The sequence below is a fragment of the Streptomyces sp. NPDC001219 genome (assembly GCF_053597915.1).
Genome location: NZ_JBSFJF010000015.1, coordinates 1 through 57,448, shown reverse-complemented (window position 1 = coordinate 57,448; position 57,448 = coordinate 1). Strand labels below are relative to the sequence as shown.

Annotated in this window: 65 protein-coding genes; 50 read left to right on the top strand and 15 right to left on the bottom strand. The window is 69.9% G+C overall.

The genetic code is table 11. The features are described 5' to 3' along the window. Positions 1-23 precede the first annotated feature (23 nt). The 12 genes from ACWC9R_RS12455 to ACWC9R_RS12400 form a co-directional block, all read right to left on the bottom strand. Positions 24-1,244 carry an MFS transporter gene (locus ACWC9R_RS12455; RefSeq protein ID WP_450730962.1) on the bottom strand — a complete coding sequence of 407 codons (1,221 nt, stop codon included), beginning with the start codon at positions 1,242-1,244 and terminating at the stop codon, positions 24-26. Beyond that, complete coding sequence (locus ACWC9R_RS12450) at positions 1,241-1,723, bottom strand: hypothetical protein (RefSeq protein ID WP_450730961.1); 483 nt, start codon at positions 1,721-1,723, stop codon at positions 1,241-1,243. The genes ACWC9R_RS12455 and ACWC9R_RS12450 overlap by 4 nt, the downstream gene beginning before the upstream one ends. 23 nt (positions 1,724-1,746) lie before the next feature. Beyond that, positions 1,747-2,637, bottom strand: a complete 891-nt coding sequence (locus ACWC9R_RS12445) for a winged helix-turn-helix transcriptional regulator (RefSeq protein ID WP_450730959.1) — start codon at positions 2,635-2,637, stop codon at positions 1,747-1,749. A 30-nt stretch (positions 2,638-2,667) separates the two neighbouring features. Beyond that, positions 2,668-3,090: a hypothetical protein gene (locus tag ACWC9R_RS12440; RefSeq protein WP_450730957.1), complete on the bottom strand. Its 423-nt coding sequence runs from the start codon at positions 3,088-3,090 to the stop codon at positions 2,668-2,670. A 12-nt stretch (positions 3,091-3,102) separates the two neighbouring features. Beyond that, positions 3,103-3,546 carry a hypothetical protein gene (locus ACWC9R_RS12435; RefSeq protein ID WP_450730955.1) on the bottom strand — a complete coding sequence of 148 codons (444 nt, stop codon included), beginning with the start codon at positions 3,544-3,546 and terminating at the stop codon, positions 3,103-3,105. Next, the gene (locus ACWC9R_RS12430) at positions 3,543-3,980 is read right to left on the bottom strand and encodes a hypothetical protein (protein WP_450730954.1); all 438 of its coding nucleotides are present in this window, start codon (positions 3,978-3,980) and stop codon (positions 3,543-3,545) included. The genes ACWC9R_RS12435 and ACWC9R_RS12430 overlap by 4 nt, the downstream gene beginning before the upstream one ends. A 471-nt stretch (positions 3,981-4,451) precedes the next feature. Continuing rightward, on the bottom strand, positions 4,452-5,597 hold the full coding sequence (locus ACWC9R_RS12425; protein WP_450730952.1) for a hypothetical protein: 1,146 nt from the start codon (positions 5,595-5,597) through the stop codon (positions 4,452-4,454). Continuing rightward, complete coding sequence (locus tag ACWC9R_RS12420) at positions 5,594-6,046, bottom strand: GNAT family N-acetyltransferase (RefSeq protein WP_450730950.1); 453 nt, start codon at positions 6,044-6,046, stop codon at positions 5,594-5,596. The genes ACWC9R_RS12425 and ACWC9R_RS12420 overlap by 4 nt, the downstream gene beginning before the upstream one ends. A gap of 50 nt (positions 6,047-6,096) precedes the next feature. Continuing rightward, positions 6,097-6,825 carry a DUF3631 domain-containing protein gene (locus ACWC9R_RS12415; protein WP_450730948.1) on the bottom strand — a complete coding sequence of 243 codons (729 nt, stop codon included), beginning with the start codon at positions 6,823-6,825 and terminating at the stop codon, positions 6,097-6,099. Then, positions 6,822-7,310, bottom strand: a complete 489-nt coding sequence (locus ACWC9R_RS12410) for a hypothetical protein (protein ID WP_450730947.1) — start codon at positions 7,308-7,310, stop codon at positions 6,822-6,824. The genes ACWC9R_RS12415 and ACWC9R_RS12410 overlap by 4 nt, the downstream gene beginning before the upstream one ends. Continuing rightward, positions 7,307-7,861 carry a DUF4913 domain-containing protein gene (locus tag ACWC9R_RS12405; protein WP_450731105.1) on the bottom strand — a complete coding sequence of 185 codons (555 nt, stop codon included), beginning with the start codon at positions 7,859-7,861 and terminating at the stop codon, positions 7,307-7,309. The genes ACWC9R_RS12410 and ACWC9R_RS12405 overlap by 4 nt, the downstream gene beginning before the upstream one ends. Positions 7,862-8,128: 267 nt before the next feature. Then, complete coding sequence (locus ACWC9R_RS12400) at positions 8,129-8,884, bottom strand: DNA-methyltransferase (protein WP_450730946.1); 756 nt, start codon at positions 8,882-8,884, stop codon at positions 8,129-8,131. A gap of 523 nt (positions 8,885-9,407) precedes the next feature. Here ACWC9R_RS12400 and ACWC9R_RS12395 point away from each other — a divergent pair. The 50 genes from ACWC9R_RS12395 (at position 9,408) to ACWC9R_RS12150 (ending at position 50,969) form a co-directional block, all read left to right on the top strand. Then, positions 9,408-10,535 (top strand): C40 family peptidase, encoded by a 1,128-nt coding sequence (locus ACWC9R_RS12395; RefSeq protein WP_450730944.1) that lies wholly within the window; start codon positions 9,408-9,410, stop codon positions 10,533-10,535. A gap of 141 nt (positions 10,536-10,676) precedes the next feature. Continuing rightward, positions 10,677-10,994, top strand: coding sequence for a DUF6112 family protein (locus ACWC9R_RS12390; RefSeq protein ID WP_450730943.1), 318 nt, complete (start codon positions 10,677-10,679; stop codon positions 10,992-10,994). Further along, positions 10,994-11,674 carry a hypothetical protein gene (locus tag ACWC9R_RS12385; RefSeq protein ID WP_450730941.1) on the top strand — a complete coding sequence of 227 codons (681 nt, stop codon included), beginning with the start codon at positions 10,994-10,996 and terminating at the stop codon, positions 11,672-11,674. Before ACWC9R_RS12390 ends, ACWC9R_RS12385 begins: the two co-directional genes overlap by 1 nt. A gap of 36 nt (positions 11,675-11,710) precedes the next feature. Further along, complete coding sequence (locus tag ACWC9R_RS12380) at positions 11,711-13,057, top strand: SCO6881 family protein (protein ID WP_450730940.1); 1,347 nt, start codon at positions 11,711-11,713, stop codon at positions 13,055-13,057. A gap of 86 nt (positions 13,058-13,143) precedes the next feature. Beyond that, the gene (locus ACWC9R_RS12375; RefSeq protein WP_450730938.1) at positions 13,144-14,616 is read left to right on the top strand and encodes an SCO6880 family protein; all 1,473 of its coding nucleotides are present in this window, start codon (positions 13,144-13,146) and stop codon (positions 14,614-14,616) included. Positions 14,617-14,633: 17 nt separating this feature from the next. After that, on the top strand, positions 14,634-15,173 hold the full coding sequence (locus ACWC9R_RS12370; RefSeq protein WP_450730936.1) for a hypothetical protein: 540 nt from the start codon (positions 14,634-14,636) through the stop codon (positions 15,171-15,173). A 70-nt stretch (positions 15,174-15,243) separates the two neighbouring features. Then, a complete protein-coding gene (locus ACWC9R_RS12365; RefSeq protein WP_450730934.1) occupies positions 15,244-15,696 on the top strand; it encodes a DUF6238 family protein in 453 nt (150 codons plus the stop codon). Between the two features lie 22 nt (positions 15,697-15,718). Beyond that, positions 15,719-16,246 (top strand): hypothetical protein, encoded by a 528-nt coding sequence (locus ACWC9R_RS12360; RefSeq protein ID WP_450730932.1) that lies wholly within the window; start codon positions 15,719-15,721, stop codon positions 16,244-16,246. 45 nt (positions 16,247-16,291) lie between these two features. Next, positions 16,292-17,806 (top strand): VirB4 family type IV secretion system protein, encoded by a 1,515-nt coding sequence (locus ACWC9R_RS12355; protein WP_450731103.1) that lies wholly within the window; start codon positions 16,292-16,294, stop codon positions 17,804-17,806. A gap of 28 nt (positions 17,807-17,834) precedes the next feature. After that, positions 17,835-18,524 (top strand): hypothetical protein, encoded by a 690-nt coding sequence (locus ACWC9R_RS12350; RefSeq protein ID WP_450730931.1) that lies wholly within the window; start codon positions 17,835-17,837, stop codon positions 18,522-18,524. A 708-nt stretch (positions 18,525-19,232) separates the two neighbouring features. Then, on the top strand, positions 19,233-19,997 hold the full coding sequence (locus ACWC9R_RS12345) for a DUF317 domain-containing protein (protein ID WP_450730929.1): 765 nt from the start codon (positions 19,233-19,235) through the stop codon (positions 19,995-19,997). Between the two features lie 322 nt (positions 19,998-20,319). Then, positions 20,320-21,024 (top strand): glycosyltransferase family 2 protein, encoded by a 705-nt coding sequence (locus ACWC9R_RS12340; RefSeq protein WP_450730927.1) that lies wholly within the window; start codon positions 20,320-20,322, stop codon positions 21,022-21,024. A 50-nt stretch (positions 21,025-21,074) separates the two neighbouring features. Then, a complete protein-coding gene (locus ACWC9R_RS12335) occupies positions 21,075-21,884 on the top strand; it encodes a DUF317 domain-containing protein (protein ID WP_450730925.1) in 810 nt (269 codons plus the stop codon). Positions 21,885-21,934: 50 nt separating this feature from the next. Beyond that, entirely contained in the window at positions 21,935-23,152 is a 1,218-nt protein-coding gene (locus ACWC9R_RS12330; RefSeq protein ID WP_450730923.1) for a hypothetical protein, read from the top strand. Positions 23,153-23,189: 37 nt separating this feature from the next. Further along, positions 23,190-23,591: a hypothetical protein gene (locus ACWC9R_RS12325; RefSeq protein WP_450730921.1), complete on the top strand. Its 402-nt coding sequence runs from the start codon at positions 23,190-23,192 to the stop codon at positions 23,589-23,591. After that, positions 23,588-23,929: a hypothetical protein gene (locus ACWC9R_RS12320; RefSeq protein WP_450730920.1), complete on the top strand. Its 342-nt coding sequence runs from the start codon at positions 23,588-23,590 to the stop codon at positions 23,927-23,929. The genes ACWC9R_RS12325 and ACWC9R_RS12320 overlap by 4 nt, the downstream gene beginning before the upstream one ends. A gap of 92 nt (positions 23,930-24,021) precedes the next feature. Then, positions 24,022-25,305 (top strand): MFS transporter, encoded by a 1,284-nt coding sequence (locus tag ACWC9R_RS12315; RefSeq protein WP_450730918.1) that lies wholly within the window; start codon positions 24,022-24,024, stop codon positions 25,303-25,305. A 30-nt stretch (positions 25,306-25,335) separates the two neighbouring features. Beyond that, positions 25,336-25,764, top strand: a complete 429-nt coding sequence (locus tag ACWC9R_RS12310; RefSeq protein ID WP_450730917.1) for a hypothetical protein — start codon at positions 25,336-25,338, stop codon at positions 25,762-25,764. A gap of 285 nt (positions 25,765-26,049) precedes the next feature. Next, complete coding sequence (locus tag ACWC9R_RS12305) at positions 26,050-26,271, top strand: hypothetical protein (protein WP_016572176.1); 222 nt, start codon at positions 26,050-26,052, stop codon at positions 26,269-26,271. A 194-nt stretch (positions 26,272-26,465) separates the two neighbouring features. Next, positions 26,466-27,608 (top strand): AAA family ATPase, encoded by a 1,143-nt coding sequence (locus ACWC9R_RS12300; protein WP_450731101.1) that lies wholly within the window; start codon positions 26,466-26,468, stop codon positions 27,606-27,608. Continuing rightward, a complete protein-coding gene (locus ACWC9R_RS12295; RefSeq protein WP_450730916.1) occupies positions 27,605-29,404 on the top strand; it encodes a hypothetical protein in 1,800 nt (599 codons plus the stop codon). The genes ACWC9R_RS12300 and ACWC9R_RS12295 overlap by 4 nt, the downstream gene beginning before the upstream one ends. 250 nt (positions 29,405-29,654) lie before the next feature. Beyond that, complete coding sequence (locus tag ACWC9R_RS12290; RefSeq protein ID WP_450731099.1) at positions 29,655-30,104, top strand: hypothetical protein; 450 nt, start codon at positions 29,655-29,657, stop codon at positions 30,102-30,104. Positions 30,105-30,207: 103 nt separating this feature from the next. After that, a complete protein-coding gene (locus ACWC9R_RS12285; RefSeq protein WP_450730914.1) occupies positions 30,208-30,624 on the top strand; it encodes a hypothetical protein in 417 nt (138 codons plus the stop codon). 5 nt (positions 30,625-30,629) lie between these two features. Then, positions 30,630-31,409, top strand: coding sequence for a hypothetical protein (locus ACWC9R_RS12280; protein WP_450730913.1), 780 nt, complete (start codon positions 30,630-30,632; stop codon positions 31,407-31,409). After that, on the top strand, positions 31,406-32,320 hold the full coding sequence (locus tag ACWC9R_RS12275; RefSeq protein WP_450730911.1) for a hypothetical protein: 915 nt from the start codon (positions 31,406-31,408) through the stop codon (positions 32,318-32,320). The genes ACWC9R_RS12280 and ACWC9R_RS12275 overlap by 4 nt, the downstream gene beginning before the upstream one ends. Positions 32,321-32,346: 26 nt before the next feature. Beyond that, positions 32,347-33,039, top strand: a complete 693-nt coding sequence (locus ACWC9R_RS12270) for a hypothetical protein (RefSeq protein ID WP_450730910.1) — start codon at positions 32,347-32,349, stop codon at positions 33,037-33,039. Positions 33,040-33,049: 10 nt separating this feature from the next. Further along, complete coding sequence (locus ACWC9R_RS12265) at positions 33,050-33,829, top strand: hypothetical protein (RefSeq protein WP_450730908.1); 780 nt, start codon at positions 33,050-33,052, stop codon at positions 33,827-33,829. Beyond that, a complete protein-coding gene (locus tag ACWC9R_RS12260; protein WP_450730906.1) occupies positions 33,826-34,215 on the top strand; it encodes a hypothetical protein in 390 nt (129 codons plus the stop codon). The genes ACWC9R_RS12265 and ACWC9R_RS12260 overlap by 4 nt, the downstream gene beginning before the upstream one ends. Next, entirely contained in the window at positions 34,209-34,514 is a 306-nt protein-coding gene (locus ACWC9R_RS12255; RefSeq protein ID WP_450730904.1) for a hypothetical protein, read from the top strand. Before ACWC9R_RS12260 ends, ACWC9R_RS12255 begins: the two co-directional genes overlap by 7 nt. 1 nt (position 34,515) lies before the next feature. Beyond that, positions 34,516-34,923 carry a hypothetical protein gene (locus tag ACWC9R_RS12250; protein ID WP_450730903.1) on the top strand — a complete coding sequence of 136 codons (408 nt, stop codon included), beginning with the start codon at positions 34,516-34,518 and terminating at the stop codon, positions 34,921-34,923. A gap of 265 nt (positions 34,924-35,188) precedes the next feature. After that, complete coding sequence (locus ACWC9R_RS12245) at positions 35,189-35,578, top strand: hypothetical protein (RefSeq protein ID WP_450730901.1); 390 nt, start codon at positions 35,189-35,191, stop codon at positions 35,576-35,578. Further along, on the top strand, positions 35,575-36,384 hold the full coding sequence (locus tag ACWC9R_RS12240) for a DUF317 domain-containing protein (RefSeq protein ID WP_450730900.1): 810 nt from the start codon (positions 35,575-35,577) through the stop codon (positions 36,382-36,384). Before ACWC9R_RS12245 ends, ACWC9R_RS12240 begins: the two co-directional genes overlap by 4 nt. 26 nt (positions 36,385-36,410) lie before the next feature. Further along, a complete protein-coding gene (locus ACWC9R_RS12235; protein ID WP_450730898.1) occupies positions 36,411-36,755 on the top strand; it encodes a hypothetical protein in 345 nt (114 codons plus the stop codon). 181 nt (positions 36,756-36,936) lie between these two features. Then, entirely contained in the window at positions 36,937-37,569 is a 633-nt protein-coding gene (locus tag ACWC9R_RS12230; protein WP_450730897.1) for a DUF317 domain-containing protein, read from the top strand. A gap of 64 nt (positions 37,570-37,633) precedes the next feature. Beyond that, entirely contained in the window at positions 37,634-38,224 is a 591-nt protein-coding gene (locus ACWC9R_RS12225) for a hypothetical protein (RefSeq protein WP_450730895.1), read from the top strand. Positions 38,225-38,226: 2 nt separating this feature from the next. Beyond that, positions 38,227-38,991, top strand: a complete 765-nt coding sequence (locus tag ACWC9R_RS12220; protein ID WP_450730893.1) for a DUF317 domain-containing protein — start codon at positions 38,227-38,229, stop codon at positions 38,989-38,991. 41 nt (positions 38,992-39,032) lie between these two features. Continuing rightward, positions 39,033-40,829, top strand: a complete 1,797-nt coding sequence (locus ACWC9R_RS12215; RefSeq protein WP_450730892.1) for a TraM recognition domain-containing protein — start codon at positions 39,033-39,035, stop codon at positions 40,827-40,829. Then, on the top strand, positions 40,826-41,227 hold the full coding sequence (locus tag ACWC9R_RS12210) for a hypothetical protein (protein WP_450730890.1): 402 nt from the start codon (positions 40,826-40,828) through the stop codon (positions 41,225-41,227). Before ACWC9R_RS12215 ends, ACWC9R_RS12210 begins: the two co-directional genes overlap by 4 nt. Continuing rightward, positions 41,224-41,757, top strand: a complete 534-nt coding sequence (locus ACWC9R_RS12205) for a hypothetical protein (protein WP_450730888.1) — start codon at positions 41,224-41,226, stop codon at positions 41,755-41,757. Before ACWC9R_RS12210 ends, ACWC9R_RS12205 begins: the two co-directional genes overlap by 4 nt. 49 nt (positions 41,758-41,806) lie before the next feature. Next, positions 41,807-42,022 (top strand): hypothetical protein, encoded by a 216-nt coding sequence (locus ACWC9R_RS12200; RefSeq protein ID WP_450730887.1) that lies wholly within the window; start codon positions 41,807-41,809, stop codon positions 42,020-42,022. Positions 42,023-42,102: 80 nt separating this feature from the next. Next, the gene (locus tag ACWC9R_RS12195) at positions 42,103-42,636 is read left to right on the top strand and encodes a hypothetical protein (protein ID WP_450730885.1); all 534 of its coding nucleotides are present in this window, start codon (positions 42,103-42,105) and stop codon (positions 42,634-42,636) included. Further along, complete coding sequence (locus ACWC9R_RS12190; protein WP_450730883.1) at positions 42,633-43,355, top strand: DUF317 domain-containing protein; 723 nt, start codon at positions 42,633-42,635, stop codon at positions 43,353-43,355. The genes ACWC9R_RS12195 and ACWC9R_RS12190 overlap by 4 nt, the downstream gene beginning before the upstream one ends. 115 nt (positions 43,356-43,470) lie before the next feature. Beyond that, positions 43,471-44,202: a hypothetical protein gene (locus ACWC9R_RS12185; RefSeq protein ID WP_450730881.1), complete on the top strand. Its 732-nt coding sequence runs from the start codon at positions 43,471-43,473 to the stop codon at positions 44,200-44,202. A 100-nt stretch (positions 44,203-44,302) separates the two neighbouring features. Continuing rightward, on the top strand, positions 44,303-44,776 hold the full coding sequence (locus tag ACWC9R_RS12180; protein WP_450730880.1) for a hypothetical protein: 474 nt from the start codon (positions 44,303-44,305) through the stop codon (positions 44,774-44,776). 35 nt (positions 44,777-44,811) lie between these two features. Continuing rightward, positions 44,812-45,609: a tryptophan synthase subunit alpha gene (gene trpA, locus ACWC9R_RS12175; RefSeq protein WP_450731097.1), complete on the top strand. Its 798-nt coding sequence runs from the start codon at positions 44,812-44,814 to the stop codon at positions 45,607-45,609. Then, entirely contained in the window at positions 45,602-46,069 is a 468-nt protein-coding gene (locus ACWC9R_RS12170) for a hypothetical protein (RefSeq protein WP_450730879.1), read from the top strand. Before trpA ends, ACWC9R_RS12170 begins: the two co-directional genes overlap by 8 nt. Before the next feature lie 66 nt (positions 46,070-46,135). Next, the gene (locus ACWC9R_RS12165; RefSeq protein WP_450731095.1) at positions 46,136-47,023 is read left to right on the top strand and encodes a hypothetical protein; all 888 of its coding nucleotides are present in this window, start codon (positions 46,136-46,138) and stop codon (positions 47,021-47,023) included. Beyond that, on the top strand, positions 47,020-48,267 hold the full coding sequence (locus tag ACWC9R_RS12160; protein WP_450730877.1) for a DNA cytosine methyltransferase: 1,248 nt from the start codon (positions 47,020-47,022) through the stop codon (positions 48,265-48,267). The genes ACWC9R_RS12165 and ACWC9R_RS12160 overlap by 4 nt, the downstream gene beginning before the upstream one ends. Continuing rightward, positions 48,267-49,394 (top strand): DnaB-like helicase N-terminal domain-containing protein, encoded by a 1,128-nt coding sequence (locus tag ACWC9R_RS12155; protein WP_450730876.1) that lies wholly within the window; start codon positions 48,267-48,269, stop codon positions 49,392-49,394. Before ACWC9R_RS12160 ends, ACWC9R_RS12155 begins: the two co-directional genes overlap by 1 nt. Before the next feature lie 60 nt (positions 49,395-49,454). Next, a complete protein-coding gene (locus tag ACWC9R_RS12150; RefSeq protein WP_450730874.1) occupies positions 49,455-50,969 on the top strand; it encodes a DUF317 domain-containing protein in 1,515 nt (504 codons plus the stop codon). 439 nt (positions 50,970-51,408) lie between these two features. On the opposite strand, the gene ACWC9R_RS12145 is transcribed toward ACWC9R_RS12150, so the two are convergent. The 3 genes from ACWC9R_RS12145 to ACWC9R_RS12135 form a co-directional block, all read right to left on the bottom strand. Then, the gene (locus tag ACWC9R_RS12145) at positions 51,409-53,883 is read right to left on the bottom strand and encodes a tetratricopeptide repeat protein (RefSeq protein WP_450730872.1); all 2,475 of its coding nucleotides are present in this window, start codon (positions 53,881-53,883) and stop codon (positions 51,409-51,411) included. Between the two features lie 902 nt (positions 53,884-54,785). Beyond that, positions 54,786-55,184 carry an endonuclease domain-containing protein gene (locus tag ACWC9R_RS12140; protein ID WP_450730870.1) on the bottom strand — a complete coding sequence of 133 codons (399 nt, stop codon included), beginning with the start codon at positions 55,182-55,184 and terminating at the stop codon, positions 54,786-54,788. A gap of 878 nt (positions 55,185-56,062) precedes the next feature. Next, positions 56,063-56,938: a transporter gene (locus ACWC9R_RS12135; protein ID WP_450731094.1), complete on the bottom strand. Its 876-nt coding sequence runs from the start codon at positions 56,936-56,938 to the stop codon at positions 56,063-56,065. Positions 56,939-57,448 lie beyond the last annotated feature (510 nt).

Sequence of the window (57,448 nt, the reverse complement as noted above, 5' to 3'; positions counted from 1 at the left end):
TGAGCAGGAGGTGGCTGGGGCGGTCAGGCGAAGGAGGCGCGCAGCCGGGTGAAGGTGGTGAACAGGCCCAGGGCCTGCACCACGGCACAGAGGGTGATGACGTGGCCGAGCTGGGTGGGCGGCACGGTGGCGACGAGGACACCGTCGAGGGGGAAGGGCAGCAGGAGCAGCAGGATGGTCAGCGACAGGGTGGCGCCGAAGGTGTCCGCGGGGATGAGGCGGGAGCGCAGGGTCCGCAGCACAACGGTCATGCCGCCCTCACCGGCCATGAGCACGGCGATCAGGGCGAGATAGGTGCCGTAGGTGTCGGCGAAGGAGATGGCCAGACACGCGGTGGCGGCGATCGAGGCGGACAGGGCACCGACCGGCCAGAGGCCGAAACGGTCGATGGCTCGGCGGCACAGAGCGACCGCGACGAGGGATGCGACGGCGGCGACCGACCAGATGAAGCCGACGTCGGCCGTGGAGTGTCCGAGCTGTTTGACGATGATGACCGGGGCGGCGGCTTGCAGCAGGCCGACGGCGAGGTTGGAGACGGCCAGTCCGGTCACCAGCCAGCCCAGGGCCGGCAGCGAGCGCAGGGTCGACCAGCCGGTGAGCAGACCCTGGAGGACCGGCTGTCGTGCGGGCTTGGCCAGGTGGCACTGGCGCGGGGCCAGGACGCTGGTGAGCAGTGAGAAGACGGCGATCACCATCAGCATCCCGGCGGCGCCGGTCCACTGCAGCAGTACGCCGGCGAGTGCGGGGCCCGCCAGGGTGGCGACCTGGTCTATGCCGAGGAGCACCGACTGCACGCGGTGGGCGCGGGCGCCGGTCTCACGGCCGGCGACGCCGCCTGCGGTCTCGGCCGCGATGTACGAGCACTCGGTGACGATGCCGGTGGACGCGGCGAGCAGCATGACGGTGACCGTCGCGCGGAGGCCCTTTTCCTGCGACGGCAGGATCAATGCGGCGGCCAGAACGACCAGGGCCCGCGCGGCGGAGGCGTAGCGCAGGACGGCGGTGGTGCCGTGGCGGTCGACCAGCGCGCCGGCGAAGGCGAACGCGCCCAGGCGTGGAACCCATTCGAGCGCGAAGGCGAGTCCGCTCAGAGCCGCGGAGTTGGTGGTGGCCAGCACCAGCAGCGGGATGCCGTAGGTCGTCATGGCGAACGCGGCGGCGTCCGTGCTGCGCGGCAGGTAGATGCCGCGCAGCAGGGTGGGCACCGGCCGGTGGTCACGCCGGGGTCCGACACGGGATCTCACGCCGCGAGCCCCGATTCCTCCGCCGCACCGAAGGAGCAGGCACCTTCCTGGTGCAGGACGCGGGGATGCGCCGTGAGCCACTCCGACAGTGCCTCCTGCGGCGCCGAGTGCCCACTCCCCGCGCTCGTCGGCTCGGAGCCCTGGAGCTGGAAGGTGTGCTGGACGCGAGTGACGAAATCACTGCTGGCGCTGGGGAACTGATGGCTGCGAGCCCAGCGGGCCGCCGTGTCGTACACCTCGGCGAGGTCCTCGCCAGCGGCTGTGAGCCGGTAGCGGTCGGGGGCCTGCTGGTCGGCGTGGACCAGGCCGAGGTCGCGTGCGGTGTCGATGGCGCGGCGAAGCTGCGCGCGTGAGAGGTCGCCGAAGGCGCCGAGCAGGCTGCCGCGCCGGTGGCTGATGGGGCCGTTGTCGTCGATCTCGGTGACCAGGCGGATCAGGCCCGGCAGGGTCAGGGTCCGGATCGCACGGCGTTCCTTCAAGAGGCTGGAGGGCAGGGGGCGAGTCATCGGCGCGGACCCCCTGCCGGGGTGACGGAGCGGGCCGGTATCTGGTGGGAAAAGAGGTCGCCCGGCTTCCACGCAGGCCCGTCCGGGGATGTGGTGGCAAGGGCTGGGCTCGCCGACCGTGCGGCGGGTACGGGACGAGCCGGAACGCGGGTCGGGGTGGTGGCCCAGGGGCCGGAACGGTTCTGCGACGGGGCGGAGCCCTGCGCCCGAACCGGCCGCGCGCCGGACTCGGCAGCCGGGGCGGCCCAGGCGGAGATCGCCTGGAAGACGGGAACGAGGGCCTGGCCGCTGGCGGACAGCTGGAAGTTGCCACTGCCGGTGGCCGTGACGAGACCATCTTCGACCAGACGGTCCAGCGGCTTGTAAACGGCCGTCAGCCCGTAGCCGGGCATGGCCTCAGTGGTCAGTGCCTTGGCGTTCGCGCTGCCCCGGCTGTGCAGGGACCACAGGATCGGGGTGGCGTGTCGCGGGGCGATCAAAGCGAGGGTGTCGTCGATGTTCTGGGCCGGAGCGATCCGCTCGGGCTCCTTCTCGCCGGTGGCCTTGTTGGTGACGACCTGCTTCTCCAGGTAGGTGTCACCCCAGGACGCGATCACGGCCAGGACGGGCATCAGTTCGGCACCGCGGCGTGTGAGTCCGTAGGTGACGTGGCGCGGGGCGTACTCCGTGCGTTCGACCACCCCGGCGTTGGTCAGCTGGCGCAGCCGCGGGTGAAGTTGGCCGTCGTGCAGCCACGGCAGCCTCGGCTTGATATCGGCGTAGCGCAGCGGCTTCGCGGAGAGGGTCATCAGCACCCACACGCTCCAGCGCGGGGCGAGCAGATCCAGAGTCTTGGTGACCCCCGAGAGGTCGTCTTGGGTGGTGTGGGGCAGACCGGTGGTGGCCAAGGAAGGGGCTCCTCAAGCGGTACGGGCGGATCAGCGGGAGCGGGAGGAGACGGGCGCCGGGGCGGCGGGTCCAGGCACAGCAGGCGGTGGGGTGGCGGGGGCCGCTGCGCGGCGCAGTCCTCCCAGGACCGCGCCTGTGGCCTTGGCGTAGGCGTCGCGGGTGGCGACGGACTCGGCGATACGGCGGGCGCAGTCGAGGATGTGACCGGCGGCGTGGCGGCCTATCTCCCTGTCAGGGGAGATGAGTTCGCGCAGCCTCTCCAGCTGGAAGGCGATGTTGCGTTCGGCGAGGTCGAGGTCGCTGCGGCTGCCGGTGAGCGCGCCGAGCAGGGTGGCGTCCGGGGTGTTGTCGGCGAGGGCTTCGAGTTCGGCGAGCGGCTGGCCGAACAGTTCCTCGATGCGCTCAGCAAGGATCTGGGACGCGGAGTGCGTGATGGCGTCGGACTGGGGCAATCGGCAGGTCTTTCAGGGGCGGCGGGTCTGCACCGCCCCGGCACCACGGGTCGGTGGGACGGGCGGAGCGGTGGCGGTGACCTTCAGCTGGGTTTTCTGAACGGGTCGGCTGGGGTGTTGGGCGGGAGCCGGCATGGTCTGCAGCAGGTCGTCGAGTGCGGTGATGTATCCGTCGCGAGCGGCCAGAGCCGCCTCCAGCCACTGGGCGTCCCACCGCAAGTCCTCGGCGGACAGGGCGCCCATGTCGCCGTCGGCGGCGGTGGCCTCGTGGACGCGATCCCGTACACGGGCCACCTGCTCCTCGGCGATGGCGAGGAAGCTGCGCAGCTCCAGCGCGCGTTGCAGTGCAGCCGAGACTCCGGGGTGTACAGCCTGCGCGTACAAGGTGGCGGGACGGGCGCCGAAGGCGTTCTCCAGTGCCTGGTCGCGGCTGGTGGGCTTTGCGATGACGCTCATCGGGTCACCCCGCGCGGGGCAACGCCTCGCAGGCCGGGCAGCCCGGGGACGGTGGTGGTCAGGGCCGGCGCGCGACGGGCGTCGGGGGATGTACGGCGCCACACTGCCGGGGCGCCGTCGAGGAGGTGGTTCACGACCATGGCGCGGCCGTCCCGGGCGGCGACCGCGGTGTTGACCTGCTGGGCCAGTTCCATGACGGGGTCATCGAGTTCGCCGGGCTGGGTGCCAAGGGCGTCGACGAGCGCGTCCTCGGCGGTGTCGAGTGCGTCCTGGGTTTCGGTGAGCAGGCCGTACCAGCGCACGATCGTTGTGGCCTCGGGGTTGGCCTGTGGTGACGCCGTAACCGCTCGACGCAGTTCGGTGAGAGGCATCTGGAATCGGTTCTCGATCCGCTCGGTGATGACGCCCATCACGTCTTCGCTGAACTCGGGCACGGAGGGTCTCCTTTCGTTCGCGTCACAGGCGGGAATTGAGCACCGGCGCATCCGGTGCTGTAATGCGGAATTGACTGCTGGGCTACTGGTCCAGGCACATGACGGCGTCGCGAGAGACGTAGGTCGCGGACACCCACCCCTTTGCATCGGTGTGCACCGTGTGCAGGAGCGGCTTGATGGCCGACCTTCCTGCACTGGGGGCTGCCGTGCTGGTTGTGAGGGCTAACACAGGCGGGAGGGCGAGCGCGCCGAAGACGGCTATGCGGGTCGCATTCATGGGGAATTGGCTCCATGGGTGAGGGAAGGGAATGCGGAAACGGACCCGGGCTGCTGCCGTTCGGGCCGAGAACAAGAATCCGGAGAATCCCCGGTTTCGGTAACCGGGGATTGCGTGCTACGTTCCGCCCCGCCTCCCCCACCGCTGGCATTTCGCCCGGCGGGAAAAGAAGAAGCGGTGAGGTGCCCGTGAGTTCACCGGCGCGGTCCGCGTGGCGGTGCGGGGCGCACAGGCAGAGCGGGGATACCGGCAGTGGTGTGGCGGGGCGCTGGCGAGGCGGTGGGCAGCGGGGGCTTCTCACCGCGCCAGTGGCCTTCCCACCACTGAGTGGCAGCCTCGAAGGTCTCGAAGCCGCCCTCGCGCAGGGTGTGTGTGCAGGTGTCGGTGTCGACCTCTTCGAGCAGCACGCGGAAGGGCAGCGGCGCCTTCTCGTCGAGAGCGCGTAGCAGCGCGGTGATCTCGATCGGATCGGCGTCGTGGGTGTAACTGGTCAGCAGGGCGAAGTGGTCGCCGTCGCTGCGCAGCCGCTTCTCCAGTGCGCGTGTGGCGTGGTCTGCGGGGTCGGTTCCCATGCCAGCGGTGAGGAGGATCTTGTCCTCGGGGCAGCCGCGGGCGATCAGCCAGGACTGGGCCATGGACAGCAGCGGCAGCATCCGGTGAGTGAAGCGGAAGGTGTGCGCTGCCGCATCGCGCTTGAGGTGAAGGGCGACGAGCTGCGGTTCTCCCGGGATGCCCCAGGTGACGGCGCGGTTGTGCATCACGTAGAAGCTGTGCTCGCCGTCCTTGGTGTGGTGCTCTGCGAGCAGGGTGAGGTCGTCCTGCTCGATTTCGATGTGCTGCCAGAACTGGTCGGCGACGTTCTGGTCTCGGGTCGCCACCGTGAGCCGGTGGGTGACGAGGTTCTGGTGCAGTTTGGCGCCCTGGGCGATAGCGAGCAGGGCCGCGATGTCCTTCGCCGGCACCTGCCGCGGCACCTGCCGCGGCGGTGCGGCCTCGATCGGCCGCAGTGCAGCAGCAGTCTTGCCTTGCTGGACGTCGCGCTTGTCGATGGCGGCGGCCAGCTGGTCCACCGATCGCTCGATCCGGGCCAACAGCGCGTGATCTACGGGGAACTCGCCGGAGGCCAGGCGGGCGAGTCGCATGCGGTGGAAGGCGACGTCCCGCTCGGCCCGCACAAGGTCGCGGTGTGCGTCCGCCACGGCAGAATGCGCCGCGTCGAGGAGACCGTCGTCGCGATACCGCCCCAGCTCTTCGGGGCTGCGGCCCACGGCGTTCTCGATCCGGTGTTCAAGGGCAGTGAGCGTCTGACGGGCGGGCGAGGCTACGGGGGATGAGGTCAAGGGCAAGCGGCTCCACTGAAAGGGCGAGGGTCGGGCCCGAGCGCGTCCAAAGCGACGCGGACCTCGACATGCGGGCCGTCGCGGGTGCGCCGGGTGGGCCCCAGACGCTCCATGAGGCGGAGCATCGGGGCGTTGGACGCCTGGGTGTACGCGGTGAGGGTGTGTGCTCCGCGTGTGCGGGCGGCCCCGGCCGCCCGCAGGGCCAGGGCAGTTCCGATGCCCTGACGGTGTCCTTCATCGGCGACCTGCAGCCCGAGATCGACGACGCCGGACTCCCCGCTGACGGGACCGACGCAGACGAGGGCCAGGGGGCGCTCGTCTGCGTCGAGTCCGATGCAGCACTGGGCCTGGGTGAGCAGCCGTGTCAGGTCACGGGGCGTGAGGTGGGTTCGCCCCCAGCGGCGCAACAGACTCTGTTCGGAACACCGGCCGTGGAAGGCCGCAACCATGTCCCAGTCCCCCGCCGTCACTACCCCAGTCCGTGCGAGGGCAGGGTGCGTCAGCAGGAGCAGTTCGGACGGGCGGCCAGCAGGTCGCTGTGCCGGTAGGCCCGGTAGCGGCTGCCGTCCGCCGCACGCGGCTTACGGGGCTGGACTCCGTAGGGGCGCAGGAGCAGGGCGAGCCGGATCGGGGTGAGGTCGGCGTAGCGCCAGCGTCCCTCGGCCGCGCCCGGCAGTTCGCGCAGGCTTGAGACCAGTTCCGTAGTGCTGACGTAGTCCGCTGCGCCCAGGGTGTCGAAGGCATCGAGGCAGGCGCGGATGATCGTCTGTGGACGGCTCGGGCAGGACAGGAATTCCTCGCACGCCTCCTCCGGGAGGTCTTCGAAGTCCTCCAGGCCCTCCAGGTCTTCGAAGTCGTCGAAGCCGTCGAAGTCCTCGTAGTCGTCGAAGTCAGGGTCGAAGTCGGGCTCCTCGTCCTCCGTCGGGTCGTACTCGCCCGGCGGTTCGGGCTCGCCCGCGGCGGCAAGGCTGCAGGAGGCGGACAGCAGGGCGTTCAACTCGACGCCCGCCGCCATCCGTTCGACCAGCAGGTCGGTCAGCGTGTCCAGCCGCTCGGTGGCACTGACTGCGGGAAGGTCGGCGGCGGACAGCTCGGCGAGCTGCCGGTCGAGTTCCTGGATCTCGACGGCCGCGTCGAGGATGGCGCGGTGGTGCGGGTTCTCGGTGATCTCGGCCGGCGCCAGGACGGCGGCGGCGACCTGGTCGATCAGGGTGGGGAACTGCTTCAACGAACGGGGCCCTTCAGGGTCGGGGATAGTGCGGGTCGGGGAGGGCCGGGCATCGCGGAGGGCGGTGGTCCCGGCTTGGGGATGGGCTGGCGCGTGGCCAGTTGCGGCGAGCGGGTGCGAGCGGCGTGGGTGCGCTCGCCCATGGGCGGTCGGCTGATACCGAGGCGGGCGCGGGCCGTGTCGTACACGTCGTGCGCCTCGCGCGGACGTAGGGCCACCACGTGGATCTCGGCGGTGTGCGTGGAGTGCGCGGGCGCCCGCCGCTGGGCGTAGACGATGCGCCAGGCGTTGCGATGATCGACGTAGAGCTTGCGGCATCCCGCCAGGTCGCGGGTGAGTTTGGCGCCGAACAGACGGGCGCTGACGACCTCCTGTAGCTGGGCGAGTGCCAGGTCGCGGATGTCGCTGGGGGCCGCCAGGAGGTCGTTCAGGGCGCGGGGATCGAAGGAGAGACCGAAGGCCGGGCGTACCTCGCCGCCGGTCATCCGACAGCCTGGCCTGGTTCGCCGTCCTCTTCGGACTTCTCCTGGACGGAGGTGACGGTCCGGTTCGAGGGCGGCGGGCCGGGCAGCAGGCGGTGGGCGGGCCGATCTGGGTCCGTCATGCACGCCGATAGGGGTCCGCCGGCAGCCCGGATGGTGGCCATGGCGTGGGTGAGGAAGTCCCGGTGCCAGACGAACAGCCCGGACAGTCCGGCTTCGGGGTCCTTGTGCTGCTGGTAGGCCAGCCACAGGGCGTGGAGCCAGCCGACGACGTCGGCGTGTTCCTGCCACTGCTCACACCACGGCGCGGCGGTCGTGACCTCTGCGCCGTAGACCCGGACGAGGAAGTCATCGACCCAGTCGGACAATGCGTCAAGCTCGTCCTCGTACTCCTCGCCCTCCAGCTCGAGGATCGGGCGGGGCTCGGGTGGGGCGGGCTGCGGAGGCAGTCCCGCGAATCCCGGCATGCCGAAGGCGTCGAACGGTGAGTCCGCAGGCGCAGGCGCGGAGGAGAGGCTGTCGATCTGTCGGGCCTGCTCTGCGGATCGGTCCAGCAGCTTGCGCACGCTCGCCTCGATACTGTCCAGGTCCGAGTCCGGCAGCCGAACCGGTTCCGTCTCCCCGTCCTCCGGGGGGTTTATGGATTCAGGCACGAAAAGGGCCTCCTTGGAGCCGCAGCCATAGGGCGTGAATTGCGGACCCAACCATCCGGATAATCCCCGGTTTCGGTAACCGGGACTTCGCTGCTATAACGCCTCGCGCGACACGGCCAGCGCATAAAGGCGGACGCAACGAAGGTCGTGCCGCGCGACAGGAGAAACTCAGGCCGCGAGAGTCAAGTCGTCCTGTGTCAGGATCTGTTGCTGGGTTTCGGTGAGCCGGTCGGCGGCGATCTCGGCGTAGTGCTTGGTCTTCTCGATACCGATGAAATCTCGGCCTTCCAGCAGCGCGGCGACGCCCGTCGAACCGGAGCCGCAGGTGAAGTCGAGCACTGTTCCGCCCGGCGGGGAGATCTGGACCAGCTCACGCATGACGGAGACCGGCTTCTGCGTGATGTGCTGGCGCGCCTTGCCGCTGGGCTGCGAGGCGCTGTAGAGGCCCGGAAGGTAGACCGGGTTCCGGGAGGCGTCGATCGGCCCGTGGCTGGCCCAGACGATGAATTCGCAGTTCTGCGTGAAGCGCCCCTTCTGCGGCCTGGCCTGGGGCTTGTGCCAGGCGAGCACGCCGCGCCACAGCCAGCCGGCGGCCTGGAGGGCGTCCGTGGTGATCGGCAGCTGACGCCAGTCGGTGAAGATCAGCGCGGTGCCGCCGACCTTGGTGAGCCGGAGTGCCTCGGTCATGGTCTGGGTCAACCAGAAGCCGTAGCTCCTCTGGTCCATGTTCTCGCCGGTGAAGTCCGGAAGCTCATGTCCGGCGTCGGCGGAGGTGTACTTCTGTCGTGCACTGCGGGAGGTGCGCTCCTTGGCCGTCCGCCCGCCACTGTTGTACGGGGGGTCGGTGATGACGGAGTCGACACAGCCGTCCGGAAGGCTGGCGAGGACGCCGAGCGCGTCGCTCTGATGCAGGGAAAAAGGCAAAGAGGTACCCCAATTCGGGTCGGGTGAGGTGAGGGAGAGAAGCTCCGGGTCGCCCGGATATCCCGCGGGACCAGATGCGGGCAGGAAGGCACCGCGGTCCGCGCAGCGGGAGGGGCGAGGGGAGGAGCCAAAACTGTAGGGCACGATCCCCGGTTGAGCGCTATCGCCGCCGAAAACCCCGGAATTGAGCCTTGATCGCCAATGATTTCGGCAACCGGGGATCCGCCCTTACTGTTTTGGAACTGCCCGGCGAACACCGCCGATGGCGCATCCCCGCTCCTGCTCTCATGGAGGCATCCCCATGTCCTGGCACACCTGACCCGACGCCCGTATGTGTGCGAGCGGCAACTCGCGCACGTGCATTAGGGCCCCGATTCACCCACCACCCAGCAGTTGCGCCCTTTCCTCAACACCGCACGCGCTGCTGGGACTTCACCAAGGACCTCGTTGTGACACCGCTCTACCCACCCCTGCCCTCAGCCCGCCTGCCGGACGGTGACCGTCTGCCGGGAGGCGGCCCGGGTTGAAGGGCATAGCCGCCTGCATCGGCGTCGTCGTCCTCTCTCCGTTCCTGCTCGGCGGCACCGCCCTGATGGTGGCGTCCTCCAGCGAAGCCGCGGCCACCACGTCCCTCAGCGGATGCCTGACCGGCATCGACACCGACGAGGTGACCAGCAATGTCACCAAGATCCTCGACGGTGCTGACGGCAAGGGCGTCCGCATCCAGGGCCTGGACCTTCCGGCCGAGCAAGTCCCCAACGCTCAGACCATCGTGGCCACCGGCCTCAGCCTCGACGTGCCCGTCAAGGGGCAGATCATCGCGCTGGCCACCGCGATGCAGGAGTCACGGCTGCGCAACCTCAACTACGGCGACCGCGACAGCCTCGGACTCTTCCAGCAGCGCCCGTCCCAGGAGGTCTGGGGTACCGCGCAGCAGATCCGTGACCCGGTCCACGCGAGCGAGCGCTTCTACAAAGCCCTGCTCAAGATCGACGGCTGGCAGCAGATGAAGGTCACCCAGGCCGCCCAGGCCGTCCAGAAGTCGGGCAAGCCCGACGCGTACGCGCAGTGGGAGGACCTCGCCACCGCGTTGCAGAAGGCCATCGCGAAGACGTTCCCGAACGCCGGCAAGAACGCGCCCGCCAAGGACCATGACGAGGAGTCCGTAGCCAGCGGCGCAGGGTGCGCGCCAGGCAAGGACGGCAGCTCCTTCGGGCGCATCCCAGAGGGCAAGGTCCCGAAGGGCTACAAGATCCCCAAGGGCGCCGACCCCAAGGCCCGCAAGGCCATCGAGTGGGCGATGCACCAGCTCGGCACGCCCTACCAGTGGGGCGGGTCCTGCACCGACGCCCACGGCCCCGACCCGATGCGCCGCTGCGACTGCAGCTCGCTGATCCAGCAGGCGTACGCCCACTCGGGCGTCAAGCTCACCCGCACCACATACACGCAGGTGGGCGAAGGCAAGGCCGTCTCGGCGAATCACCTGAAGCCCGGTGACCTGATCTTCAGCCGCGGCAGCGCCGCCCGGCCCGAACACGTCGGCATGGCGCTGGGCGAGGGCCTCGTGATCGAGGCGCCGCGCACATCCAAGCCCGTCCGGATCACTCCGATCAAGGACTGGGACATTCTCGCTGCCCGCCGCGTCCTCTGACGCCGCGCGCCGCCCGGACACCTCCCGGGCCGCGCCGCCGGGCCCTTTTCTCGCGCCGCGAGCGCACCCCCTCTCCTCCCTCTTTCTCCCCTTCCGCCGGCCCCTGCACGGCCTGCGCACGCAAGGAGCCCCGCCACACCTATGCCCATACCTCTCGCAGACCGCGCTGCCGTCTTCCTCGCCTATAACCCAGGCATCTCCCCCAAGGGCGGTGGTCTGCCCGGACTGAGCGTGCTGAAGAACGTCGTCAGCTCGATCAACATGTTCGGGATCATCGCCGTTGTCGGTGCCCTGGCCGTTTCCCTCGGCGTGTGGGCCTGGGGCCACCACACCGGTGGCCACCAGGCAGAGGCGAACGGGAAGAAGGGCGCGGTCGTCGCGGCCGGCGCCGCGCTCGGCCTCGGCGCCGCGAACGGCGTCGTCGCGTTCTTCTCGGCCCTGGGGTCGCAGGTCCGTTGATGCAGAAACGATTCTCCTCTCTGTCCGGGTACGGCGTGACCTGGTCGGCCAACAAGCGCATCGTGACCGTCGCACTGGTCATCACCGCGCTGCTCGCTCTCGCCGCGACCGCCGCCTGGATCACCGGCCGCGGCGAGGACAGCCAGAGCCGCCGGACTCCGGCCCCGGCCGGCAGTTCCTCGCCCTCCGAGGCCGCGCCCGGGCCCGCGGCCGGACCGGGATCGGTCCCCCGGCCGCCACGGCTCGCGGAGCCGGTGGCCTTCGCCAAGGCGGCGGCCCGGATGCTCTGGTCGTACGACACCCGCGACACCAGCCGCGACCAGCAACTCGCGGGCATGCGCGCGTGGATGACCAAGGAGGCCAGGTACGCCGACTGGGCGTCCGTCTCCGGCCAGGTGCCCGACCCGCTGCTGTGGTCCCGCATGGCCGACCAGGACCAGCACGCCACCGGCAGGGCCGCCGAAGGCCACTACCCGGGCGCGTTCAAGCAGGCCCTGGCCGAGGACCCGTCCGCGATCACCGAGGCGTACATCTACTTCGTCACCGTCAACGGACGGCAGCAGATCGAGTGGAGCAAGGGCGGCGGCGGAGCCGAGGAGCGCGCCGTGACCCTCGCCGTGCAGTGCCGCCCCCACCACGACTGCCGCCTCGCGGCCATCGCCCCCAGCGTCACGCAGTGACCCGCCCCGCCGAAAGATAAGGAGGCCAACGTCCCCTTGGGTTTCTGCGACTTCCCCCTCGCTGACAAACTCTGCGCCGTCGATGACGCCGTCGACTTCGCCACCGATCCCGGCAAAGCCATCGGCGACTGGCTGGCCAAGAGCAGCGGCGAACTCGCCGCCACAGCGGCTGACCTGGCTGCAAAGGCCGTCAACGCCACCACCAAGGTGGACCTCAACGCGGGCTGGTTCCGCGACAACTACGAGGTGCTGCTGCCGATCGGCCTGATCATCCTGGTCGGGACGTTCTGCGCGCAGCTCGTCCGGGCCGCCGTCAAACGAGACGGCCAGGCGCTGACTCAGGCATTCACCGGCACCATGTCGGGCGTCCTGTTCGCGTTCTGCGCCATCGCCATGACAACGGTCGCCATCGAAGTCGTCGACGCCCTGTCCGACGGCCTGTTCGCCGCCTCACACCTGTCCGTCGAAACGGCCGTGCGCCGCATTGTGAAGGTCTCCCAGATCGGCGCGTTGTCCGGGCTGGGCTGGCTGGTCGCGGTGGTCGCCGGACTCGGCGCCGCCGTCGGCGCCTTCCTCTACTGGTGCGTCATGATGGTCAGAAAGGTGGGCATTCTGGTCATGGTTACCCTCGCTGTCTTCGCGGGGGCGGGCGGCGGCTGGGAGGTCGCCCGGCGCTGGCGGCGCGGCTGGATCTCGGCCACCGCCACCCTGGTCGTCTCGAAGCTGCTGATGACCATCGTCTTCGTGCTCGGCATCGCCGCCATGGGCAAGACCGAGGCCAAGGGTGGCCTCGGCGCGCTCGCCGACGTCATGGCGGGCATCGTGATCATGGTGCTGGTCCTGCTCTGCCCGTACGCGACGTTCAAGTTTGCGCACTGGGCGGCCGAGGGCACGGACGGAGAATCGATTCACCGCGCCGGAGGCGCCGGCGCCCAGCTCGCCAAGCAGCACGCCGAGAAGGCCACCCGCAAGGCTGCCGCCGCCGCAACGGGCGGCGCGGCAGCCGCGGGCGCCGCCCCACAAGGCCCCGACGCAGCCGGAGGCGGTGGCTTCCCTGGCGACATTGCCGCCAATCCCACCGGGGGCAGCGGCAAGGACAGCGAAGGACCGCAGGGTTCCTCCGGGGGCGACGGGCTCAAGAACGGCCTGGAGAAGGCCGTCCAGCCTCCGCCCACCAGCCCACGTGATGACACCAGCGGTCAGGCAGGCGGCGCACCCGGACAGGGCGGCAGTTCAGGCTCGCCGTCCAGCGGCAGCGACTTCATGTCGCAGCCCGGCAGCGGCGCATCCTCGCCCCCGCCGCAGGGCGCCCCACCGGCGCCGACCTCGGCCGGCACCTCCACCGGGACCGGCGCTCCGCCGCCCCCGCCCACCGGCCTGTAGCTCCTGCCCGACTCCGGGGCGGCACGCGCTGCGCACCCTCGCCGCGTGCCGCCCCGGCCACCGCCCGCGCACCCTCGGAATGGCTCTTGTCTGACCTCACCGTCACACCGCTCACCGTCAAATTCCCCCACAGGTCGAGACGCGGCATCCTGCTCGGCCTTACCCTTCCCCAACTCATCCTGGTCTCCTGCGCATTGGCGCTTCTGCTGGCCACGGTGGTCTCCACCGGGCTGCTCGGCGTCATCGTCACGAGTCCGCTGTGGGCCGCGGTCGCTGCCTCGGTCGCCATCCGCCGGCACGGCCGCTCGCTGATCGACTGGGCGCCGATCGTCCTGCGCTTCGCCCAGCGGCGGCGCACCGGCCAGACCCTGTGGCTCGCCCGGCCCGTCACCCGCCCCCGCCAGGACGGCATCCTGCACCTGCCCGGCACCGCCGTCTCACTGCGCGTCGTCACCCCCGGTGACTCCACCAACGATGCCGCCGCCGTCCACGACCCGCACAGCCAGACGCTGACCGCCGTCGCCCGCGTCTCCAGCCGCGCCTTCGCGCTCCTCGACCCGGCGAGCCAGAACCACCACGTAGCCGGTTGGGGCCGGGCTTTGGCCGGCATCACCCGCACCGGGCACGTCGCCACCGTGCAGGTGCTGGAGCGCACCGTCCCTTACAGCGGCGACACCCTCGCCCGGCACTGGAGCCAGCAGGGTCACCCCGAGACCCCCGTCGCCGGACAGGTCTACAGCGAGCTGGTCGCCTCCGCTGGACCGGCCGCCGCCCCGCACGAGGCGTACCTGGCGATCTCCCTTGACCTCAAGGCGGCCAAGCGCCTCATCAACCAGGCCGGCGGCGGCTTGCCCGGTGCCTTCACCGTGATGCAGCAGGCCACCAGCTCGATCGCGCAGGCCGCGCGCAGCGCCGGACTGACGGTGACCGGCTGGCTCTCGGCGCGCGAGATCGCGGCCGTGATCCGCACCGCCTACGACCCCAAGGCACTGTCCGCGCTGCAGCAGTGGTCGGAGTCCGGGCGGGCCGAGGCCGACCCGGCCGCCGCCGGGCCGGTGGTCCAGATCGAGGAGTACGACCGGCTCGCCACCGACTCCGCGCGGCACGCCACCTACTGGGTCGAGGACTGGCCGCGCACCGAAACGAGCGCGGGCTTCCTGCATGGGTTGATGTTCACCGCCGGGGTCCGCCGCACCCTGTCCCTTATCTACGTGCCCCAGGGGGTCGAGTCCGCGATGCGCGACGTCCAGCGGAAGAAGGCGGCGATCATCGCCGACGCCAATGAGAGGTCGCGTCGCGGGCAGGTCGACTCCGAAGCCGACTCCGTCGAGTACGCGGACGTCAAAACCCGTGAGCGCCAGCTGATCGCCGGGCACGCCGACGTCGCGCTCACCGGCCTTCTCACCGTGTCCGCCACCACCGACGCCCTGCTCGACGCCGCGTGCGCACAGATCGAAACCGCTGCCGTCACCTCCCAGGTCGATTTGCGGCGCCTGAACTACCAGCAGCCCGACGCCTTCACGCTCGGTGCCCTGCCCCTCGCTCGGAGTGGCCTGTGATCGCCCCGGAATCGCATGTGTCCGACGAAATCCGCGCGCTGCTCACGCCCCTGCAAGAAATGCAGCAGCGCCACCAACAGCGGCTCGCCGCATACAAGAACGCAGACGGCGACGTCATCGAGGAGCAATACGCCGAATACGACGACGCACGCTACGAGTCGGCCATCGAAGCCAGCGACACCCTCGACACCGTCATCAAGCGACTGGAGCTGCTGACGACCCTCCCCGTACGCCGTGCCTTCACCATCGCCGTCAACGGACCTGGCCATGCAGACGGAGAACGCCCCTGGCTATTCGTCGTCCATGCCACCGACCGCATCGACGGGTACCAGGCCCTCATTCAACTCCCGTCGTTCCAGCACTGGTTGATCGACACCGACACTTCGCACGCCGACGCGGGGCTGGTGCCTTCAGAATGCCATCCCGGCACCGGAGCATCCGGAACGTACCTCGACCTGCGTCACGAGCAGGCCCGGACCCTCGCTGAACAAGCCCCTGCACCCGTGGTAGCCGCAATCCCCGCTCAGCCTGCGAAGCCACCGTGCCGTTCCCGCTGAGCATCGCCATGCATGACCCACGTCACAGCCAGCTCTTTGCTGTGACGCACGTCAAGAAGGAACCACCCAGTTGACCCAACCTCTGCTTCCGTGTGACGGGCACCCCTATCTCCGTGCCGCCAGCGCCGGGATCCGGCACCACACCCGCGCCGCATCCGCATCGCCAGCCGATCGAGTCCATCTCGATGTGCTGCATGCGCACCTGACCACGCTGCACCAGTTCCTCGACCGGCTCGCCCAGGCCGCCCGACCGCCGCATCCCGCCGCCGGCCGACACCTCGCCACCGCACACACACGGCTGTGGCAGGCCACCGCCGCCGTGCACGACGCCTTCCACCTCCTGCCCGTGGCGGACGAAACCTCGGCAGACACCGAGTGCCACCCCGAGCGGCTGCCCGAGGGCCCACCGGTCCTCACCATCTGCCAGCGCCACCTCGCTGCAGGTCACGTCGTCCGCCGCAAAACCACCCCAAGCGACCTCAACACCCCGCTGCACGGCCACACCACCCCCTGCAGCCAGTAACCCCACCTCCGAAAGGCATCACATGCGCGCCCTGAAGCGTTCCACCTCCACCGCCGCCATCCTCGCCTCGCTCGCCGGCACCGCCGCCCTGGCCGCCGCCACTCCGGCCTCCGCCGCCAGCTACCACTGCACCACCAGCAGCTACACCGTCGACGACCCGTCGTTCAACCCCGACTCCGACAACTGGGACTTCGACGTGAAGCTGTGCGCCAAGCGGAGCGGCGGCTACGTCTACACCACGGCCAAGGTCAACTGGGACGGCCCCTACTCGGCCCCGAAGAACCGGTTCGCCAAGGCCCGCTTCCACCTGCAGACCAAGCGAAGCGCGAAGGGCACGGACCCGGTCGTGAAGTACGCCAACTACACCGGCCTGAAGAACGCACTCGCACACAGCAGCAGCAACGGCAACGGCTCGTACGAAACCGGCACCCTCAAGCACAAGGCGGGCTCCAGCCGTTACCTCGCCGACGGCTACATCGAGCTGGACTGGGCGGGCGACGGCAAGGGCTACCGGAAGCCGCTGATCTTCCGCGCCTCCCCGCGCGTCTGACCCCGCACCGCGTCCAGACCGTCATCACGTGAAAGCCGCCCTGCTATAAGCCACCGCCCCGCGCGCCGCGCCCGCCGCGCCTCCGCCAGCCCCCTGTTCACCCCGCACGGCACAGACCGCGCCTCGCGGAAGACCGCCCGCCGGAGGCTCGCCGAGGCATCCGCGAAGGCCCGCGTCGAAGCAGCCGCCCCCGCCAGCAGCGCCGGCGCGCAGGAGCAGGAGATGCCGGCGCCCCTCTTCCCGCCCGTGGGGCGGCCCGGCCCCGCCTCCTCCCGCAACAACAAGCTCAAGCTGCCCGCCCACCGCATGACCACCGCCGTCGCAGCAGGCGCGTATCCGTTCCTCGCCGAGGGCGGACTGGGGGCCGAGGGCATCTACATCGGCCGCGACGTCCACGCCGAAGCGTCCTTCTGTTTCGACCCGTGGGCGCTGTACGGCAAGGTCGAGGGCTTCACCAACCCGAACGTGCTCCTCGCAGGTGTGATCGGGCAGGGCAAGTCGGCACTCGCAAAGAGCTTCGCGCTGAGGTCGATCGCCTTCGGCTACCGGGTCTATGTCCCGTGCGATCCCAAGGGCGAATGGACGCCTGTGGCACAGGCGTTGGGCGGCACCTCCATCGCGCTGGGGCCCGGCCTGCCCGGCCGGCTGAACCCGCTGGACGCGGCACCCAGGCCCACCAGTGTCTCCGAGGCCGACTGGGCGGGCGAGATCCGCAAGCGCCGGCTGCTGCTGCTCGGCTCGCTGGCCCGCACCGTGCTCGGGCGGGACCTGCTGCCGATGGAGCACACCGGGCTCGATGTCGCTCTGGACGCCGTCGTCACCCGCGCCGCCGCGAGCAACCGCACCCCGCTCCTCGGTGACATCGCCGCCACTCTCAACGACCCAGACGAACTCGACCGGGTCGGCGGCATCATGTCCGGCCGCCTCGGTGATGCCTCCCGCGACCTGGCCCACGCGATGCGTCGCCTCGTGTCCGGTGACCTCGCCGGAATGTTCGACGCCCCGAGCACGGCGGCCTTCGACCCCAACTCGCCGATGCTGACCATCGACCTCTCCCGCCTGGGCGTCTCCGGTGATGACACCGCGCTGGTGCTGGCGATGACCTGCGCATCCGCGTGGATGGAGTCAGCACTCTCCGACCCCAGCGGCGGCCGGCGCTGGATCGTCTACGACGAGGCGTGGCGCCTGATGCGTCACCCCGGCCTACTGGCAAGGATGCAGTCCCAGTGGAAGCTCTCCCGCGGCCTGGGCATCGCGAACTTGATGGTGGTCCACAGGCTCAGCGACCTGCTCAGTGCCGGTGACGCCGGATCCCGCGGACGCGCCCTCGCAGAAGGTCTGCTCGCCGACTGCTCCACCCGCATCATCTACCGGCAGGAGACCGACCAGCTCCATACCGCGGCCTCCCTGCTCGGCCTGACCTCCGTCGAGATGGATGCCATCGCACACCTCAACCGCGGCCGTGGACTGTGGAAAGTCGCCGGTCGATCTTTCATCGTCCAACACCTGCTCCACCGAACAGAATTGGAACTATTCGACACAGATGCCCGAATGCAGTGAGAGCATCGAACTGCTGAACGGAGAGCTCGTGACCACCGCTTCACAGCCCATCCCGATGGAGCCCCTGCGCTCCTTCGCCGTCGCCCAGGACGGCACACTGCACTTCACTGTGCGCGCCCGGGACCTCGACCACGCATACGAACGGATCGCGCATCTCGAAGCCTCCGAAGCCGGAGCGGAAGTACTCCTGGGTGACGGCGTCCAGCTGACCCACATCACATACGGCGACGTGGACGATTCCGACATCAGCCCCGCCGATGCAGAAACCGAAGGCCCCGCTCTCCCACTCGCCGTCGGCTCCCAGATGGTGGCCGAGGCTCTCGGCACATCGCCGCAGCGCCTCGGCAAGCTCCACAGGACCGACTCCACCGAGGATGTCGTCGCCTGGCTCGTGGTCGTGGCCGCCCGTCATCTGGACCGCGTACACCAACAACTCACCGACACCGCCCAATACGCGGCCTCCACGCTGACGCGCGTCGCCACCGGGAAGGCGCAGATCAACTCGCTGGGCGTCCTGCAGAACAGCGCCACTCAGATCGACATCCTGGCCGGACGCCGCAACGACGCCGTCGAGCGCCTCAAGGAGGTCATCCATGTCTACCGGCGCGTGACAGCCCACGACAACGCCACCGCACAACCGGCGCATCACGCCGACCAAGCCCCGATCCGCCCGGCCGCCCCCAGCGCTTCTCCTCACCGCGCATCGCGTCATCGGTGACCCTGCCTCTCACTTCCCAGGAGCCCGTGCCCGCGTCCGCGCCGTCCTCGCCTCTTGCCTTCCCGGCGACTGGCACAGCACGTACCGCCAACGCGCGGCGCACAGCGATCAGTTTTCCCTTGACGACGAGGTCTGGGACAACGGCCACGTCCACTGGGTCGTCGGCGGCCACAACGCCCAGGGGGCCGAGCCCCTGCTGCGCAGCGCGCCGACCGAGGTCGACCAAGCCATCCTTGCCCAGCTCCTGGTCACAGCATCCCGCCACCTGGACCACATGCACGAACAACTCTCCAGTGCAGCCCGCGCTGCGGCCTCCGCCCTGACACGGACGCGTACTAGCAGGTGACAGCAGTCGACGACGCCACTGCGCGCCAGGAACACCGACCAAGTACCACCCCGATCCGTCAGTCCGAAGTCACCACGCACACCACTTCCCCAGCGGCTCGGCCAGACCCGCCGAAGCCCCACCTGGCGCCACTCGCCAACCTCGGCCACCGGCGGATCGCGTCACCCAGCGCAGAAGGCACCCGGTCACCCCGACGACCGTGACCTTCGCTGATCGGCCTTCACCACATCCCGCCGCTGAACTGGCCCACGGACAGAAAGGTCCTCTGTCCACCCGTTCTTTCATCGCCCACCTGCGGAGCCCTCATTCACCCACCCCCACCCTCCGAACCCGGCACCACTCATGACGGCACCGAGGTGCTCGTGAGCCCGCGCTACCTGGCCGGCCCTCGCGACGACGCCTTCGAAATCTTCACCGCCGCCTTGTTCCAACACGGCTGGGACTACACCGATGACGGACACGACATCGCGCTCTTCACCAGCCCATGCCTGCGCATCCGGGTCGGCTGGCTCCCCGAAGTTCACGCGGAAGCGCCGATCCAGATCAGCGCCAGCACACACCCGCTGAAGTCGCCTCTGTGGCACATCTCCCTGGACGACGCAGCGCCCAGCGTGGTGATGACGGCCGTCATCACCACGCTGGCTCACTCACTCGCCGAGTCGCCCCACACCCTGTTCGCCGCAGACGACGACCAGCTCGCCGATCTTCCTCACCCGCCCGCATGGAGCGGCTTCTCAGGACCACGCGTGGCCTACGTTCGGGCACCCGACTCCCTGGCCTCCTACTCCACCAGCCCCTACATGTATCCGAAGAGTCGGCCGCCGGAGGAACAAACCCGATGGGAATTCCGCGTCGGGCCGCGAGAACGCGCCTGGCAAGCCCGGTTCAGCCCGGCCACGCCACCCGTTCTCGTGGAAGCGTTCCACCGCGTCTTCACCGACCCGGCGCCATTGGTCCGCCAGAGGTACAAAGTCGACCCCCTGCTGCTTCCTCGCCCCACCCTTACCGAGCCGACCGCGTCGCGCTCCTCCGACGCCCCCTCAAGCAGCCATGCCAGCCCGTACACACAGCGCAGCGCAGTCGCTCCCCGCATGGCTGCGGCTCCGCCACGCACACGAAGCCGCTGAGGATCGCCAAGGCTTCAGGAGGTCCGGCGAAACGGGAACGCGGTCCCGTCGTCGGGTGGGACACCGACCCGCGCAGTCGCATCGCCACCGACCCGGGCGCCTGGATCCCGTACTCCCGCGCCCCCATCATGCCGCCGCGCAACACCGCGCGGCTGTCCACCACCGCCTAACCGTCAGCGCCGGCGCCCCGCCAGGCCGCCCGCCGATAGCCCTCGCGCCGCCCGTACCGTCCCCGACCGACGCTCGCCCGGAGTACGCACTGTCCCCGCACCCTCACCCGCAGATCACCGTCGTCATCGCCACACAACTCCGCCCGGAGCGAATGGAGTTCCTCGTGGCCATGCACTCCAGCCTGTGCCGCCAGAGCGTCCCGTGGGAGGCCGTCGTCGCCCTCGACGGCGCCGACCCGGCCCGGCTGCCGGCCTCCCTCGCCGCCGATCCCCGTGTCCGGGTCCTCGCCCTGCCGCGCCCGGTCGGTGCGGCCTGCGCCCGCAACTTCGCGCTCAACGAAGTACGCACCCGGTACGTGAACTGGGCTGACGACGATGACACGTTCACCGACGAGGCCATGGCGTTGCGGCTTCGGGTACTGGAAGAGACCGGTGTGGGCTGGTGCGCCGGATACAGCCAGGACCTCCACGCCGATGGGACCACGACCCTGTGGGTGCCCCCGACGCCACCGGGCCGGCACGAGGCCGGGGACGTGTGGCGGTACTGGAAGGACCCGGCCGACACCATCCCGCTCGGCCCGACCACCCTCCTCGCCCGTACCGACCTGGTGCGGGCGGCCCCCATGGGCGGTCTCGTCCAGGGCGAGGACTACTGCTCCCTCGCGGTCACCTGCCTCGCTCCGGGATTCGTGCTGCCCGTCCCGGTCTACCGGTACCGCAAGCACGCCGGACAGATGACCGCGCAGGACTCCTACGCCCAGTTGGAGGCGAAGGCGAGAGTCTTCGCCCACCGGTTCGGCGTCAGCCTGCGCGCCGCGTCACGCTCCTTGCGCGACTCCGCCCCTTCCACCACGTAGCTGGGGCGCTCCGCTCTCTGCGCCCTGCTGCCATCCCACCGAAAGCGCCCATGCCCAACGATCCCGCCCAGGAGCGGCCCCGGGAGAAGGTCCTCATCTCTCCCCGCTATCTGGCCGTCAGCCACCCCACCGACCACCAGCAGCTGCTGGAGATCTTCGCCGAGGACTTCGAGTGGAGCGCGCACACCGATGCTTCGTCGTTGACCGTCACCAGTCCTTGCCGACGTATCACCATCCGCTACGACCAAGAGGCCGTGGGCCGAGGCCCCCACCTGGTGATCTCGGCTCGCGCCGAAGAGGAAGCGCCCGAGCGGTGGCGGACGGACATCAACGGCAACGTGCCGATCGAATCCGTCGTCACGTTGATCGGCACCCTCTCAGCCGAACTGGCCGCCGACCCCGACCACGTCGTCTACGGCATCGGCGCCGAGCCTGGCCTGCTGGAGCTCTACGTCGACGCAGACGCCTGGGACTACTTCGACGACTTCGGGCTCTCCGGATTCATCTCGCGTGACGGACACGCCGCCGTGGTCCGCCGCCGCCCGGACTCGACGGCGCCGCCCATACACGGAGACGCATCCATCACCTGGCACATGGCCGCTTCCCCGGACGCCCTCGGTCCCCTCTGGGACATCTCGTTCACACAGAAGACACCCCCCTTCCTCACGCACGCGATCGCCGCCGAGACTCTCGACTCCCGACCCACCCTTCGCTCCACGGCGTTCGCGTTCCCCGCCGCCCTCGCGCCCCTGGTGACCATCGAACGCGTCGCATCGCCGTCGCCCGGCCTGTCGGCGCAGCCGCCCCACGCCGGACCGCCGCAAAGCCCCGAGCCCAAGCGCACCCCGAAGACCCGCTGAGCCCTTCCGCCTGAACGCACCCTCCCGCGGCTCGACCCATCAGGACCTTGATGCCCAACCCTTCCGCCGAGATCACTCTCTCCACCAGCCGCACTCTGGGCCTAGTCGCCATCGCCTCGGGCGACCGGTACCAGCAGGCCAACCACGCACTGGCCGAAGCCGGATTCAGCCGCCTGCCCAACGGTGCGTACACCGCCTCGCTGGCCGACGCCCAGGCCGCCCGGCACACCGCCAGCGCCCTGCTGCACCGCGCTCATGAGCACGGTGCCACCGTCATCGCCAGCACCCGGCCCTACCTCGGCGACTTCGGCGCCGAGATCGCCGCCCAGCTGCCTGGCACGTGGAGCGCCGAGCTGGAGATCTACAGCCACCCGCTGTGGCAGGAAGACCTCTGGCCTGCGCTGTGGGAAGCCGGCGAGATCCACCGCGCCATCGAAGATCACCGCATCCCGTTCGCGTCCGTGCTGAAGAACGGCACCGGCACGGAGCTGCTGCTGATCGAGCGGCCCGGCCACCCCAGCGGCTACCTCCTCGGCGCGCTCACCGACCATGAGAAGGAGGACGTCCGCAATGATCCCGCTACGCCGCGCAGCTTCGTGCTGCCTGCCGCCCCCGGCCTTGCCGCGTCCGCCATCTCGCACACCTTCCTGCCCGCCTACCGTCGCGCCCTGCACAACCGGGACGTGAACAGCGTCCTGTCAGCGTTGGAACGCATCCGGGAAGAACACCAGACACTCCAGGCGATCAAGGACTCCGGCCGTTACAGCGACGGGGTGCCGCTCAAGGACCCGCGCCTGCTCGCCGGTTTCGAACGGGGCTTCGCCGACCAAGCCTGGCTCTCCTTCCACGACGTTCTCGAACACGCACCGGGCCTGCTCACCCGCTGCCGTCCCGCTGCCACTCCCTGGCCCGAAGACGCCGCGGCCCTGGTCCGCCTGCGCGAGGCCGTCGCCAACTGCCAGGACGTCTGGAACCAGTGGAACGACCTGCGCCGCGACCCGTGGGCGCCCCCCCCGGGCCCTGTCACACCACGAGTGGAGCCAGGTCCGCGGGCAGCTCGGCCTCGCCGTCCTGCCGGCCATCGAAGCATGGCTCGCCCATGCCGACGCGTTCGAGCGCCAGGCCCGAGCCGCCGTACCGGGCGGGGCGGCGGCACTGTCCGCGCCCAGCCCGCGGCTACTCGCCGCCCGCACCGCGCTGCCGCCGTCACCCCGCATGGCGGCAGCACACCGCTGACCGTTCACAGAAGGGACTTCGCCTCTGTCTGACCACTTCCGCTTCGGCGCCCATCCCGACCACGGCTTCGTGGCCGCCGCCACCGCGAACATCCCCGCGCACCTTGCCGACTGGTTCCTGGTCCGCGAACAGTTCGAGCCCATTCCCGGCACCCCGGGCTTGTACCGGCTCACCCACCCCGAGCACGACGGCATCCGCCGCACCCGACAGGCCGTGCACGACCTTCGGCGCCACGGCTACGACGTCAAGGCTGACCACAGCCTCGACCCCGGCCACAGCTCCTCCCCGCCGCAGCCGGTGGTGCACAACGGGCTGATGGAACGCCGCAGCCGCATCGCGCAGGCCGCGGCCACCCGCTCCCCGCAGCAGCGCACCGCTCCAGCCGCCACCCTCCCTGAGCTTCTGCCCCAGCCCGGCGCCGTGCCGGTGGCCTGCCATGACCAGACGGCCGGGAACGGGCGGAGCCGATGAGCAACGGGCCGATCCGCATCACCCGCGGCCAGGGGGGCGAAGTCGACGTCGAGGGTCCGGTCGATGACTTCGCCGCGAGCGTCCTCAAGCATGCCGGGTTCGACACCTACCCCCAGTTGCGCGGCGTCTGGATCCGGCTGCCGTTCGACCTGGGGCGCGCCTGGGAGAACGAACACGCAATCTGGGCAGCCGAGATGCTCACCGCCGCCCGCTACAGCGTCGACCTCGACCCCAACTTGCGTGCGACCCCGCCCGCCGTGTCCACGCCATCGGCGCAGCGCCGCACGAAGACCGCCATCACCGCGCAGTCCGCGCCCCCGCGGCGGCAACGGCGCTGACCTGCCGGTGCCACCGGCAGCAGCCGCCAGACGCCCCCGCTGAACCTCCACCTTCTCCGCCCCAGCCCGACGATCACGAAAAGCACACCGCGTTGAACTCCCGTACCAGCTGCCCGCCGGACCGCACCTCCTCCCGGCCGCTACTCGCCGAGCGGCATGTCGCCCGACTGCTGCTGGGCACTCTGACCGGACGGCTGCCCCACGGCATGGTCCCCGTCGCGATCCTCCTCCTGGTCACCGAGCAGGGTGGATCGCTCGCATCCGGCGGACTTGTGTGCGCGCTGTACGGGCTGGCCAGCGCAATCGGCCAGCCCGTCCTGGGGCGGATGGTCGACCGGCGCGGGCAAGGCGGCGTCACGTCCGCCGCCGTCCTGGTCACCACGACCTGCCTCCTGCTGCTGCCGCACGTCGACGCCGGCGCCCAGCCGACGCTCGCCGCCGGCCTGGTCGTCGTCGCGGGGCTGAGCACACCCCCGCTGGAGGCGAACCTGCGCGCACTGTGGAGCACCGTGCTGCCCGACCCGGAGCGCCGGCGCGCCGCCCTCGCGCTCGACACCGGCGCCCAAGGACTGATCTACGTCGCCGGGCCCCCGCTGGTCGCCACGCTGTCCGCCCTGCACGGCCCCGGCGCCGCCATGACGGTCACCGCGGTGCTGGGACTGCTCGGGGCGGTCATGGTGCTCAGCGCCGCTCCGTCCAGAACGTGGCGGCCCTCCGCCTCGCGTGCCGACGGGTTCGTCGGGCCACTGCGCCACGGCGGGCTGCGGCTGCTGTTTCTCGCCGTCGGCGGTGTCGGCTTCGCCCTGGGGGCGATGAACGTGTGGGCTGCAGCCGTGGCCGACCGCCACGGCATGGCTCTGCTGTCCGGGCTGATCCCCGCCGCGCTGTCCACCGGCAGCCTCCTCGGCGGCATCCTGCATAGCCGGCGCCACTGGCCCGGCCAGCCGCGGAGTCAACTCCTGGCTGCCGCAGCGTTGTTCGCCCTCGCCTGGATGCCACTCGCCACTGACCCGGCGCCCCTGGCAGCGACCGCGCTCACCGCGCTGCCGGGCGTCTTCCTCACCTCGCTGATCACCAGCGCCCTCCTGATGGTGGAGGCGCTGGCTCCCGCCGGCACCACCACCGAGGCATACGCCTGGCTGATCGCCGCGGTCGGCACCGGCCAAGCCGCCGGAACTGCTCTGGCCGGGCTCTGTGCCGAGCATCCCGCGATCGGCGCCGCCCTTCCGGCAGTCGGCGCCGCCTTCACCCTGGCCACCCTGGTCGGCGCCCGACAGCGCCTGTCCATCACGGGCAGCACGGCCGGTCGCGGACGTCACCGTCGTCATACCGATACCGAGGCGCTCGTCGCCCAAGGGCGCCACCGCATCACCTAACACCCCACCACCACTGAAAGGCCCTCTGCCATGCCCCGCACGACCGCACCTGCCTGGAACTGCCACAACGACGCCTGCCCGATCTGCACCGTGCCCGGGCGCGACGAGATGACCCTGCTGCGCTGTGCCCTCCTCACGCTGCTGGAACACGGACGCTGGATGGCCGCCGACGAGATCCCCCTGCCCGAGATCCTCTCCGCCGGCGGCGACTACCTGAACCGTCTGTCCGTCGGCGATGCCAACACCCCGGTGCCCGCCGCCGAGCACTGGCCCTGGCTCGATGCCGAGCTGCGCCTGGCCGTCGCCCGCGCCGCCGGACTGGATGCCGTCAGCACCCTCGACCCGCGCATCGACACCGTCCTGGCCACCGCCGCACGCCGCACATGGCGGCGCCAAGTGGACCTGCTCGACCTCGCCGCCGAGCAGCTCACCGAGCGCCACACACGCCCCACTACCTGAACCCACCGGCACCCGTGCCGTACCCGACACATGGAGATCCCGTACATGGCCGTTGTTGGTACACCCGGCTATCAGAACGTGCGGAATGGCGAGTCAGGTAGCTGCGGGGCGGTGAGGCCCGCCCTGGAGCATGTCGGCAGTCATTGCCCATCGTTCGTGGTCCAGCCACGCACCGTTGATGTGCTGGAAGCTCCGGGCCCGCCTCGCCTTCGCCCAACACCCCACCGCTTTCCCGCCACCACCGATAGGAGATCCGCCTTGCCCGAAGCACCAGCAGAGCCGTTCATGACGATCCGGCACACCATCACCGGCGAGATCACCACCACCGGCTACAACGCCGCCGCCCGGCGGATCCTGCTCCAGGCCGGCTTCGAAGAGACGCCAGGCTGCGCCTGCCGAGCGACGGAACCCGGTACGGAGCGGACGCACGGGCCTGCTCGGCAGCCAGCGAGCTGCTCGTCGCCGGCCATCCCCTGCACCTGGACCGAGCCCTCGGTCGGCCGGTGAGCGCCGACGGTACGCCCCGGTTGGCCCGGTCGCCGATGTCGGCACAGTCCGTAATCCGCTCCGAGAGCGGCCAGCCTCTCCAGCGCATCGCCAACCCCGCTCGCACCCGCACCTGTTGAAGGAACCTTGTCTTGACCACACCCGGAACGCCTACCAGTCCAGCGCGCACCAAGGGCGGCGAACTACGGGCCAAGGTGGCCCGACTGCTGGCCGACCGGCCGGCGGACACGCTCACCATCGGGGACATGGCCAGGAAGCTGGGCCACTCCCACGGCGCCGTCCGCAACGCCGCCCTCACCCTGGTGCGACGCGGCGAGGCCGACCAAGGCGGAAGCGGACAACCGGAGTTCCGCGCGAACGCGAAAACCGCCGCAGCCGCGCAGACCGCTGTGATCAGCCCACCGGGCACCCACTCTCCCCGCGCCCAGGCGGCCACGGCCCGCACGACCATTCCCGCCGCAACCACGCCGAAGCAGACCGGCCCGATCCGCCGCGCGGGGGGCCAGCTCTACCACCCCCGGGAGCTGGCCGATCTGCCCGACGTCGAGGCGTTGAATCGCTTGCGCGACGCCGACGTGCCGGTGCTGCTCTACGGCCCTCCGGGCACGGGCAAGACGAGTCTGGTGGAGGCGGCGTTCCCGGACCTGCTCACCGTCGCCGGTGACGGCGACACCACGGTCGGCGACTTGATCGGCGAGTACACGCAGGCCGACGGCGGAGGTTACGTCTTCCAGTACGGTCCGCTGGTCACCGCGATGACCGAGGGCCGCGCTCTGCTGATCGACGATGCCACCTTGATCTCACCGAAGGTCCTGGCGGCGCTGTATCCCGCGATGGACGGGCGCAGGCAGATCCAGGTCAAGGCCCACAAGGGCGAGACCATCAAGGCCGAGCCGGGCTTCTACGTGGTGGCGGGCCACAATCCCGGCGTCCACGGGGCGGTGTTGACGGAGGCGCTCGCGAGCCGGTTCAGCGTGCAGATCCAGATCGGCACGGACTATGACCTCGCCCTGGCGCTGAGGATCGATGCACGGGTTGTCCGGGTCGCCCGACACCTCGCCCACCAGGTCGAACTCGGCGAGCTGGGCTGGGCCCCCCAACTGCGGGAACTGCTCAGCTACCAGAAGACCGAGGCGGTCCTCGGCACCAAGGCCGCGCTCGCGAACCTGGTCGGCATCGCTCCTGTGGAGGATCGCGACGCCGTCGCCGCTGCCGTCATCAAGGCTGCCGGCGTCAAGAAGATCGCGCCCCTCACCCTCGGCAAGCAGCTCCCCGCCTCAGCCGCCCGGCAGCCCCCGGGCAGCACCGGCTCCGCACACCGGGGCCACGCGCGATGAGCGCCCACCACCACGTCCAGTCCCCCGCCACCGCGCCGGACGACGACGCCGACCTCGCGCGCTGGGACGACGACGGCGCCCCGCCCGCGCAGCCCCGTTCCTCCCCGGCCGCGTGGCTGCGCGTGGGAGCCGAACTCGGCGACCGGCTGGTCGCCCTCTCCGGCCGCCAGGACCTCCTCGTCACCTGCCGCCCCGGCACGCGCAGCGGCGCACCGGCCGCGTTCTTCCCCACTCTGGGCGAGGTCGAGTTCGACGCCGGCCTGTTCGCCCCGCTCCAGCCCCATGAGGTCAATCCGCGGATCGTGGGCGACGAGGAGCGGTATCCCGCCGCCTGGGGAGTGTTCGTCCACGAGGCCGCGCACGCGGCCCACTCCGTCTGGACGCAGCCTGCCGGAGCGGACCCCCGTGTCGTCGAGGCCGCGCTCCTGCTGGAGGAGAGCCGTGTCGAAGGCGCACACCTGATCACGCTGCCCACGGACCGCACGTACCTGCGCACCAGTGCCCGAACCCTGGTCATGCCCGACATCGCCCACCCCACCCTCCAGGGCATCGAGCACGCCGCCGGCGTGGCGGCCCTGGTCCTCGGCCGCCGTGACGTCGGCATCCTGGACGCCGGCGAGACCCGGGCCGTCGCCGATCTGTGCGAAACGGTGCTGGGCGCAGACCTGCTGGCCACACTCACCCGCATCTGGACCGCAGCCCACCAGTGCGCCGACCACGACGCCACGACCATGCTCGCGCACGCCCAAGAATGGTGCGACGCTCTGGACACCGCGGCCCCCGCCCTGCCCGTGCCGGAGAACCTCACCGATCTGCTGTCCGGCGCCGTAGGGGTCGTCATGGACAGCACGGCAGCCACCGACGCCGCCGACCTCGCGGCACAGGCCGCAGCGACCAACGCCATGGCCGCGAAGTCCAAGGCGCAGGCTCAGGACCGCGCCCAGCGGGCCGGCCAGCGACGCAAAGCCGCCGCCACCGCCAAGTCGGTCTTCAACACCCGTGGCACCACCGTCACCCCCGACGGCACACCGGCGCCCTACGGCAACCCGGTCACCGGCGCCCGCAGGCCCACCGCCGCCGAGCAGAGTGCCGCCGCGCGCCTGAGCCGCGCCCTGCGCGCCGCCGCCTACCGCGAGCGGACCGAGGAGCGGACCACCAGCCCCACCCCTCCCGGCCGCCTCAACATGCGCGCGGCCCTCGCCCGCGACGCTCAGCGCGCGGCCGGGTCGGTCCCCACCGCGGAACCGTTCACCCACACCCGCCGCCGGAACTCCCCCACCCCACCGCTGCGTGTGGGTATCGCCGTCGACGTCTCCGGCTCCATGCGTGCCGCCTGCGCGCCCGTCGCGTCCGCTGCCTGGATCGTGGCACGCGCAGCAGCCCTGACCGACCCCGACTCCCTTACCGCCACCATCGCCTATGACAGGCACCTGACCGCACTGACCCGACCCACCCACCGAGCACCAGAGCGCGTGACGACGTTCGACGCCAACGGCGGCCACCACAACCTCGGCGACGCCATCGACGCACTCGACCACGGCCTCGAACTCCGCCGCCCCGGCGCCGGCCGCCTCCTCGTGATCGTCACCGACGCCCGGTACGGCAGCGACGAAACCGCTCAAGCCGTCACCCGCGTCAAGCAGCTCACGACCGCCGGCTGCGCCGTACTCCAGCTCACCCTCACCGCGGAGTCCCGCCACTTGCCGGGGACCACCTTGCTGCACCTGCCCCAGCCCTCCAGCGCTCCCGTCGCCATCGCCACGGCGGCCACAGACGCCATCCGCAGGACACGCTGAGACGACGCAGAAGGCGGAAGCGTCCCCGAGACCACCGCCAAGCACTCCAGACCACCTCCGTCCGCCGCATGAATCGTGCATCTGATGCACGACCCTCCGCAACGACGCAGGCCACCACCCCAACCGCCAACGAAAGGCACTCGATTTGAAGCCCCAGACCAGCAGCCCGACCTCGAACGTAACGCCCATCAAACGGAATTCCCCGGGGGTCCAGAAGACCTGGACCGTTGTCCACAGCTGTGGAGACGAGATAAAGCACGACCTTTCCGACCGTCCCGCCGACCGGCGCGCCGGATTCGCCCGCTGGCTCGAAGGGCGCGCATGCACCGACTGCTGGAAGGCGGACCGCGACTCCGACACGGAGTCCAAGGAGGCATGGCTGGCTGCCAAGCGCGCCGAGGAGCAGCAGGCCGCTTCCGAATGGGCGGAGAAGTTCGGCATGCCGCCGCTCGAAGGCCCGCAGAAGGCCCTGAACTGGGGTGAACGCTCCCGCCACCAGCTCGTCACCGCCGCGTACAGCGCCCTGGTGAGCGAGGGCACTTGGGACGAAGCTGACTGGGCCGTCCTGGAGGACAAGATCCGCACCGTCACCCGAGTCGGTTGGTGGATCGACCAGCGCGATGCCGGGGGCTCTGACCTGCCCGAACTCCTGGACGCAGCCACGTCCGACGACATCGGAACAGAGAACCCGTTCCGGTAGGTCACGGGGCTTATACCCGACGATCCCCGGTTACCGAAACCGGGGATTCTCCGGATCCTTGTTCCTCCCACCGCCTCCCCGCCCTCGTGGAAGGAACCCCGCTTTGCCCGTGTCCCGCCATCCGCATGCCCCAGGTGACATCGTCACCCCCGACAGGGACATCACCCACCAGCATTTCCGGCCCGGCGACCAGGTCGTCATCCTCAAGGGCACCTCCGGCAGCGAATTGTGGGGCGACGCCTACAAGGTTGTCACGTCCTCCTGGCACACTCCGACCGACGAGGACGGCTGGCGGCTGTACGACCGGGCCGGCGGCGAGCGCACGTACATCACCGCGCACCCGCGCTACCTGGTCCATCTCTCCAGCCGGTGCCCGGACTGCCTCATCTACCAGCAGGCGCTGCGCACGTACCTGGTACCGCGCCTGTCCGGTGCTGAAGGGGACGTCGACTGCGGCTGGTACTCGGCCACCGACCTCAACCAGGTGGTGCACGTCGCCGACGCCCGAGGTGGGAAGTGACGCCCGTGACGCCCAGGCCGGGGCGCACCGGGGCCCTGGCCCGCGCGGCGTCGCTCGCCGTCGAGACGGTCGCCAGCACCGAGTGGCCCGCACGGCTTGCCGAGTCCCTGAATGATCTGGAAGCAACCTGGCAGGAGTCGGCCGAGATCTGCGCCAATGTCGCCTGGCAGGCTCGCGCCTCCGGGAACAGTGCGCTGGCTCTGCTCCGCCCGGAGCACGTCATCGGCCACGGGCCCGATGCGAACTTCCCGGTCTTCGGGCGGACGTACCGCCATCTCTACCTGACCACGCTGCGCTATGACTTCCGCTGCCGCACCATTGAATCCCTGCTGAACCAGGTGCCGTTGAGCGTGCTGAACGCGGACCCGTACAGCTGGGCGCTGTACGCCTTCGCGCGCCTGGGGCAGTCACGGTCCGATGGGCTGGAGGTGATGGAGCGGGTTCTGGCCACCGCCTCGGATCACCCCAAGACGCTGCATGTCCTGCTGCACGGGGTATGGCTGGGCGGCCTGCTGCCCGACCGGGCGCACACGCTGCTCGCCCTCGTCGACCGGCTGCCGGACCAGGGCGCTGACGACGCGGTCGCGCAGTTCCGCAAGGCGTCGGCGCACCGCGCCCAGGGCCAGTACCGGCAGGCCCACGCGGCGATCGACCGGGCCCTGGAACTCCTGCCGCCGGGAGAGCTGGCCGTTCACTCCGACCTCGTCCGCGAACACGCTCTGATCACCGCCGCGCACGACCTGGACCGACTCATCCACCGCCGTTCGCCCCCCACCCCATCATGATCATTCGTGTCAATCCGCGCGACATCACGCCCTCCGAACCGCTTGCTGAAGCCCTCGGCCGTCCCATCAGCGACCGAGAGGGCCTGACCGACCACACGGTGGTCGCCCACTGGCCGGGGCTGGACTACTACACCCCCCTGGACGAACAGCAGACCTGGACATCCACCGAATGGGCCGAGCACCTGGACGACCCCAACTGGCAGCATCCGTTCGCGGTCAGTCCGCACGGCGACCGCCGGGCCATCTGGCACGCGGACGTGCGCCTCCACCCCGACGACCGCGGCCTCACCGGCCCCGAGTGGTCCGAGATTGCCCACAGGCTCGCCCGCACCGCTGGCATCCAACGGCCCGGAGACGATCACGGCTGCCGCTGGATCGCCGTTCAAGCACAGCCCGGCCGTCTCGACCTGCTCGCCAACCTCATCCGGCCCGACGACACCTGGACCACCCAGCCACACCGGCTGTTGGCGCTCCTGGCCGTCGAGAGCCGGCGCATCGAGGCCGAGCTGGGCCTCATCTCGCCCCGTACCGGCCCGGATCCGCAGCAGGCCATCCAGCAGGCCCGCTTCGCTCAGCGCGCCACCCGGCAGACCGACACCGCCGACGCCACCGCGCAACTCGCGGGGCTGCTGCGACAACTCGCCGCCGAGCGCACCGGGCCCCTGTCCACCGTGCGCGGCCTCGTTGAACAGGCGGCCCACCGGCTCGACCACCTGCCCGGCGCCGACGGCCCCGCCAGTGCACACCAGCTGGAGCTGATCGCTCGACGGCTGTACGGCATCCAGCAGGATCTCGACGCCACGGCCGCCGGCCTGCTGACCGTCAACCCGCCGGGGCGCGCACGCCTCACGCCTCACGCGATGCGGGCGAACGCCGCGCCTGCATCGCCCGGACCCGGGCATGCCCGCTGACCCTCCAGACAGAAAGGTGTTTCTTCTTGGCTCTGGCAGAGCGCCAGTTGACCCTCCGGCGTGACGACTCCGGGGAGGTCCTCGCCCGCGGGGGCGACCCCGAGGCGCACAGCATCCTGGAACGCACCGCGTTCGTTCCCATCGCCCGCCCTCACGACCGCTACCACCGGCTTCCCACCGGCCTCGACAAGGGCGAAGAGATCCGCCTCGCCACCCGGGCCGTCGCCCGTCTTCGTGCCGTCCAGTACCACGTCGACTGCGACGATGCCTTCGACACCATCCTGCGCGAGCCGCACTACCTCTCCCTCGGCGGCCAGGTCGCGCACCTCGCCGACCGCATCCGGGAGGCATCCACCACCGAGGACGTCGCCGAGGTCCTCTCCGAGCTGACTGCCTCTCACGACGGCATCCTGGTCGCCCTGGACGAAGTCCTCACCGCCACAGCGGACTTCTACCAGCATCTCGGCCAGGGCGCCGACCCGCACTACGCGAACCGGCTGCGCTTCCTGGCCAGCGAGCGCCTGGGAGTCATCGCCTCTGACCTGCAACACACACGCACCGAACTCGCCGACCGCCACCAGGCCCACCCCCACCGCATCGCCTGCAGCGGCGAAGTTCCACCCGATGAAAACGAAGCGTCCGCCGTCTGCGCCTGCCCGCCTGCGCCCCGCATCGCCGCTGCGCCCCCTTCCCTCACGGCGGCCGGACGCCGGCGCTGACCCTGCCCCCTTGCACGAGGAGAACATGCACGACCTGCCCGAACTGCGAGACCGCGATCTGGAGTCGTTCGCCACCGCGCTGGCCGACGAACTACCCGGCCAGTGGCGAAGTGAATACCACCGGCACGCGGCGTACCCCGACCAGTTCTCCCTCGCTGAAGACGTCTGGGACATGAACATGGTCTCCGGCGCCATCGCCGACATCGTCCTGGAGCACGACGCCGTGCTGACCCGCGAAGACGGCGCCCGCCTGTACGTCATCGGCCGCCCACGCCACAGCGACGAGTACCTCGTCGCCGCCATGGCCCCGCCGGGATTCGCCCCCGAAGCCTTTCGCGGCGTGCGGGAGCCGGACGGCATCACGGTCCCCGACGACCCCTTCCGCGCGGCGGACGACATCACGGTCGACCTGCTGCCCCGCTACGACAAGGCACTCGCCCAGGTCCAGCACAACGCCGACCACCCCGCACCACCCCCGCAGGCACCCACACCTGCACCGGAGCGCGTGGTGATGACGTGGTTCGGCGACGGGCTCCTGGCCGCGACATCCGAAAGCCAGGAGTCCGCTACGGCCCTGCGCAACAGCGGCTTCACCTGGGACCCGCGCGAGATGGCCTTCGTGCTGTCCGGCGACGACACCGCCCACCAGGCACGCTGCGTGCGCGCGGCCGGAGCACGCCTCGCGTACCTCGACATCGGTGTCGTCATGCGCCACCCGTCCCGGCCCGCACTGGAAACCACGAGTCCAGCCGCCCCCGCACCGGTCCAGCACTCCACCCGCACCCGGTGAGCGTGGACCGCGAGGAGGAACCGCGGTTCTTCGTCCTGGAGTACGTCACCATCACCCGCGATCCGCGCACCCAGCTCGTGGTCGCGATCGGCGGCGACGAGCGTGCGGCCGGGATCCTGCAGACCACCGGCGGCTTCATCTCCGCTCCCGGCCCGCGCGGCCCCTACCACCGGCAGCCGCATTCGCTGCCCGTCGACCAGCAGCGCGCCGGCGCCACCGCCGCAGCCCACGCGCTCCTGCTGGCCGGGGTCAGCGTCCACCTCGCCCGTCGCTCAACACCCTCACCGCCCCCGAGGGAGACCGGCAGGCCGCGCAGCGCTACCTCGACCAGATCACCGAACGCGCCCATGCAGCCGTCGATGACCGCGAGGTCGCCGCGGTGCTGACCGAGATCGCCGCCCCGCACGAGGGTCTGCTCCCTCGGCTGGTGCAGACCTTGATCGGCACCTGGGCGACATGGACCCAACGCGCGGAGACCGCGGGCGAGGACCCGGCCCTGGCCGAGCAGCTGATGGACACCACCAGCAGCCTGTCCCGCCATTCCTGGCAGATCCAGCAGATCCGCGACCGCGCCGCCCGTGCCCACCCCTCGGCACAGACCCCAGCCCGGCGCGCTCCCACAGCCGCCCCGGCTCGGCCCACCGCCGCGCCACCGACGAAACGACTTGCCACGAGAGGAGTTTGACGTGGGAAACCGCGCCGACGACGAGGGCACCGATGTTGAGATCTACCGCCGGCCCCTGTCCGACGCCATCCACGCCGACACCCCCACCGGAGCCAGTGAACAACTGCTTTCGCTGCTCGACCAGCTCGGCCTGGAACGCAAGACCGTCACGACAGCCGGCCCGGTCTACGTCTGGCACGAGGTCCCCGACCGCCTCGGTCCCGACGAGCAGAAACGACTCGCCACCCGCACCGTCCCCTCCCTGCTGATGGCCGGATACCTCGTCAACATCACCGACGACCTCTTCGACCCCGACGCCTACCGCGAAGCCGTCCACGAGATACGCGCCGCCCGGCCCTCGCCCACCGCCACGGCCGCACCAGCAGCCCCCAGCCCCGCGGCCCGGCCCGGGAAGCGCCGCACCGCATAACCGTTGGCCCCGGCCCGCCCGGGCCGGGGCCCCACCCGCACACAGTCAGGAGTCTCCGTAACACCCCCGTCCGGTACCCCTCCATCGATCAACGCCAGCCGCACGCCTCGCCTGGCCGCCTTCCTCTTCCGCCGCTACCTGTACGCCTGCGTCGTCCGGGACCGCGGCACCCCGCTCGCCACCGGACGGCCCGACGGCGCCCTGGATGAATCCCGCCGCCTCGGACTCCGCCGCTGAACCGCCCTGCCCTGCGCTCCGGAGAACCATGCCCGACCCCACCCCCTACGCCGTTGCCCTCGCCGAGGACATCGCCCACCGGCTCGGTCAGCTGACCGAGCATCTCGCCCAGGCCCCGCCCCGCCAGGCTGCCCAGATCCTGGGGACGGTCCTCGACGCCGAGGAGGGCATCCTCGGCCGGGCGACCGGCCTGATGGCCACCGGCTCCAGCTTCGCCCGACATCATGCCCAGGCCGGCTCCTTCCCGCCCGAGGTGTGGCTCGCCCTGGGCCGGGCCGCCAACGAACTCAACGACATCTGTCTCGACCTCGACGAGCACGCCGACGACATCCGACGCCTGGCCCGGCCGCCGGGCGCCGAGCACGCGGTGGCAGTGAAGCCAGTGGCCTCCGACATGGTCATCAGGCGCCGCCGGTGAAGAAGAACCAGCAGTGGTCCGGCTGGGGCACCGACGGTCAGCAGGCCCAGCAGCACTACCTCATCGAGCCGCGCTACCTCGGCGGAGGCGGAGACCTGCGTCACGTCACCGAGTTTCTGCGCGCCTCCGGCTGGCGGGACAAGTCCAAGTCCGGCGGCCCCATCGTGTTCGACAGCCCCGACAAGTCCGTGCGCATCGGCTACGACCCACTCACCCAGCCCGGCGGCTGGACGATCAGCAGAAGGCAGACCGCCCGCCACGAGGCGTGGCATGCCGCCCTCGGCCGTCAGGTTCCCGTCGAGATCGTGGCCGGGGTCACCGACGCGCTCACCCAGCCCCGCTCCGCGCACGCCCCCAACGTGTGGGCCCCGCTCGCAGCCCAGGAATGGGAGATGGAGCAGGGGCAGCATGTCACCGCCCGCAGCCCGGACGGCAACGCGTTCGTCCGCTTCCACCAGTCCGCCCCCGGACAAGCGCACTGGTGGGCCGGCGTCCGCAACGAGCACGGCCGAGTGTGGGAGGCGACCTTTACTCCGAACACTCCGATGCATCTCGTGCAGGCGTTCAGCGCGGCCCTCGCGGACCCGCAGCCGGTGATGCGGCCTCTCGGCCACGTCCCTCCTTCACAGCGGATCCGCACCACCTCCGTCTCCGTGCTGCCTTCGCAGCTCAGCGCGTGGCAGCAGGCCCGGATCACCGCGGCCCGCGCCGCCACCTGGGCCCGCAATTCCTGGGCCACCAACCGTCCCCGGCGCCACACCACTGGCCCCTACGCGACGGCCGGCAGCGCCCACGCCCACCGCTGAAACACCCCGCATCCACGAGGAGATCCATGCCCGCGCCGACCGCTGGTGCCATCCGCGCCGCCACCGACACCCTCTCCCAGCTCACCGAGCACCTGCGCCAGGACACTGGCCTCGACGAGGCACTCGCCCTGATGGAACCGCTCCTCGACGAGTACACGGGTCTGCCCATCCAGCTCGGCGACACCCTGCGCGCTCTCGCCCGCGTCGTCCTCGCCCACCCGGACATCCCGAATCGCGCGGCCGCGCACGCGCTGGTCGAGGACCTGCGCACTGCCGCGTGGGAGCAGACCGACCAGCACACCCTCCACTACACCCTCGACAGCCTGCACGCCCTTCGGCGGAGTGGCGCTTCGACCGCGACGGGGGCCTAGCGGTGCCGGTGAGCGAAAGGCAACTCGCGGCGTTCGCTGACACGCATGCCTGGCGCATCCCGTTTGACACCTCTCCCCGTCACCTCGCCGGCCCCAGCGACGGCCGCCACGTCACCCACGGTCTCGCTACAGCCGGATGGACCCGCACGTCGGATCCGCTCAGCCCCTGATGAGCCCGGACATGCGGCACCGCCTAGAGTTCGACCCGCAGTCCGCTACCTCCGCCTGGTGGCGGCTGCGGGCCGAGACCACCGACACCGAGCCAGGGTGGTACGCCGAATTCGGCGGACTCGTCCCCGCCGAGGTCCTCGCCAGCCTCACCGACGCCCTCATCGCCGCGCCGACGGCCCAGCAACCGGACCCATTCCACGCCCTGGTGGCTGCGGGGTGGCTGCTGAACGAGGCGACCGCGACCTCCGCCGACGGCATGTGCCACGTAGAGCGGCGTACCGATCAGGAAGACTCTCGTGGGTTCTGGCGCGTCGAAGCCTGCCAGCCGGGATACGGGACTCCAATGGGCCCCCGGATCTGGCACGCCTGGTTCGATGCCCGCGTCCCCGACCACCTCGTGGGCGCCTTCATCACCGCGCTTGCCGACCCCGCCCCGCTCCAGCGTGCGATGTTTGACCGCACCGCCCATTACAGCGCGGTCCAGAAGCCGAGCCCGCTCACCCCGCAGCAGGTAGTCGACGCGCACGTCACCCGCCTTGATGCCCTGCGCGCACGGGCACGCGCCGCCCGCCGCTCGCAGGGGCCGGCCGTCGCCACTGCTCCAGCGCTACCCACGCCGCACCGGCCCGCTCGCCGCAGCTGACCACCGACCATCACCGGCCCACCCCCGCCGGAAGAGGCCGGTGAACTTCTCAGAAAGATGCCCTTTGTCCCCATCCCCCCACGAGATCCACCACCATCGCCTGGAGCAGCTGGCTGCCTTCCTGCATGAGAGCGACCAGATCCTCGCCGACTGGGACGCCTACTCCGATCAGCACACCGACCTCGACGACTGGCCCCACGACGAGGATGCCTACGGGCGGCGTGCCCGTCGTCGCGATGCCGATACCTGGAAGGCGTTCAACCGGATTCGCCCCTGCGCCAAGGAGCTTCTCGCCACCGCCGAAGCGCAGCTGCAGCGTATTCCTGCCAAGGCCGTTCAATCCCGGTGGACCTGGCAGCTCGGCCGCCTCGAATCCGCCCTCGACCAGCTCAACGTCCTCCAGGACGAATGGCTCGTCACCCGCGACAGCCTGCACCCTTCCGCTCGCCCCGGTACCGCGCGATACGACGACGCACGGGCCGAGCGGAACTCCGAAGCCTGGCACGCTCTGAACGACTGGACCTGCGTCGGTGAGGCCCTCCTCGAAATCCACCGGGCCGCCGAGCAGGCACCCTCACCTCTGGCAACCACCCCACCGGTGCGAGCCTCCGCACCACTGGCGTCGGCCGGCCACACCACCCCGGTGCGCAGGTGAGCATGCCCGAGAACGTTGCTGTCGATCTGATCGCCCCGCGCTACCTGGCCGGCGGCGGCGATCCCGCGTGGATCACCGCCCCACTGCACCGCGCCTGCGGCTGGAGCGCGGAACACGATCCGCTGATACCGCGCGTGGTGCTCACCAGCCCCGGCAAGAAGGCCCTGCTGCGTCTCGCCCCGGACCCCGACGGCCCGTGGTGGTCCCTCCAGCACGCCCCTGTCGGAGACCAGCGGGCCTGGACATCGAGCTTCGGCGCCCGCACTCCCGTCGAGGTCATCGCCGGTTTCGCCGATGCTCTGACCGACCCGGCCACCGCGGCCCCGGCGCCCGTACCCGATCCATATGCGCTGCTGCGCCAGGCCGGTTGGCACGAAGACCATGACGGCCTCACCTCCCCCGACGGACTCGCCACCATCGAGCACTTCACCCACGGTGCTACCGACTGCTGGTTCGCCAAGACGGCGGTCAGTGAGGACCCCGAGGGCCTGATCTGGAGCGCGTACCTCAGCGGCGATACACCTGCACATCTGATCACCGCGTTCACCCGCGCACTCGCCGACGACACCCCGCTGCCCCGAGACCCCTATCCGCTCCACGTCCCTGCCTACGCTCGCCGCCGCGCCCGCGTGACCACCACACAGTTCCCCGCTGCCGAGGTCAGCTTCGCTCTCGAACACCGCATCAAGGCCCTCGCGGACCGGTCCAGCCCTCCAGCTCCCGCACCAGCGCCACCGAAAGCGCCGCCGCCCCGGCGCACCCGCTGACGCCCCCATCGACGCCCCACCCCCTGGAAAAACGTTCCCTCTTGCCCTCCTCTCCCTCACCGACCTCGAACGACGGCTACGACATAGCCTTCAAGATCCTCCTCGGGATCTTCGCCGTCGCCGTCCCCCTGTCCAACCTCTCCTGGCTCGGCGGCAACGCCGCAGCCCTCCTCACCCACTCCGGCCCCTCGGCGCCCTACCAGCCGTTCGGAGCCCTCCTCCACCCCGACCAGCTGTGGCCCGATCTCGACCGCACCGCGCTGCTGTTCGGCACCCGTATCGCCCCCATCGCCGTCCTGCTCGCCCTCGCCGCCGTTGGCGCCTGGTTGTGGTCGCGGCGCAAGAGCGCCTCCGGCGGCAAGACGAAGCCGGTCCCCGGGCTGGCGCGCAAGAGGGACATCCAGCCCCTCCTGGCCAAGGCCGTGACCGCCAAGGCCCGCTCTCTGCGCCCGAGTCTGAAGGACGCCAAGCACATCGATCCCGCCGACACCGGGGTCCTGCTCGGTGATCTGCAGGGCAGCAGGCACGAGGTCCGGATGGGCTGGGAGGACGTCGCCGTGGCGATCATGGCGCCCCGCTCCGGCAAGACCACCAGCCTGGCCATCCCTTCGATCCTCAGCGCCCCCGGCCCCGTCCTGCTCACATCCAACAAGGCGGCGCGCGACGCCTACACCGCCACCATCACCGCGCGGGCGACGGTCGGCCGGGTGTGGTCGATGGACCCGCAGCAGATCGCACATGCCGAGCGCACCATGTGGTGGAACCCCCTCGCCGACGCAAAGACCCTCGACGGCGCCAACCGGCTCGCCGGCCACTTCCTCGCCGCCTCCGTAGACGCGAGCCAGCAGGGCGACTTCTGGTCCAAGGCCGGCAGCAACATCCTGTCCCAGTTGCTCCTTGCCGCCGCCCTGGACGGGCGGCCGATCACCGACATCATGCAGTGGCTGGCCTTCCCGGCCGACCGTACGCCGCTGGACATCCTGCGCGACCACGGCCACACCGCGGTCGCCGCTCAGCTCAAGGGCACGGTGGAGGGACCACCGGAGACCCGCGACGGGATTTTCGAAACGGCCCGCCAGTACGCAGCCGCCCTGCTGAACACGGAGATCGCCGCGTGGGTCACCCCGCAGGAAGGCATCGCCGAGTTCAAGCCGTCGGAGTTCGTGGAGAGCACGGACACGCTCTACCTGCTGTCGAAGGACGGCGGCGGCGGTGCCTCCGCGCTCATCGCAGCATGCGCGGACTCGGTCATGCGGGCCGCGACCGCCCGCGCCGAACGCACCAGCGGACGGCTCGACCCGCCGATGTTGGCGATCTTGGACGAGGCCGCGAACGTGTGCAAGATCAGTGATCTCCCGCAGCTGTACTCGCACTTGGGTAGCCGCGGCATAATCCCGATCACCATCCTGCAGTCCTACCGGCAGGGCCAGCAGGTATGGGGCGATGCCGGCATGGACTCGATGTGGTCGGCCGCCACCGTCAAAGTCGTCGGCCCCGGAATCGACGACCCCGACTTCGCCGACAAGCTCAGCCGGATGGTCGGTGACCACGACGTGGAGAGCACGTCGACCTCGCACTCCGAGTCCGGCAAGTCCACCAGCGTGTCGATGCGGCAGGAGCGGATTCTGGCAGCCGACGCCATCCGCGCCCTTCCCAAGGGCACCGCGCTCTGTTTCGCCACCGGCATGCGAGTTGCCGGTCTCGACATGAGGCCCTGGTACCTGCAGCCGGGCGCGGACGAGATCTCCGCCGCCTCCGAGAGCGTCTCGAAGGCCATCACCCAGCGCGCCATCGCCAAGACGGCACGGACACAGTCCGACTTCGGAATGGCGGCATGAGCGAGGCTCGCCTGCACCTGGTGCCCGTCCGCTCCCGCGACGCCAAGGAGTTCGTCCGCCCCTGGCACCAGCAGGTGTACGTCGTGGCCACCCTCGCCCGCGAGGACAGCGGCCTGCACCACGGCTACCGCGACACCTTCCACCTCCCGACCGAATGCCACCGGATCGCGTCCGAGCTGGGGCTCCTGGCTACCACCTCCCATCCGACTTTCGATGAGCGTCGTGGCGAAGGACGCGCTGGCTTCCAGCAGATCCAGGGCTGGCACGACCGGCGCCACCGGCTTCCCACCCCCACGCAGGTCGCCGACCAGGTCGCCATCGCCAGCCACGCAGCCGAAATGCTTCGCGCCGCCCGCTACGGCGTCGACCTCGCCCCTCGCTGGACGCAGCCCGGATGAGCACCCCGGCGAATCCGCTTGAGTCCTACACCGCCGGCACCGCGCTTCTCCAGATCACCGACGAGATCAGGTCGGCCAAAAACGGAGAGGACCTTCGGCAAGCGGTCGACCAGCTCCTCCACCCCGAGTACGGGGCCCTGGAGCGCGTCCGGGAAGCACTGCAGAGCGCCGGCGAGCGCATCTACCTCGACGACGAGGCGTACGAGCTGGCCGACCGGTTCGCCTTCGCGGCGAACTTCGTCAGCTCGGCGCAGTCGGAGCTCGCCGACTCGGAGGACGAGCTGCGTCGTGTCGGCGGCCCTTCTCAGTTCGAGGCCAAGGCACCGACGCGCTCCTCGAACCCGTCTGCCTCCCAGAGCGCGGCACTGGCCGTCCCGCCCGCGGCGGCCAAGGCCAAGGTCGTCTCGGCCTTCGGCATCGACGAGGCCCGTAGCACGTTTCGCACGCCCACCCCAGCACGGCCTCCGTCCCCCTCGCCCCCGCCCCCGGTGGCGACATCAGAGCAGACCGCTTCACGCCGAGCCCACTGAACAACCGCACCCGCCCCCTTTCACAAGGGCATGTCCCCGGAGTCCCCTGTTGACCACATCCACCGATCTCACCGAAGAGATCCACCATCTGCGCAGCCTCGCCGACGACTTCAAAACCCTCCACCACGAGGTACTCGACCTTGCCGTCACACCGGGCCCCGAAGCGCTTCGACAGCTCGCCCCCCTCGCCCTCAAGAGCCATGAGCTGGTCGGAAAGGCGCTCCTGCGGCTCGCCGCCCTCGACGGAAGCCCGTATGAGGAATAGCCGGCAGCCGACACACGCTGAACGCCCTCGGAGCCGTCGTCTCCGGGGCATCCCTGGCCAGCGGCGACCTCGCCCGCGCAGTGGCGGCCAACCCTCTGGACAGCATCGGCCTCGGCGGACCGCACGAGGACGAGGACAGCATCCGCCGTGCCCGCCGCGCCCGTGCCTTGCCAGAAATGGCCAGCTACCTCGCCGACGCCGCCGACCAGTTCGCCGGGTGCGAAGCCGACTGCCTCTACCTGGCCAGCGGCATCGACCGCGGCCTCGAACGCAGTCCGTCCACTACGAAACAGGCTTCCCACAAGCTCAGTTCCACCCAGTACGAGGCACTGCGGGCGCTGGCGAAGGTCGGGACAACGATGCAGACGCGGGATCGCGACTCGGCCATCGTCCTCACACCCGACCACACCCTCATCACGACCGCCACGCTCCAGTCCCTGGACAAGCGTGGCCTCGTCCACCTCGACACCTCTGCACCGCTCTACCAAGGGCGAGGCATCACCGTGACCGCCGAGGGACATCGCGCCCTGGCCCAGCACCGCGCCCGCACCAGTGCGACCACGGTGCCAACCACCACCCCCACGGTTGCGGCCAAGCGGGAGGGACGCCGATGAGCCCGTACGCACACGATGAACGGATCATGGTTTCGCCTCGGTACATGGCAGGCGCCGGCAACCGGATCGCCGACGTGATCGGCCCCCTCATCCACCTGTTCGGATGGAAGCACGAGCACGATGCCACCACCGGGCACATCACGATCGACAGTCCCGACGCCAGCGTGTTCGTCGGCTTCGCCCCGCTGCACCCGCGCGGCCAGTGGCTCACCGTCGCCCACCACGAGCCGTACTGGAAAGCAACGTTCAGCCGACAGGCGCCTCTGGAGGCAGTTGCCGCCGTCACCCAGGCACTGCCGCAGCTGCTCGGCGATGCCCGTCACGCCGACCGCATCCCGATCACAGACATGCCCCTGGACCAGCTCGCCAAGCTGAACGACTGGTCCGCCGAAGACGGCGTCCTCACCTCGCCCGACCTGTACTGCCGACTGCAGCACACGCCCGGCGAGGAGATCACCTGGCAGGCCGAACACGCCTACTTCGAGGGCGCGCCGCTCGCCACCTTCACGCAAGACACCCCTGAGTGCCTCATCGGCCAGTTCTTCTCCCATCTGGCCGCGCCGATGGCGGTGGAGCGGGCCTACGCCGACATCCCCCTCAGCACACTGCACGGAAACAGCGCCTCAATCACGCCAGTGCGCGGAGCCGCAGTGAATCCCCACGTCCATCACGCCCTCGCGCAGCTCGACCGCCCCAGCCGCCCCGGCCGGCGTCGCTGACTCCCCAAGTCCCGGAGCCAACCTGACCGAGAAGACCGCCTCCCTTGAGCCCGCCGAGCAACTCCTCGCCCTGGCATCCGACTTCACCCGCTTCACCGACGCTCACCAGCGGCACATGCTCAACGGGCCCACCCCCACCACCCTGCTGAACGCCCAGGCGGAATCTGCACAACACCTGGCCCGGTCCGCGCTCGACATCGCGGACACACTCACCGCCCAGCCGATGTACCACAGCCCCGCGATCCACGCGGTGTACGCACGCGTGCGCCAACTCGCCCATCTCGCGACCGACTCGGCCGACCATCTCCTCGATGCCGTGGACCTCCTCGACGACACCCGCGCGGGGCTGCCCGTTGAGCTGGGCGACGGCTTCCTGGCGGTCGTGACCGAGCAGGAAGCCCGCCGCGGAGCCGGCCGATACTTCACCCTTGCCGCGAGCCTCACTGCCCTGGGCTCCTCAGACGCCCTGGCGACCGCTGAACTCTTCGTCGCCGAACGCCGCCTCCGGGGCTTCGTACCCGAGTACCGGCCGCCTGCCCTGACCCGCACCCAGGAGTCCACGCTGCGCGCGGTGGCGCGCGGCGACGTGGCGATCACCGGCGACAAGCCCTACCTGCGCCGCGAGGACCTCCACGTCAGCATCAGCACCATCCGCGCCCTGGAAAGCCGCGGCCTGGTGAAGCGCGAGGACTGCCCGGACTGGTTCCGCGACGAGCGCGTCCACCTCACCACAGCCGGGCGCCGCGACCTCGCCGCCTCCTTCGCCCGGCCCCGCTCCACCCCACCCGCCGCAACACGCCCACCAGCCCGCCCAGCCGCGACCGCGGCACGCGCCGCGGCCCGCTGACCAACTCACGGAGTCCACGACGCCTTCCGAACCCCTGACGGCGCACGATCTCGCCCAGGCCCTCGCCGGCCAGCTCTGCCCCGGCGCCGCACCCCGCGACGTGACCGTCAGCTTTGCCGCTCGCCGACAGGCCCCAGCCGAGTACCGCCACCGCGGCCGAAGCGGACCCGTAACGGGCTTCGCCCAGGCACTGCATGCCGACCTCTTCGGCCTCCCCACCAGCGACGAGCCGCTGCCCACCACCCTGGACGCGCTCCTGCAGGCCACCCACGCCGCGACCGCACCCGAGCAGCAGACCGCGATCCTGCGGCAGGTAACCGACCAGCTGCGCAACGCCGCTGAGATCATCCAGCACTACCGCTACCAAGCCAAGTGGAACCGGCTGCCCGGCGACGTCACCGAGCAACTCCGTGACGCCCACAACCAGGCCGAGCAGCTCGCCCAGACCCTCGACCTCGTCGCCCCCGCCTTCACCAGCCCTCCTGCCGCGCCCGAGCCGCCCGGCCCGCAACCACGACACGCTGCCGCCCCACCCGCGGCGCCCCCGACGCCGCCGGCCGGGCGCCGCCGCTGACCTCCGGCGACAGCCTCGCCGGGAAAGGCCCGACCCTGACCACTGCCGATCCCCTCCACACCCTCCTCGCCCAACCCCGCTGCTCGCTGGGCGTGTTCGTCCCCGCCGGCATCCATCCGGTGACGTCCGAGCGCCGTCACCTCGACCAGCTCGCGCAGGCAGGTGCCGACCTGTTCGAGGTCGGCCTGGCCACCGAGGACGCCGCCCTCGACGGCCCCGTCATCCAGGCCGCCTACCACCGTGCCCTACGACGCGGAGACACCCTCGATGCCGCCGTCCGCGCCGTCGAGCATGCCGCCGGCCTCCGACCGACCGTCGTCATGACCTACTGGGAGCCCGTCCGCCGCCACGGCCCCGAGTACCTGGCCCGCCTGTTCGCCGATGCCGGTGCCGCCGGCGTGATGGTCGTCGACCTGCCCGCCCACCAGGCGGCCCGCTGGCACGACGCCGCGCGGGAAGTGGGCCTTCACACCCCGCGCCTCATCCCCCGCACCACCCCCGACACCGGCCTCCCCGCGGCGGTGGCCGGCGCCTCCGGATGGCTCTACGCACCCGCGAGCACGGCGGCCACCGGCTACCAAGGGGCGCTCGATCTTCCGGCACTCGGCCACTTCACCCGGCGCCTGCGCGGCGCGAGCCCGCTGCCCGTGGTCTCGGGCGTGGGGATCTCGACCCCTGCCCTCGCCGCGCGCGTCGCCCCGGTCGTGAACGGCGTCGTCATCGGCACCCCGGTCGTGCGCGCCCTGGCCACCTCCCCCGGTCGAGCTGCCGAAGTGGCTGCCTCATTCGCACAGGCCCTGCACACCCCCACCTCCACGGAGACCCGTGCCTGATCATTCCGCCCCGGCTCAGATCCTCGACCGGATCAAGACCGATGCCCTGGCCCTGGACCGGGCACTGCGCACCGGCACCACCGACGACGCATCCGCGCTGGCCGCTTGGATCACCGAGACCCAAGACCTCGCCGACACCGCCCTGTACCTGTTCCGCTCCCTCGCACAGCACACGCCGCACCCCACGTCCGCGGATCTGCTGCTCCTCGAACGGGTCGCGCACCTCGCCAAGGCCGCCCAGGACACGGGCGCCGAACTCGCCGCCGCCCTCGCCCGGGCCGTGGAGAACCGGCGCCGCCGAGCCGACGCCGTGTCACCGCGCGTGGTCCTCATCGGCCCGTCACCGCAGCAGTTCATCGAGTCGGCCATCGACCTCCTCGACCGCATCCCCGCCCTCTGCCACGCCATACACCGTGACCGGCTGGCCCCGCCCAACCCACTGACGCACCAGCTCCGTTGAGGCGTGCCCCCTTCCCCATCTCCAGGACAGACCATTTCCGATCAGCCCCGATTCCGCGTCCTCTCCCTGGGCGCCGGAGTTCAGTCCAGCACCCTCCTCGCCCTCTCCGCCGAGGGGATCCTCCCGAAGGTCGATTACGCGATCTTCGCTGACACCGGCTGGGAACCGCAGTCCGTCTATGCGCACCTCGACCGCTTGGAGCGGGAGATCGCCGCGCCCGCGGGCATCCCCGTCCTGCGGGTGTCCACCGGCAACATCCGCGACGACGCTCTCGACCCGCAGCACCGGTTCGCCTCCATGCCGCTCCACATCCTCAACCAGGACGGCAGGCCGGGTATGACCCGGCGGCAGTGCACGGGCGAATACAAGATCAAGCCGATCAAGAAGCAGGTCCGCGAACTCCTCGGCTACCCCTACCCCGCCCGCATCCCGCGCGAGGTGTTCGTCGAGCAATGGGTCGGGATCTCCACCGACGAGTTCCACCGCGCCAAGGACGCGGACGTGAAGTACATGCGCAACCGGCACCCGCTCATCGACCTCGGCTGGAGCAGAGCCAACTGCGTGCGCTACCTGTCGTCGCTCAACCTCGCCGACACCCCGAAGTCGTCGTGCCTCGGGTGCCCGTTCCACGGCAACGCGCAGTGGCGGCACATCAGGGATACGTCACCGTCCGAGTGGGCGGACGTCGTCGAATTCGACGCGGCCATCCGGCAGGGGAACGCCCGCGCCAACGCATCCGGTAACCGGCTTCTCGGTGAGGCATTTCTGCACCGCTCCCGTGTCCCGCTGATCCAGGCGCCGATCGACCACGTCACCGCTGCCGAACAGGCTGCCCTGGACATCAGCGAAGGCGAGGCCGACGAGCTGGAGAACGGCGTGACGGATGGCTGCTCGCCCTGGGCCTGCCGCGGGGGTACGGACACGGCGCAGGACGACTTCGGGCTGGCCGCTTGATCCTCGACCTCTTCGCGGGGCCGGGCGGCTGGAGCAGAGCACTGAGCGTCCTCGGCGCCCAGGACATCGGCCTGGAATGGGACGAGTGGGCCTGCAAAACCCGTACTGCCGCTGGGCAGTTGACGATTCAGACCGACGTGGCGACGTATCCGACGTGGCCCTTCACCGGCCGGACCCGCGGGCTGATCGCGTCCCCGCCGTGCCAGGCATGGTCGACGGCCGGCAAACGCCTCGGGCTCATCGACCAGCCCCTGGTCCACCAGGCGGTCGCCGACCTCGCGGTGGGCCGCGACACCCGCGAGCGGCTGCTCACCGCCTGCCGCGACGAGCGCTCCCTGCTCGCCGCAGAGCCGATGCGCTACCTCCACGCCCTGCACACGGTCGGCGAGCCCGAGTGGGTCGCCATGGAGGAGGTGCCAGACGTCCTGCCGCTGTGGAAGCAGTACGCGGCCATCCTGCGCAGCTGGGGCTTCTCCGTGTGGGTGGGCATCCTCAACGCCGCTGACTTCGGTGTTCCCCAGACACGGCGGCGCGCGATCCTCCTTGCCTCCAGGGTCCGCACGGCGCAGCCTCCGGCCCCGACCCATGCCCGGATCGCCGAGCCCGATTCGTTGTTCGGGCCGGGCCGCGACCGCTGGGTCAGCATGGCCGACGCCCTGGGCTGGGGCGCCACCACCCGGCCCGTCCCCACCATCTGCGCCGGCGGCGGACCGGGCGGCGGCGCCGATCCCTTCCCCTCCGGCTCCCGAAAGGCACTGTCCACCGCCCGCGAACGCGGCACCTGGGTCCCCCACCCGGACAGCGTCACACCCCCGCCCTGCCGGGAAGAAACCGGACCGGCCGTCAGGCCCGAAGCCCGGGACGATCCGCCTGCGGACCTTTCCCGTCCGGCGCCCGGCTGGGCCTGGTACCTGCGGAGCAACAACCAGACCAACGCCACCGTGCGGCCCCTGTCCGAGCCCGCAGGCACGCTGTTCTTCGGGCACCGCTCGAACGAATGCACCTGGGTCGCCGAACCCGCCGCCACGCCTGCCGGTGACGCTGGTCCTCCGGCTCCCATCCGAATCACCGCCCGCGAGGCCGGCCTGCTTCAGACGTTCCCCGCCGACTACCCCTGGGCCGGCAACAAAGGCCAAATCTTCAGCCAGATCGGTAACGCCGTACCGCCCCGCCTCGCTGCCCACCTTCTCGCCCCGCACCTCGGCAAGACCCTCACCCCCGACGACTTCACCCTGGCCGTCTGATGTCCCGCACTCCCGACCCACCCGAGAGCGACGACCCGTACGACCCTTCGCCGCCGCGGCCCGTGCACTACGCCGAGCAAGCCCTGCTCGGCGCCGTGCTGCTCGAACCCCACCGCCTGAAGACCATCGGCCTCCTGGAGCCGCACCACTTCGGCGCCCACGCCCACAGCGTGCTCTTCACCGCCATGCGCACCGTCCCGGCCCCCACCCCGAAGGAGCATGCGAACGACACCACCTGGCTCGACGCCGTACTGAGCAAGGCGCGACCCGAAGCGCCGGGGCTGACCGCCTCCTACCTGCACACCCTCATCCAGAGCTGCCCCCGGCCCCAGCACGCCACGGCGTACGCGGGCATGGTCCGCGCGGGTCACGCCCGCCGGACGCTGCGCGAGCACGCCGACCGGCTGTGCCAGACCGCCACCGACACCACCCTGCCGAGCCCAGCGACCACTGTCCTCGCGCAAGCCGATGCCCTGAGCCGCTACCTCGACGAACTCGCCACGCGCTTCGCCGCACACCCCGGCTCCCTGCCCCGCACTCCCGCCTCGCCGCCGCCGCCGCGGGAGGCCGGCGAAGAAGCCCTCGACGAAGAACGTCTGCTGCTCGCCACCGCGACCGCCCACCCGGATGACCTCCACCTCATGCGGTGGCTGCAGCCGGAGGACTTCGCGCTCCCCCTGCACGGAGAGCTCTACCGGTGCCTGACCGCCCTCGCCCGCCGAGGTGACGCCGTTGATCCGGTGACGGTTGTCTGGGAGGCCCAGCACCGGCAACTGCTCACCGAACAAGTCGCAGCAGCCGACCTGATGGCGCTGGTATCCGATCCGGTCGGCCTGCCCGACTACTGGGGCGAGAGGATCGTGCGGCGGGCCTTGCTCGGCCAGGCGCACGCCGTTGGACTGCGGCTGGGCGTACTGACCGACGACCAGGCCAACACCCCGCACCAGTTGATCACCGGAAGCCGCCGCGCGCTCGCCGGACTGTCCGCCGTACGTAGCCGGTGGCAGCACGCCACCTCACCCGCACCGGAGAGCCGGCCCCCGCGCACCACGTCCACGGCGGCGCCCCGGGCCGGTCCGCCGCGGACCACGGCTCCGCCCCCACCCACCGCACGCCTCACCCGCTGACCTCAACCCCGCCGGTGGCCGGACCCATGATCCGGCCACTGACAGAAAGAGCACCTCTTGGTGACACCGGCATCCATCGACGCGCACGTCCGCCTCGATACCCACCCCACGCACCCCAGCGCCGTGATCGCCACCCTGACCGGCGCCCAGGCCCACATCCCGCACATGGGCCTGGAAGCCGCCGACTGGCACGTTGTCGCCAAGAACACCTTGGTCCTGGCCCGCATCGACCACGAGGAGCCCTACTGGGCCGAGGACGCCGCCCGGGAACTGATCGCCTCGGGGATCGCCGTCGAGATCACGCCCCGGCTCCGGGAAGCCATCGACGAGGAATGGACATGGGCCGACTACCCCATGCACTGGTGCACCCGCACCGAGATCCGGGAGGTCTCCGCCGCGGCCCAGAAGATCTTTGACGACATCCGTCACGGTCTCCTCCTCATCCACGCCCACGCCCACGATGGCCACACCACCGTCGCGGTCGGGACCTACCTCAACACCGGCAAGAGCGTTTACCTCCACGGCGAGAACCACCTGCGGCAGGTCGCCCGCACCTTCGACTCTCCCGCCCAGGCGCTGGTCGCCTTCGAGCGGCTCCACGGCGACACCATGCGCCCGGGCCCCGCACCTTTGACCGACACCGAGCGTGCCGCTGCAGAAGCCCGGACCTCCATCGGCACACCACCCGCCGAGCCCAAACCTCCGCGCCGGGAGCCGGAGACCGTACCCTCCTACGCCGCCGGTCCCGGCGACCACGACGCCCTCCTCGACGACTTCCTCGACACGCACGGCGACTGGTCGAAGTGGAGAACCTGGTCCGACGAGACCACCCACGCCATCCACGAATCCCAGACCCTGCGCATCGAGCGCACCCACGACGCCCCCGCCCACGAGACCGCCTGGACCATCGCCGCATACGAGACGCCCGTCTCGGACCGCATGTGGCACCTCACCGCGACAGGAGCGACACCCGCCCCCGTGCTCCAAGAGCTGCTGGACCACCTCGCCGACGGCGACGGATGGGACACCGCCATCGGCCGCGCCGTGGACGAGAAGTCGGTCACCAGCGCCACCAAGCCGCTCGTTGAAGCCGGCTGGAAGCACACGGTCGACGGGCGCTTCATCCGTTGGCCGAACCCGTCCCAGGACGCGGGGGTACAGTTCGACGTCTTCGCAGCCCAGAAGCCGAGCAGTGCCCTCGCCACTTGGACCATCTGGGCGGGCCCAAGCGTCGACCAGCCCACCTGGGCACTGCACGCCTCACCCCACGCGCCGGCTTCAACGATCGCCGACCTGGCTACAGAACTCGCACACGGCACTGGCACCCGCCATCACGGGCCCCGTTCCAGTGCGCCCCGGCAGCCGCCCCCGGCGAATGCGAAGCTACCCGCCGCTGCCCCCACCGGCCCGGGCGCCCAGCCCGCCGACTCCGCTGAGCCTTCGCCCAAAGCCACAGAACTTGCGTTGGCGGCTCACCAGTCCGGACGCCATAGGATCGGCGCCCTGGCGCAAACGGCTACCTCAATGAATGGGGCAACTAATTGCCCCATCCCATCTTGTACGGCACGCTCGTGATGAATTCGGCGTCGCGAAATGCCGTGCCAGCATCGGTGACCCGTCCGGCACAGTTCAGCTGCCGGCCTCTCGGCAGACCAGGCGTTGAACTCCCCTCAGATGGTGTGTCGCAGTAGGACGATCACTGTGGCATCATCGCGGTATCCATCATTCCCTCCGCCATGATGCTGGGCCGCGCTTCGGATGACCGAAGTGACCGCGCTCAGCGCCTCCCGTTCGGGAAAGGACCTTCACTCTTCGGTGCACCCTCGCCCAAGCATCTGGCCCGTAGGGTCGAACCAGCGGCCGTGTACGGCAGAGGAGCGCCCATGAAGCGCGGGCGGGCAACGGAGCTGCTCTACGAGATGCTCGACAGACTTCAAGAGCCACACGCCGGAGGCCAGCACAATCGCCAAAGCCGTCCCCATCCTGGAGCGGCAACGCTGAAGAAGTTCACCGATCATTCAATAATGATTTCAAATCGTTCTTCTATTGCAGCACATTCGGCAAGGCGGCCGACACTCCGGTACGAGACCGCCAAGTTCCCATAGGCATTTACCGTAAGAGGATGATCGATCCCTAGCAGGCGTTCACAGGCATCCGCAACCTGCTCTTCGATTGAAATCGCCTCAGCAAGCCGCCCGGCATCCCAATAGCTGGTGGCCAGGTTGCCGCGCGCCAGTAGCGCGTTCGGGTGCCCGTTTCCAAACATCTCCTCAATTGCGACAGCGACCCGTTCTTGAATTTCGATCGCCTCACCGACATGTCCGATCTGACGGTAGACGACAGCGAGGTTCGCGTAGGCGGTAAGACACTCAGGGTGATCTTGCCCGAGCGCGTTCCCGAACCCACGGGCGACATCACCCATCAGGGCAATACCGTCATCAATACGGCCAGCGGCACAATAGGAGCGGGCCAGAGCGGCCCGACTATTGAGAGTTTCAGCGTGATCGGGACCGAGTTGCCACTCGCGGGCATCGGCGACTCGCTCTTCAAATGCAATCGACTCTCCCAAACGCCCTGCCGCCTGGTAGGCGGAAGCCAGATTCAGGGACGCAGTGAGTGTTTCAGGGTGGTTGACACCAAACACCTCATCAAATCCGGCGACAGATTGTTCCAGCATTTCGATGGCATCATGATTGCGACCTGCCAAATGATAGTGCGCGCCAAGATTGCTGCAAGCAAGCAGGGCCGCAGGGTCGCGCGACCCCAGAGCTAGTGCATATTTCGCGGAAACTATTTCCAAAATTTCGATTGCAGGACCCAGTTGCCCCACGTGACCATAGGCCGTAGCGAGATTATTAAGGCAGTTGAGGAGTTCCGGCGAGTCGCCCCCATGTACCTTCTCGAGCTTTATTGCATTGCGCTCCAGTAGCACGATTGCCTTGTCGCCATTTCCGGCACTCCGGCAGGAAACTGCAAGATTTCCGATCGCCGCGAGAGTATCTGGGTGATTGCGCCCCAATCGCCGTTTACGTTTCTTCGCGACTTGCCGATGGATATCTACAGCCTCTTCGAGAAGACCTGCTCGCCAACAGGCGGTAGCTAGCTTGTCGCGCACTGACAGTGTCGCGAGGTCGTTCTTCCCAAGCAATTGCTCGTACTGGCAGGTGAGGCGACGCCAGTAATCGAGTGCGGCGGGATACAGGCCAGCCTCAAGAAGGCTAGTGCCGTGACGGTATAGCAGAGGGTGGACGATGGCTGACCACCCTGGGGCCCCGACGCAATTCGCGAGGGTGTCGACGTTGGCTCGTAGGGCAGTTCCCAGGTCGGGGGCCATGTGGTCCTCTTCCGGCCATACCTCCAGCAGCGCGTACGCGGCGGCTGTCACGATGGGAGGTAGCTCCCCTGGGCGTACGGATTCCCGGGCCGCGCGCGCGGTCAGGGCGTGCAGCCGCACTGATCGGTGTCCGCCTTCAGGATCGTCGACGAGCAGCCCGAAGCGGTGAAGCAGTCTCAGCGTTGACTGGGCTTCGTCCGGGCTGACTGCCGCAGTCAGCGATTGCGGCGGGGTCGCCCGGTGGGCACTCAGGTACTCGATGATCGCAGTGCTCGTCCATAGTGTCCTGGGGTGCCCGGCGGGATCGAGATAGGCGCCCAGACGGATGGCGGGGAGAGCTAGTCCTTTGGGATCAGAAGAGTTGGCCGCGTCCAGTGACAGCAGAAGAGCCGCTGCGACGTGCCGTCCATAGCCGTCGGTGTCGGCATGAGGCGGCAGCAGTTCCTCAAGCCGGGGGCCTTGACCAGTGAGCCGACGCAGGTACACCGTACAGGGCACCGCTTCATTGATCATGTAGGCGGTGGCGTACGACAGCGCCAGCGGCAGGTGGCCTAGTTCTTCGATGAGGAGATCCGCCTGACTGTCCAGAAGGTGGGCAGCGCTACCGGCAGAGAGGCGGCTACGAAGATAGGCGCTGGCTTCGTCCGGCGCATAGGGCTCGACGTCGATGACAGTTCGGCTTCCGCCAGACAGGATGGCCTCGCGACGCCGCGTCGTGACAAGCACCCGCCCTCTGTCCACCGAGGGGGATCGCGGCCACCACGGGCCCATCACGCCGGGTTCAGCGATGTCGTCAAGGACAAGCAGCCATGACCGGGGTGTGGTGGCCAGCCAGTCCAGGAAGGCGATTGCATCGCTCTCGGCGTCCTGTCCGGAGGCACCAGGAGCCTGAACACGGTGCGCGGCCCCCGCATACTGGGCGATCACCCGTTCCGGTTCGGTGGCACTCACCCACACCACAAGGTCAATGTTCTTGGCGAGGGTCTCGCGGGCAATGGCAGCGGCCAGCTGTGACTTGCCCACGCCGCCGCCCCCGGTCAACACAATGGTGTTATGGCTGATCCAGGCATGGTTGATGCGATTGCGTACATCCGTGCGAGGTTGAAGAGCGGTAGCTGGAAGGGGCGGAGTGCCCACCTGCATCGGCCAGCTCACCGGTCCTCGGAGAGGCGGCACTGTGATGTTGAGCGTATCGATTTCCAGGTAACCGGTGTTGGCGATACCGCCTGCCCCGGCGGCGGCATTCCCGGTGTTGTGGATCCATGCCGCTGGTGGAGTGGGCGGGGAGCCGGGTGAGCCAGTTGTCGGGCCGCGATAGCCAGTGGTCGCATTCCCACCGTCTCGGGCGTGGGCGTCACCCGTATTCGTGGCCCGCACGAAGGGTGTCTGAGGCGCTGAGTTGTGTCTTGGACCGTCAGCTCCAGAGCTGGGCGCACGACGGCGCGACGGCCACTTCTTCACGCAGGTCTCCTTCTCCCTGGAGCGGCTGGAAAATCAGCTGTAGTCGATACCCGTGCTGGCACTGCTTCCGGCACCCTGTGCCGTGGCGTTCCCGGTCTGCGCTGCGTGAGCCGAGCCGTTGCCTGCTCCACCTGGGCGCCGTACCCCGGTTTGGGCGTGGCCACCGAGCGAACTCTCGGCAGTCCCGGTCTCTGTGGCCATGTCAGCTGGGCCTGCTGCCTGAGCGGCTTGGTGACACATCGTCCAGACCAGACCTGCGATGCCCGTGGCGGCCTGGATGGATGCGCCGACCAGCTCACCTGTATCGGGCCCATCGAGCAACCACACCAACGGTGTTGACACGATAACGGCCACCGTGAGTACGACTGCTGCAATCTTCCATCGGTCCGACATCCGGCCTCCCCTACAAGTGAGCCGCCTTCTCTGGCATGCCCGTCCTTAAGTATCGCCAGCGGAGAGGCTTCTGGTCCTCGGTATCACATCGTGACGTAGGACGCACCGGACAACGTATGAAAGCCCTGAACCACCCGCCGTGTTGCTAACACCGGGCCTGCACGGTGTGCCACCTCACCAGCCGACCTCGCGGTGTAGCTCAGTCATCCTTCCTTGGCCGCCGGCTCTTGGCCACTGTCGAGGAGTTCGACGAGTCGCCGGCGCACCGGTCTCTGGTACGGGAGGTGCAGACCAAGGATCAGTGTCGGCGGCAGCGTCCGGTATCTGAGCCATCGAGGATGTCGCGGTGGTGCAGTCCCCTCGGCGTTGTTGCACAGGGCGCAAAGGAGGCCGCGGACAAGGCCGGATTCGTGGCAGTGGTCAATCACCGCCTCGGCATGAAACGGGTGCCCGCAGCCGGCACATCGCCCTGCCTGCCAGGCGACAAGCAGTTCGAGGGGATCCTGGTCGGGCAAGGACACGGTCCTCAGGTACGGCCAGGAATGGCAGGCCGGTGGTTGAGCCTCCCAGAGCTTTCGTTCCACCTGCTGCTCAACCGTCATGCGGACGCATCCTCCGCTGCTGTCACGGAAGTACGCGCGTGGGTAGTCGACCGTGTCTTGCCATTCCTCATCGTCGAGGTGGCGTGCGCATCCAGCAAGGCCAGGCAGCGGCCACGACCGGCATCGCCTGACTCCATCGCTCAGGGGTCTCCCGCATCGAGCCTCCCCAGGACGTAACCCGGCAGCTCGCTGCTCCTGCCTGATGCGTTTAACCAGAGCGAGATGCCGTGCTCGCTCCGGTGTCATCTTCGGCTCGCGAGGAGCAGGGGCCGTCGTACGCAAGCTCATTTCGGGCGACTCCTAAGGCAGCGGCAACGGTGCTGCGGTTATCCCACCACGCACCACTGACAGCCCGGGCCGCAAGCCTTCGAGCCGCTCAACGAGCACGCCATGGTCCTGTCCCCCATCGATCACGAATGCCCCTGGATGGAGCGGCGATTCGTCACGCAGGTCTGGTGTGGTCATGGCGAGAACGGAGCGGGGACCGCTCGTTACCGTCCCAGGCCAACGTGAGCGCGTACGCCGTGACCGGGACGGGTGTCACCATCGGCTGGCCAGTTCCTCGTCCACCGCTCGGAGTGCTGCAGCGCTACGTCGCCACGGGTCTTCCGGATCATGGCGCAGATTCGCTCGATGCAGCAGTTGGGAGCAGCACTGGGACATGACGCCGGACGAGTGCCTAGCTCCTTGCAAGAGCCGGATCCGGCTCTCTGACGGAGGTGGACGGCAATATAGCGGCGGATCCCCGGTTACCGAAACCGGAGATCCGCCGAATACTTGTGACTCCACCGCCACTTCCTGACCGCCTCGTCGAAAGGCAGCACAGCGACGATCCGTAATGTCAACAACGCCAGGCATGCACCTCCTCCCCTGCCCTGTCACGCCGCGGCGTAGCTGAGCCGGAACAGGTCCTGGGCACGCTCCAGGTCCCGCTCCGTGCGCAGCTGGACCTCCAGGTCGCCCGTGCCGTGGTGGCCAAGCCCCGTCACGTTCCGGGTGAAGCCGGGCACGAGATCCACCGTCTCCGGATCGACCTTCAGATAGACCAGCACCTTGGCCTGCTGGGGAATGAGGCAAGCGATGTTCCGCAGCCTCTGATAGGCCGCGTACTGCTTGCGCTGCACCCGGGTGACGCCGTCTCCGAGGCCGACGAGCACCTCATCGGCGGCCCTGGCCAGATCAGCCATGGGGCTGACTTGCTGGCGTGGCATGGCTGCGCGTCGACGGCTCCTTGCCCCGGTAGGCGACTTGCCGGTGACCGACACCACGGTCTCAAGGCCGATGTGCTCGCTGCCGAAGTACCGGTAGCGGACCAGATCGATGCTGCGGCGGTGCTCGCGTACCGCGTGGGCGTCGTAGCGGGTGAAGTCGCCGACGACGCAGATCAGCCTGGGCGCGTGCCACAGGATCTGGGCTGCGGCTGGAGCCCCGAGCCGGTCGCGGACCAGGCTCTCAAAGGCGCTCCGGTGCGCGGTCAGCCAGGCCATGTAATACAGGCCCTGATTGATCACGCCGGAATCCGTGCCGCGCTTGTACTCGACGATCACCGGCGCGCCGTTCTCGTCGATCCCGAGCGAGTCGATCCGTCCGCCATCGACGCAGTCGATCACGTACTCGCTCGCCAGGAACCGCACCCCCAGCATCGTCTCCATATGCGCCTCGATCAGGCTCTGCACATCCCCCTCGACCGCAGCAAGACGCGACGTGACCTCAGTCACGCCGCCATTCGTGTTGAACAGCTTCAGGCCCGACACCTCTCCCTCTTCGACTCGAAGAACAGGAACGTCGAGCAGACGCACAATTGTTTCCGTCGGGGTCTGCAGATCCGTGAAGATTGTGTGAGACCCTACGTTCGGTCCGCCGGGGCGCTCGTATCCCACGGACCCCAGGGATCTCCCGATCCCACATACGTCCCACACGTGCCTGGGACGAGCGTTGGATGACTGCGTTTTCGCAGGTCAGCCCCCGTAGCTCAGTGGATAGAGCAGGCGCCTTCTAAGCACCTTTCGCATGCCCGCATGCCGACCGACGTATCCGCGCACCTCAATGGTTGTGCAACTCAGCTTCCCCACGCATTGCCTCCAGAGCTGATGGGGATCTGGTGGTTGGTGGTGGCGCCCTCCGTCCATTCCGCATTACGAGCACTCCAGGGCTGATGACGACTCGGACATGGTGTACCTCACCGTTCCTCCCCTCGTTGCCCCAGTCGTGAAGCTTTGGCCAGGGGCATGCCCCTGGCCAAAGCTTCACGAGCACAAGGCCTC

What these genes read in the sequence shown, in the direction of transcription:
- ACWC9R_RS12435 (WP_450730955.1), bottom strand. Translation starts at nt 3,546, where the DNA reads ATGAGCGTCATCGCAAAGCCCACCAGCCGCGACCAGGCACTGGAGAAC.
- ACWC9R_RS12420 (WP_450730950.1), bottom strand. Translation starts at nt 6,046, where the DNA reads ATGGTTGCGGCCTTCCACGGCCGGTGTTCCGAACAGAGTCTGTTGCGC.
- ACWC9R_RS12410 (WP_450730947.1), bottom strand. Translation starts at nt 7,310, where the DNA reads ATGACCGGCGGCGAGGTACGCCCGGCCTTCGGTCTCTCCTTCGATCCC.
- ACWC9R_RS12390 (WP_450730943.1), top strand. Translation starts at nt 10,677, where the DNA reads ATGCCCATACCTCTCGCAGACCGCGCTGCCGTCTTCCTCGCCTATAAC.
- ACWC9R_RS12385 (WP_450730941.1), top strand. Translation starts at nt 10,994, where the DNA reads ATGCAGAAACGATTCTCCTCTCTGTCCGGGTACGGCGTGACCTGGTCG.
- ACWC9R_RS12360 (WP_450730932.1), top strand. Translation starts at nt 15,719, where the DNA reads ATGCGCGCCCTGAAGCGTTCCACCTCCACCGCCGCCATCCTCGCCTCG.
- ACWC9R_RS12340 (WP_450730927.1), top strand. Translation starts at nt 20,320, where the DNA reads ATGGAGTTCCTCGTGGCCATGCACTCCAGCCTGTGCCGCCAGAGCGTC.
- ACWC9R_RS12335 (WP_450730925.1), top strand. Translation starts at nt 21,075, where the DNA reads ATGCCCAACGATCCCGCCCAGGAGCGGCCCCGGGAGAAGGTCCTCATC.
- ACWC9R_RS12330 (WP_450730923.1), top strand. Translation starts at nt 21,935, where the DNA reads ATGCCCAACCCTTCCGCCGAGATCACTCTCTCCACCAGCCGCACTCTG.
- ACWC9R_RS12320 (WP_450730920.1), top strand. Translation starts at nt 23,588, where the DNA reads ATGAGCAACGGGCCGATCCGCATCACCCGCGGCCAGGGGGGCGAAGTC.
- ACWC9R_RS12310 (WP_450730917.1), top strand. Translation starts at nt 25,336, where the DNA reads ATGCCCCGCACGACCGCACCTGCCTGGAACTGCCACAACGACGCCTGC.
- ACWC9R_RS12305 (WP_016572176.1), top strand. Translation starts at nt 26,050, where the DNA reads ATGACGATCCGGCACACCATCACCGGCGAGATCACCACCACCGGCTAC.
- ACWC9R_RS12295 (WP_450730916.1), top strand. Translation starts at nt 27,605, where the DNA reads ATGAGCGCCCACCACCACGTCCAGTCCCCCGCCACCGCGCCGGACGAC.
- ACWC9R_RS12275 (WP_450730911.1), top strand. Translation starts at nt 31,406, where the DNA reads ATGATCATTCGTGTCAATCCGCGCGACATCACGCCCTCCGAACCGCTT.
- ACWC9R_RS12245 (WP_450730901.1), top strand. Translation starts at nt 35,189, where the DNA reads ATGCCCGACCCCACCCCCTACGCCGTTGCCCTCGCCGAGGACATCGCC.
- ACWC9R_RS12235 (WP_450730898.1), top strand. Translation starts at nt 36,411, where the DNA reads ATGCCCGCGCCGACCGCTGGTGCCATCCGCGCCGCCACCGACACCCTC.
- ACWC9R_RS12230 (WP_450730897.1), top strand. Translation starts at nt 36,937, where the DNA reads ATGCGGCACCGCCTAGAGTTCGACCCGCAGTCCGCTACCTCCGCCTGG.
- ACWC9R_RS12220 (WP_450730893.1), top strand. Translation starts at nt 38,227, where the DNA reads ATGCCCGAGAACGTTGCTGTCGATCTGATCGCCCCGCGCTACCTGGCC.
- ACWC9R_RS12210 (WP_450730890.1), top strand. Translation starts at nt 40,826, where the DNA reads ATGAGCGAGGCTCGCCTGCACCTGGTGCCCGTCCGCTCCCGCGACGCC.
- ACWC9R_RS12205 (WP_450730888.1), top strand. Translation starts at nt 41,224, where the DNA reads ATGAGCACCCCGGCGAATCCGCTTGAGTCCTACACCGCCGGCACCGCG.
- ACWC9R_RS12190 (WP_450730883.1), top strand. Translation starts at nt 42,633, where the DNA reads ATGAGCCCGTACGCACACGATGAACGGATCATGGTTTCGCCTCGGTAC.
- ACWC9R_RS12185 (WP_450730881.1), top strand. Translation starts at nt 43,471, where the DNA reads ATGCTCAACGGGCCCACCCCCACCACCCTGCTGAACGCCCAGGCGGAA.
- ACWC9R_RS12155 (WP_450730876.1), top strand. Translation starts at nt 48,267, where the DNA reads ATGTCCCGCACTCCCGACCCACCCGAGAGCGACGACCCGTACGACCCT.
- ACWC9R_RS12140 (WP_450730870.1), bottom strand. Translation starts at nt 55,184, where the DNA reads ATGACGGTTGAGCAGCAGGTGGAACGAAAGCTCTGGGAGGCTCAACCA.